Annotated in this window: 41 protein-coding genes and 1 riboswitch (1 of these 42 only partly in view); of the genes, 14 read left to right on the top strand and 27 right to left on the bottom strand. The window is 40.0% G+C overall.

Features of this window, described 5'->3' with window-relative positions; genetic code table 11:
* Nucleotides 1-155 precede the first annotated feature (155 nt).
* The 4 genes from C511_RS0105950 to C511_RS0105935 form a co-directional block, all read right to left on the bottom strand.
* Nucleotides 156-1,313: an alpha/beta hydrolase gene (locus tag C511_RS0105950; protein WP_024996133.1), complete on the bottom strand. Its 1,158-nt coding sequence runs from the start codon at nt 1,311-1,313 to the stop codon at nt 156-158.
* Between the two features lie 18 nt (nt 1,314-1,331).
* Nucleotides 1,332-2,561 (bottom strand): alpha/beta hydrolase, encoded by a 1,230-nt coding sequence (locus C511_RS0105945; protein ID WP_027317930.1) that lies wholly within the window; start codon nt 2,559-2,561, stop codon nt 1,332-1,334.
* Nucleotides 2,562-2,686: 125 nt separating this feature from the next.
* Nucleotides 2,687-4,363: a RagB/SusD family nutrient uptake outer membrane protein gene (locus C511_RS0105940; RefSeq protein WP_024996134.1), complete on the bottom strand. Its 1,677-nt coding sequence runs from the start codon at nt 4,361-4,363 to the stop codon at nt 2,687-2,689.
* A 44-nt stretch (nt 4,364-4,407) separates the two neighbouring features.
* On the bottom strand, nt 4,408-7,557 hold the full coding sequence (locus C511_RS0105935; RefSeq protein WP_034781764.1) for a SusC/RagA family TonB-linked outer membrane protein: 3,150 nt from the start codon (nt 7,555-7,557) through the stop codon (nt 4,408-4,410).
* Between the two features lie 531 nt (nt 7,558-8,088).
* On the opposite strand from C511_RS0105935, the gene C511_RS0105925 reads away from it, so the two are divergent.
* Nucleotides 8,089-11,934 carry a hybrid sensor histidine kinase/response regulator transcription factor gene (locus C511_RS0105925; RefSeq protein ID WP_024996137.1) on the top strand — a complete coding sequence of 1,282 codons (3,846 nt, stop codon included), beginning with the start codon at nt 8,089-8,091 and terminating at the stop codon, nt 11,932-11,934.
* 133 nt (nt 11,935-12,067) lie between these two features.
* Entirely contained in the window at nt 12,068-13,486 is a 1,419-nt protein-coding gene (locus tag C511_RS0105920) for an MFS transporter (RefSeq protein WP_051260465.1), read from the top strand.
* A gap of 23 nt (nt 13,487-13,509) precedes the next feature.
* Here the strand turns inward: C511_RS0105920 and C511_RS17830 are convergent, their stop codons facing one another.
* The 6 genes from C511_RS17830 to C511_RS0105900 all read right to left on the bottom strand — a co-directional run bounded on the left by C511_RS17830 (nt 13,510) and on the right by C511_RS0105900 (nt 21,092).
* Nucleotides 13,510-13,692, bottom strand: coding sequence for a hypothetical protein (locus C511_RS17830; protein ID WP_148297705.1), 183 nt, complete (start codon nt 13,690-13,692; stop codon nt 13,510-13,512).
* 244 nt (nt 13,693-13,936) lie between these two features.
* Nucleotides 13,937-14,086 carry a hypothetical protein gene (locus tag C511_RS17825; RefSeq protein ID WP_154657483.1) on the bottom strand — a complete coding sequence of 50 codons (150 nt, stop codon included), beginning with the start codon at nt 14,084-14,086 and terminating at the stop codon, nt 13,937-13,939.
* Between the two features lie 436 nt (nt 14,087-14,522).
* On the bottom strand, nt 14,523-14,960 hold the full coding sequence (locus tag C511_RS0105915) for a hypothetical protein (RefSeq protein ID WP_024996139.1): 438 nt from the start codon (nt 14,958-14,960) through the stop codon (nt 14,523-14,525).
* A gap of 167 nt (nt 14,961-15,127) precedes the next feature.
* Nucleotides 15,128-16,552 carry a SusD/RagB family nutrient-binding outer membrane lipoprotein gene (locus C511_RS0105910; RefSeq protein WP_027317928.1) on the bottom strand — a complete coding sequence of 475 codons (1,425 nt, stop codon included), beginning with the start codon at nt 16,550-16,552 and terminating at the stop codon, nt 15,128-15,130.
* Between the two features lie 11 nt (nt 16,553-16,563).
* A complete protein-coding gene (locus C511_RS0105905) occupies nt 16,564-19,764 on the bottom strand; it encodes a SusC/RagA family TonB-linked outer membrane protein (protein WP_081698267.1) in 3,201 nt (1,066 codons plus the stop codon).
* 122 nt (nt 19,765-19,886) lie between these two features.
* Nucleotides 19,887-21,092: a TlpA disulfide reductase family protein gene (locus C511_RS0105900; protein WP_024996140.1), complete on the bottom strand. Its 1,206-nt coding sequence runs from the start codon at nt 21,090-21,092 to the stop codon at nt 19,887-19,889.
* 234 nt (nt 21,093-21,326) lie between these two features.
* Between C511_RS0105900 and C511_RS0105895 the strand changes: the two genes are divergently transcribed.
* Complete coding sequence (locus C511_RS0105895) at nt 21,327-22,499, top strand: glycosyltransferase (RefSeq protein ID WP_024996141.1); 1,173 nt, start codon at nt 21,327-21,329, stop codon at nt 22,497-22,499.
* Nucleotides 22,500-22,510: 11 nt separating this feature from the next.
* On the opposite strand, the gene C511_RS0105890 is transcribed toward C511_RS0105895, so the two are convergent.
* The 3 genes from C511_RS0105890 to C511_RS0105880 are packed head-to-tail and all read right to left on the bottom strand — an operon-like array spanning nt 22,511 to nt 25,944.
* Nucleotides 22,511-23,755, bottom strand: coding sequence for an ABC transporter permease (locus C511_RS0105890; protein ID WP_024996142.1), 1,245 nt, complete (start codon nt 23,753-23,755; stop codon nt 22,511-22,513).
* 1 nt (nt 23,756) lies between these two features.
* A complete protein-coding gene (locus C511_RS0105885) occupies nt 23,757-24,737 on the bottom strand; it encodes an acyltransferase family protein (RefSeq protein WP_024996143.1) in 981 nt (326 codons plus the stop codon).
* Nucleotides 24,738-24,744: 7 nt separating this feature from the next.
* Complete coding sequence (locus C511_RS0105880; RefSeq protein WP_024996144.1) at nt 24,745-25,944, bottom strand: pyridoxal phosphate-dependent aminotransferase; 1,200 nt, start codon at nt 25,942-25,944, stop codon at nt 24,745-24,747.
* A gap of 206 nt (nt 25,945-26,150) precedes the next feature.
* Here C511_RS0105880 and C511_RS0105875 point away from each other — a divergent pair, with 206 nt between their 5' ends.
* Nucleotides 26,151-27,386 carry a fucose isomerase gene (locus C511_RS0105875; RefSeq protein WP_024996145.1) on the top strand — a complete coding sequence of 412 codons (1,236 nt, stop codon included), beginning with the start codon at nt 26,151-26,153 and terminating at the stop codon, nt 27,384-27,386.
* Here C511_RS0105875 and C511_RS0105870 read toward each other — a convergent pair.
* The 9 genes from C511_RS0105870 to C511_RS0105835 all read right to left on the bottom strand — a co-directional run bounded on the left by C511_RS0105870 (nt 27,383) and on the right by C511_RS0105835 (nt 40,222).
* Nucleotides 27,383-28,222 (bottom strand): histidinol-phosphatase, encoded by an 840-nt coding sequence (locus tag C511_RS0105870; protein ID WP_024996146.1) that lies wholly within the window; start codon nt 28,220-28,222, stop codon nt 27,383-27,385. The two genes, C511_RS0105875 and C511_RS0105870, sit on opposite strands and share 4 nt — an antisense overlap.
* A complete protein-coding gene (gene abc-f, locus C511_RS0105865) occupies nt 28,219-30,084 on the bottom strand; it encodes a ribosomal protection-like ABC-F family protein (protein WP_027317926.1) in 1,866 nt (621 codons plus the stop codon). Before abc-f ends, C511_RS0105870 begins: the two co-directional genes overlap by 4 nt.
* Nucleotides 30,085-30,094: 10 nt before the next feature.
* Nucleotides 30,095-30,937: a DUF3805 domain-containing protein gene (locus C511_RS0105860; RefSeq protein ID WP_024996147.1), complete on the bottom strand. Its 843-nt coding sequence runs from the start codon at nt 30,935-30,937 to the stop codon at nt 30,095-30,097.
* 133 nt (nt 30,938-31,070) lie between these two features.
* Nucleotides 31,071-31,280: a hypothetical protein gene (locus C511_RS17820; protein WP_154657482.1), complete on the bottom strand. Its 210-nt coding sequence runs from the start codon at nt 31,278-31,280 to the stop codon at nt 31,071-31,073.
* An 18-nt stretch (nt 31,281-31,298) separates the two neighbouring features.
* Nucleotides 31,299-32,267, bottom strand: a complete 969-nt coding sequence (locus tag C511_RS0105855) for a tyrosine-type recombinase/integrase (RefSeq protein ID WP_024996148.1) — start codon at nt 32,265-32,267, stop codon at nt 31,299-31,301.
* 391 nt (nt 32,268-32,658) lie between these two features.
* Nucleotides 32,659-33,315: a hypothetical protein gene (locus C511_RS0105850; RefSeq protein ID WP_244877224.1), complete on the bottom strand. Its 657-nt coding sequence runs from the start codon at nt 33,313-33,315 to the stop codon at nt 32,659-32,661.
* Between the two features lie 216 nt (nt 33,316-33,531).
* Nucleotides 33,532-35,400, bottom strand: a complete 1,869-nt coding sequence (locus C511_RS0105845) for a SusD/RagB family nutrient-binding outer membrane lipoprotein (protein WP_024996149.1) — start codon at nt 35,398-35,400, stop codon at nt 33,532-33,534.
* A gap of 31 nt (nt 35,401-35,431) precedes the next feature.
* Nucleotides 35,432-38,671, bottom strand: coding sequence for a SusC/RagA family TonB-linked outer membrane protein (locus tag C511_RS0105840; protein WP_027317924.1), 3,240 nt, complete (start codon nt 38,669-38,671; stop codon nt 35,432-35,434).
* A 357-nt stretch (nt 38,672-39,028) separates the two neighbouring features.
* Complete coding sequence (locus C511_RS0105835) at nt 39,029-40,222, bottom strand: hypothetical protein (protein WP_024996150.1); 1,194 nt, start codon at nt 40,220-40,222, stop codon at nt 39,029-39,031.
* A 189-nt stretch (nt 40,223-40,411) separates the two neighbouring features.
* Here C511_RS0105835 and C511_RS0105830 point away from each other — a divergent pair, with 189 nt between their 5' ends.
* From C511_RS0105830 to C511_RS0105810, 5 genes are all read left to right on the top strand, one after another.
* Nucleotides 40,412-41,101 (top strand): response regulator transcription factor, encoded by a 690-nt coding sequence (locus C511_RS0105830; protein WP_024996151.1) that lies wholly within the window; start codon nt 40,412-40,414, stop codon nt 41,099-41,101.
* A 14-nt stretch (nt 41,102-41,115) separates the two neighbouring features.
* Entirely contained in the window at nt 41,116-42,891 is a 1,776-nt protein-coding gene (locus C511_RS0105825; protein WP_024996152.1) for a sensor histidine kinase, read from the top strand.
* Nucleotides 42,892-42,927: 36 nt separating this feature from the next.
* Nucleotides 42,928-43,125: riboswitch (cobalamin riboswitch) on the top strand.
* Between the two features lie 26 nt (nt 43,126-43,151).
* Complete coding sequence (locus C511_RS0105820; RefSeq protein WP_027317923.1) at nt 43,152-45,191, top strand: TonB-dependent receptor plug domain-containing protein; 2,040 nt, start codon at nt 43,152-43,154, stop codon at nt 45,189-45,191.
* Nucleotides 45,192-47,156, top strand: a complete 1,965-nt coding sequence (locus tag C511_RS0105815; RefSeq protein ID WP_027317922.1) for a DUF5074 domain-containing protein — start codon at nt 45,192-45,194, stop codon at nt 47,154-47,156.
* A 39-nt stretch (nt 47,157-47,195) separates the two neighbouring features.
* On the top strand, nt 47,196-47,924 hold the full coding sequence (locus C511_RS0105810) for a DUF4465 domain-containing protein (protein ID WP_024996154.1): 729 nt from the start codon (nt 47,196-47,198) through the stop codon (nt 47,922-47,924).
* A 79-nt stretch (nt 47,925-48,003) separates the two neighbouring features.
* On the opposite strand, the gene C511_RS0105805 is transcribed toward C511_RS0105810, so the two are convergent.
* The 4 genes from C511_RS0105805 to mutY form a co-directional block, all read right to left on the bottom strand.
* Nucleotides 48,004-48,639, bottom strand: coding sequence for a 4'-phosphopantetheinyl transferase family protein (locus C511_RS0105805; protein ID WP_024996155.1), 636 nt, complete (start codon nt 48,637-48,639; stop codon nt 48,004-48,006).
* A gap of 71 nt (nt 48,640-48,710) precedes the next feature.
* A complete protein-coding gene (locus C511_RS0105800) occupies nt 48,711-50,054 on the bottom strand; it encodes a gliding motility-associated protein GldE (protein WP_024996156.1) in 1,344 nt (447 codons plus the stop codon).
* 101 nt (nt 50,055-50,155) lie between these two features.
* Nucleotides 50,156-50,605 (bottom strand): single-stranded DNA-binding protein, encoded by a 450-nt coding sequence (locus C511_RS0105795; protein ID WP_024996157.1) that lies wholly within the window; start codon nt 50,603-50,605, stop codon nt 50,156-50,158.
* A 100-nt stretch (nt 50,606-50,705) separates the two neighbouring features.
* The gene (gene mutY, locus C511_RS0105790; RefSeq protein ID WP_024996158.1) at nt 50,706-51,749 is read right to left on the bottom strand and encodes an A/G-specific adenine glycosylase; all 1,044 of its coding nucleotides are present in this window, start codon (nt 51,747-51,749) and stop codon (nt 50,706-50,708) included.
* Nucleotides 51,750-51,953: 204 nt separating this feature from the next.
* On the opposite strand from mutY, the gene C511_RS0105785 reads away from it, so the two are divergent.
* The 3 genes from C511_RS0105785 (at nt 51,954) to C511_RS0105775 (ending at nt 54,955) form a co-directional block, all read left to right on the top strand.
* Nucleotides 51,954-52,232 (top strand): HU family DNA-binding protein, encoded by a 279-nt coding sequence (locus tag C511_RS0105785; protein ID WP_024996159.1) that lies wholly within the window; start codon nt 51,954-51,956, stop codon nt 52,230-52,232.
* Nucleotides 52,233-52,501: 269 nt separating this feature from the next.
* Nucleotides 52,502-54,076: an Rne/Rng family ribonuclease gene (locus C511_RS0105780; protein ID WP_024996160.1), complete on the top strand. Its 1,575-nt coding sequence runs from the start codon at nt 52,502-52,504 to the stop codon at nt 54,074-54,076.
* Nucleotides 54,077-54,199: 123 nt separating this feature from the next.
* The gene (locus C511_RS0105775; RefSeq protein WP_024996161.1) at nt 54,200-54,955 is read left to right on the top strand and encodes a lysophospholipid acyltransferase family protein; all 756 of its coding nucleotides are present in this window, start codon (nt 54,200-54,202) and stop codon (nt 54,953-54,955) included.
* A gap of 12 nt (nt 54,956-54,967) precedes the next feature.
* On the opposite strand, the gene C511_RS0105770 is transcribed toward C511_RS0105775, so the two are convergent.
* Entirely contained in the window at nt 54,968-55,699 is a 732-nt protein-coding gene (locus C511_RS0105770) for a DUF4369 domain-containing protein (RefSeq protein WP_024996162.1), read from the bottom strand.
* Between the two features lie 271 nt (nt 55,700-55,970).
* Between C511_RS0105770 and C511_RS0105765 the strand changes: the two genes are divergently transcribed.
* Nucleotides 55,971-57,206 carry an anaerobic sulfatase-maturation protein gene (locus C511_RS0105765; RefSeq protein WP_024996163.1) on the top strand — a complete coding sequence of 412 codons (1,236 nt, stop codon included), beginning with the start codon at nt 55,971-55,973 and terminating at the stop codon, nt 57,204-57,206.
* A gap of 26 nt (nt 57,207-57,232) precedes the next feature.
* Nucleotides 57,233-57,671 carry the 5' portion of a S46 family peptidase gene (locus C511_RS0105760; RefSeq protein ID WP_024996164.1) on the top strand. 1,727 nt of this gene lie beyond the right edge of the window, so only the first 439 of its 2,166 coding nucleotides appear in the window; the start codon lies at nt 57,233-57,235; its stop codon lies off the right edge, out of view.

Genomic DNA, 57,671 nt, shown 5'->3' with positions numbered 1-57,671 from the left:
TGTGCTTCGGCATATATACCGGTAAGCAGGGATAGACCTAAAATCAACCATTTTTTGTGATGGAAAATACTCATAAATTTATTATTTTTAGATATGTAAGCGAACGGTTTGTTTTGTGCAAACAGGCACTCTATACAAAAACAAATTCGTATATTTTACTTTTTAACAAATAACAGAGGAACAAACTCTTTGAGGCAACGACGCCAAGTGAGGAACTCGTGGGCGGTACCCGGAGATTCGTAATAGATAGTTTTAATGCCCGCTGCGTTTAGTCCGTCACTCAACCCTTTGGTTCTTTCAGGACGTTCTTCGGAACCAATGCCGAGGAAAAAGGCATGCACCTTATCATTGAATGCCTTGCGATCTTTGAATACACCACCATAAACAGTATCCAGATTCTGAAGGTCAATACTGCCCGCTCCACTGAATCCACCGATGTAGGCGAACTTGTCGAGGTTGTTGAGCGTCGTATTAAATGTTAGCAATCCACCCCACGACAGACCTGCCATAGCCCGATTTTCACGATCGGTCAGTGTACGGAAATTCTTCTCAATATGAGGAATGATCTCTTTTACCAAAATATCGGGAAACTGACCGCCAAAACGTTTCATGGCATCTTGACGCGATTCACCCGGTCTGAGGCTGAGTGACTCGATATTACCATTGTCCATTACCACAATCATAGGTTTGGCCTTGCCTTCAGCAATCAGGTTATCCATAATAAAATTCATCTTACCCTGATTTGCCCAGCTTGTTTCGTTCTCACCCATACCGTGTTGCAGGTAGAGTACCGGATACTTCTTGGTAGGACTCTTGTCATATTCTGCAGGGGTATAAACGATACATCTGCGCCATTCCTTACGGATATCAGAGTAATACTGACTCTGGCTAACCAATCCATGAGGCACATTCTTTATGGAGTAGTAATCGACACCCTTTTCAGGTATTTCGATGCCACTCACCCATTTACCCATTCCGAAGAACGGTTTACCATTAGGGTCGGCAGAACTCACTCCGTCAACTATGATTTGATAGTAGTGGAACCCCACCACTTCGGGTCCTTTAGACACGAGCGACCACCAACCATCGGCTTCTTTGGTCATCTCACCACGGAAACTGATTTCCACTTTAGTGGCGTTTGGAGCATGGATACGAAAGTGCACGCGGTTGTCGGCACCGATACGCGGATACTCCGCCCCGGCAATGTTGTGTTCGTTGGGTACACTGCCTTCAGGGAAAGACTCTTGCGCTGCAGCAATCACCGGAAAGCCTATTAAAGCGATAAGAATAGCATTTGCTAATTTATTTTTCATGATATTTTTAGGGGTTAATTATTTAAAAAGAAGCGGTACAAATTCACGGAGTGAACGACGCCAGGTAAGCCATTCATGGGCAGTTCCCGGTGATTCGTAATAAACTACGTTCTTAAGATTCTTCGCTTTCATGGCGTCGGCAAAAGCTTTTACCCTTTCTGGGTTTTCTTCCGAACCGGTACTCATGAAATACAGTTTGAACTGCTTATTGAATTTCTCGGGATTGGCAAAGACACCATCATACAACGTATCGATCTGATCAACCGGACCTGCGCTGCCACCACTGAAAGCACCTAGGCTGGCAAACTTATCCTGATTGCTCAATACAGCCGAATATGTGTGCATAGCACCCATCGAAAGCCCTGCCATAGCGCGGTTTTCACGTGTCGGTTTGGTGCGGAACGAAGCATCAATCATCGGAACAATCTCTTTGACGAGTAATTCGGGGAACATGCCCAACATGCGCTGCATATTCATAGCGGGGCGAGGAGTTTGTCTCTGAGCTGCATTTGGAGCTGGAGCAGCCGCACCGGCAAGGAAAGCATTCGTTTGAGGATTATCAAATCTGACTGTAGGCGCGCCGGGAGGCAATGCATAGCCACGATCCATCACAACAATCATCGGAACAGCTTTCTTTTCAGCAATCAGGTTATCCATTATATTCCCCATACGTCCTTGAAAAACCCAGCCTGTTTCGTCTTCGCCACCACCATGTTGCAGGTAAAGAACGGGATAGCTTTCATTGGCGTTTTTATCATACTGAGGAGGCGTATAGACATAGCACATTCTCCACGCTTGCGTCATTTCCGACCAGTACTTCTTCATGCGAATATCACCGTGTGGCACATTTTGCACTTTATCGTAGGGTAACCCTTCGGGAATTTCAATTGCACTAACCCATTTACTCATGCCATAGTATGACTTGGTAGCAGGATCGGCAGCAGAGATGCTATCAATAATGATTTGATAGTAGTGAAATCCTACCGTTTCAGGTTTGGGCGACACGTAGGTCCAATATCCATCGGCTTCGCGGGTCATCGGGCCACGAAAACTGATTTGCACTTTCTTGGCATACGGAGCATGTATTCTAAAATAAGTATTTCCTTGGGCATCTAAACGAGGCCATTGGACTCCTTCAAGGTTATGTTCATTCGGAACTGTTCCTTCGGGGAAAGACTCCTGCTGAGCATTCACCGTCAGTGGCAACGCCAACAAGGAAGAGAAAGCAAGCTTTAATAAAATTTTCATGATTCTATTATTTGTTTAGTGGATATTATATAAAAATGTCCGCGCCACGGTATATTTACAGCGCGGACATTCTGCATTACATGCCAGCATTCAATGAGTTACAATGCAATTTTTAAAACCTATTTTTATTCACCACTCGGGTTCTGCTTTAGGTTAGGATTGATTGAAGTTGCGGCAAATGGATATGCGAAATATTCATGTTTACCTTTCACAAAACCTGTTTGACCCTTGTTGGGATTTGACGTCTCCACATACAGGCGATGGATCGGCTCATTCTTAGTAAAGAAAGCATCGTAGGTAGTTGGTATGTTCTTACCATTATTTACAACACCATCCGTATCACCCCAGCGTACCATATCGGGGAAACGAACTGCCTCAAGCCACATCTCATAGCTCTTCTCGTTCTTTACTTCCTGCATGGTAAGTTCAGTTGAGAGATGAGCAGAACCCGCACGTTTCTGAATATCCTGAAGACATTTCAGACCCAAACCATTTGGATCGGAAGTTTGTGCACAAGCCTCAGCATACATCAAGAGAACTTCAGCGTAACGGAAGATAGTGAGATTCTTGAATCCATACCAACCCTTCTCGTTATCTTCAGGCCACGCAACGAATTTGTTAGCGAAATAACCTGCAAAGCCATAAAGGCCTGTTGGATCCTTGATTCCAATCTTAGGCGATTTCTCCAGCTCGGCGCGAGTCAAGTTTTCACCTTTGGTACCATTCCAATCCATTTCATAAAGAAATTCGTCACCAGTAAGGAATGTCGCTTTACGACGTGGTGAGTTACCATCGTTTGCCAACATTCGTTCTGCAAAATCAGCACGGATAGAGTGACCACCCCAACCATCGGGACCGATAAATGAAGGTTTGGTAGCTAACTTGTCAGTACGCCAGTTCCAGAACTGAATCCACATCCAAGATGTACGCTGGATTTTGTTACTCCAGTCACCAACAGCAGCATTTTCAAGTGCGTTAGCTTGGAAAATCATCTCCTCACAGAGGTCACCTGATGCGTGGAACAAATTTGGCCAACGTTCAGTAGGAACTAGTTCGTATTTTTTTGAAGTGATAACCTGCTCCAAGTTAGCTTTCGCTCCGGCATAGTCACCTTTAAACAAGCGAGCCTTACCGGCTACGGTAAGAGCAAAGCCCTTCGTTACCTTTGAGGCACCCACCTTGTCTGATGGGCTTTCACGTTCGTCAAGATCGGCAACTGCGGCCTCTGCTTCTTTGGCACACCATTCCAGCAACCCATTGTGGCCGCCTTCAACCGCATTGTTAGCCGGTTTATCACTCGGCTTAAGAATATGATCAACCAATGGAGGGCAGTCCCAAGCAATAGCGAGCATCATATGCGACCAGGCACGCAGTGTACGAGCTTCCGCACAAACCCGTTTCTTAATAGACGTAGTGGGTTCTATATTGTCCAAGATAAGGTTGCAATCATAAATCACACCATAGAGTCCCCAGTACGTATTCTTGATTACTTCATTTTGTGAATCATAGCGAAACTCGTTAATCTGTGCACCAAAGTCGTTGTCACCATACATATTACCTGCTGCCAACATATCATCGCCAGCTTCGTCAAAAAGCAAAGGGAGGGCCACATAAATACCTTCATTACCGGCTATATTCAAACAGAATGATTGATAGAGATTGTTGAGTGCATTCTGTGCATCATCATCAGTCTTATAAAAACTATCAAACGAGATGACACCTTTCTGTTCAATGTCGAGGCGATCCTCGCAAGCACTGAAAAGGAATGCAACACCTAAAAGGGAATATATTATTTTTCTCATAATAAATTACTTTTTAAAAAGTTTTTCAAAAATTACTTTCTCTATTAAAATGCAAAGCTTGCACCGAATGTGCATTTCTTCATGGTTGGGTATGTACCAATATCATATCCTCCACCACCATTATTGGAAGTCGTTGCAGTCTCAGGATCCATACCAGGATAGCTTGAGAAAGTAAAGAAGTCATCCAAAGAAACGAAGAAGCGAAGTTCCTTAAGAGCAATTCTCTTGGTGAGTGTTTTGGGCAATGTGTAGCCTAATTGTATCTGTTTAATCTTGAAATAATCACCTTTAAACATTGAAGCACTTGAACTCCAGAAGTAACGGTCTTGAGCAACATTTGCAACAGCAGGCATAGAAGCATTTTTGTTGGTTTCGCTCCAAGCATTGTCCATGTAATACTTCAGTGAATTACGCATAGGCGTATCTGCACGATAAAGGATATTGAAAATCTTATTACCTCCTACACCTGTACCAAATACAGAGAAATCCAAACCTTTATACTCCAAATTTATAGTCAAGCCATAAGTAAACCTTGGAATGGCGCTACCTATATCGGTCATATCCTGGTCGCTTAGCTCTGAAGAGGAAACAATTTTACCCTCATGGTTACGGAATTGAGCTGCACCGGTTTCTTTGTTAACACCTGCATAATCGTATGCACGGAAGTACCATATAGAGTGACCTTCCTCAAATGCGGAACATACCATGTTATTGGTACCATCTACACCACCTTTGTTGCCAGTGATGCGAGTGATGTCGTCATACAAATAAGTAACCCTGTTTCTCAAAGTAGAGAAGTTTCCGGAAATATTATACTTCAAATCGCCAATATGATCTTTCCAAGAGGCTTCAAATTCAAATCCCCTGTTGTTAATCTCACCGGCATTGACTATAGTCGTATTTACATACACTTCAGGAACCGGGTTGGTAGATATGAGAAGATCCTTTGTATCCTTGTTAAAATAGTCAAGACTAAGTGTCAACCTATCATTAAAGAAACGCATGTCAAGACCGAAGTCCAACTGTTCAGATGTTTCCCACTTGAGGTTCGGATTGGCAAGACCCGATGGATAAGATCCATAGTGCTGAGCAGGGTCATCACCATATTGATACCAAGAAGAATTGTAACTGATTGGCGAAACATAGGGATAATTGCTAAGCACACTAACATTACCGTTACGTCCCCAAGAAGCACGGAATTTCAAGAATGAAAGAAGATCGCTGCTAATGTTGTTTGTAATAAATTTCTCATTTCCGATATTCCAGCCTACGGCAACTGAAGGAAACTTACCCCAACGTTTGTCAGAAGGAAGTTTGGAAGTATCAAATGCGTCGGCACGGTAATTAAACTGCAAACTATAACGATTGTCGTAAGTATATAAGAATCGGCCAAAGTAAGAGAGGCTCGTAGAAAGTCCCGGAAGGTTACCGATACTCTTTGTTGTAGTCTCAGCTGAGTTTACATAATCGAGATACTTAAAGTTGTTAGCGTCACCGGAAAGTATTTTGTTACCACCTGTACCGGTAGCTGATGCTGATACATTGTCCGAGCGATATTCAGTATATGACATACCGATCATAGCACCGATATTGTGCTTCTCGAATAATGTCTTATTGAAGTTTGCAAAGTTTTCCCACTGATAGTAATGGTTATTGTTGGCTGAAGCTGAAATAGTATAATCTGTAGCTTTAGCTTGACCATTCATATAATAAGGTTCAGCATAGTCGTGATTGTTAGTCTGTGCAATGATGTAAGAGAACCGGGATGTCATCACAAGACCATCAATAGGAGTCAGGTCTGCAAAAGCAGTACCACGAACCGTGAAACCGGAACTTTTAGCATTGCGGCGATCACGCTGGAGGAGAGGGTTACCGTTGTCATCCTTCTGAAATTTTGAAGTAGCATAGTACTTGCCATTTGGAGCAACAAGGATGGTTTCAGGATTCGTAGCATACTGTTCTTTCATGTCTGTTGTGAAGTCATCAACGCTATCCCAATATACAGGAGTCAGAGGATCGAGTAAAAGAGCCGGTGCCAACATAGAGCCATAAGCGCTTTGATGAGTGATATTGCGGGTAGCCCATTTTTCAATAGAGGTGTTTGTACCAACCTTAATCCAGCTATAGAGTTGGTAGTCTGCATTGAGTTGACCGGTAAGACGAGTATAGGTATCTTTCTTTCCACGTACAATACCATCGTTGTTTAAGTAGTTTACAGAAGTAAAGAAATGACCTTTATCATTGCCGTCTTGAAAGGTAACAGAATGCTGAGTTGCCCAGCTATCTCCAAATACTTCTTTTATCCAGTCAGTCTCTTGAGGGTTGTCGTAATCAACTCCATTGCTCTGGCAAAGAGTTTTCATGTCGTAACCGGACAATTCCTTATATTTGATCCAATCTTTTGCACCGAAAATTTCAGGGGTTTTGCCAAGTCTCTGGTTGATAGCCTTGAAAGAGTACGTTATTTTCGGACGACCATTGGCGCTATTACCGGTCTTTGTTGTAATAAGAACAACACCATTACCGGCCTGAGCTCCATAAATTGCAGCTGACGCCGCATCCTTAAGAACCTCCATAGACGCAATCATTGAAGGATCAAGATACTGAATATTGTCTACCTTTAAACCATCAACAATTAATAGAGGACCTAGTTTATCTGAATTGGATGAATAGCCACGAATACGAATTGAAGCACCTTGGCCGGGAGCGCCCGATGAATTCAAAACCTGAATACCGGCAGCCTTACCTTGAAGAGCAGCACCGGCATCTACTGTTGAAAGGTTCTTAATGTCGTCTCCGTTGACCGAGGCAATAGCACCTGTAATGTCACTCTTCTTCTGAACACCGTAACCAACTACCACTACTTCGTCGATAAGTTTTGTATCTTCCTCCATATTGATGTTGATCACATTACGCCCATTGACCTGGATAGTCTGAGATTTGAAACCTACAAAAGATACAGTAATAGTTGCATTACTGTTTCGTACTTGAATCGAATAATTACCTGTGAGATCGGTAATAGCACCATTGTTTGTTCCATTCTCTAAAATAGCCACACCAATCATTGGCTCAGAATCTATACCTGAGACGATTGTGCCTTTGACTTGAAATTGCGCCCATGCTGACATAGATGTAAAAAGCATAAGCACAAATAAGCAAGAAATCTTCTGATTTTTCTTAATTACATTTTTCATACAATTAGTTTAAGAATTAATAATCGCATTTTCTTTCTAAAAAAAGATACTTGAATAATAGATTTCGATTAACCATCAGTGTGAACTTCCCGCGGAGGTTAGTGAGCACACCATTTGACATCCTTTTTACTAAGATATTTAAGCCAGTAGTTGGCCCTTTATTTTTATCGGTCATCGTACCGGAGATGGTACACTGTTTGACCGACACCCAGATGAACACGAAAGGCATCGTTAGGATACAAATTACTTTTTTCATTCTGTGATTAGTTTAAAAGTTAACAATTTCGGCGGTAAATGTAAGGGCAATGAATAATGGTGGAGTTTAAAAATGAATATTTGTTTTTCACTATTAGATATAAATGGAAATATATCTAAAATTAGAAAACATATACCTAAAATTTGAAACGCTGATCAGCGTAGTCCGTCGAAAGTTGACCGATAAACAAAAAAGCATCCCGAATTAGCGGTAAAGTCGAATTCTTTTCCTTATTTTGTAAGTGTTACAAATCTATTCATTGAAAAACACCGTATATGAAGTCATGTTTTCTGTCCTTCGTCTTTCTGCTTTTGCCGTTAGCGAGTTATTGCATCGGCAACTTGAGCTTCTATAACATCAATGACACCTATGGAATTGCCAACCGCGAAACGACCTCAATATGCAAGGATGCTGACGGATTTACCTGGATAGCCTCTAAGACAGGCATTATGAGGTTGACGGACAGTGACTGCCGAGTATATCAACTACCTTACGAATCAATGGCCGTGGTTTCCGTCGAAATAACCTGGCAGGAAAACCGCTTGCTGGCTTTCACCAATAAGGGCGAAATATTTTGCTACAATCCGCGGCACGACAGCTTCGAACGCTTCTTCAATTTTTCCCGGCAGATGAACGTTGCCAATCTTTGGGTCTTTAACCTAGAGGTGGATCGCGATGGGAGTTTGTGGATAGCCTCCTCACGGGGACTATACTATTATAAAGATAATCGTTGCACTCTTATAACTCAAACGGCCGGTGAAGCCTACCACACAACACGTTACGACGCCCGCCACTTAATTGCCACCGGTCCCGGGGGAATTTTCTTAGTTGATACGAAACAACATCATGTGGAGCGTTGGAATGGAAAAATGAATATACAGCCGTCATCACTCCTGCTCGACCGGGCAATGAACCGACTGTGGATAGGCACATATTCCAGCGGACTTTATTACTTTGACTACATCACACGGGAACTTCATGCAGCCACTGTACCAAACTTCCCGCAGCAATGCATCAAGGATCTTGAGCTAGTGCGCGACTCCACCCTTTGGTGCGGCATCGACGGGCGCGGTGTGTGGGTGCTCTCACATGACGGCAGCCGAAAGATTACAACGTATCAAGAGGATGTGGACAATCAGTTTTCTATATCCGGAAATGGTGTATACGATATTTATTATGATCCATCCGGACGAATTTGGGTCTGTTCAGTCACCGGCGGCACGTCGGTAGCAGACCTCTCATCGCCTACCCTAGTAAGGCTCCGCCATAGCATCAATAACCCCAACTCCTTAATCAATAACCACATCCATGCCCTGATTGAGGACAGCCAAGGGCAACTGTGGGCAGGAACCAACAGTGGTCTGAGTTGTTGGAATCCTCGCACCGACAAGTGGGTCAATTATTTTGAAGAAAGGGATGGAGAAACCTACATCGTTCTATCGCTCTGCGAAGACGCAGACGGAAACATCTGGGCGGGTACTTATGCGCACGGTGTATACGTCATTGACAGCAAAAGTTTAAATATCATCGCCCACCACACGCAACCAACGGGTATCCTTGCCAAGACAGGCTTCGTTTTTGACATTCTCAAAGACAAGGACGGTAACATGTGGCTTGCGGGAACAAGCGGAGAAATCATGAAGTATAACCACCACACCCGGAAGTTTGAAGTTTACCCGAAGGAATCGGTCTATGCCATGGCCGAATGGGGCGACCGTATGATAATACTGGCCTGTAACTATGGATTGCTTACGCTCGACAAAAAAACAAAGAAGACAACCACGCTGCTAACCGATAATATGATACAAGATGTTGCTGTTGTGCAGGATAAGATATGGGCAGGCAGTAGTGGTGGAGGTCTCTTTAGCTACAACATCCGTACGCATATCATAAAAAAATACGATACGCGTCACGGCCTCATATCCAACTATGTGAATAGCCTCCTTTATGCCGATGGATATCTCTGGTTAGGAACAGAAAATGGACTTTGTCGCTTCAATACCATTGACAAAACAATTACGACCTATCCTTCTCCGATGAATCTCTCCACCGTTTCTTATAGTTCGGATGCCTGCTTCCGCCTGCGCAACGGCATGTTCGCCTGGGGAACCTCCGACGGTGTAATCATGCAGGACCCAAAGTACTTATACCGACATAAATTGACAGGGCACATTTACATACAAGACATACTCCTGTCGGGACGGTCCATTCGCCAGTATCCCGATCTTTTGCCTGAAACTCCGCTGGACAGCATCAGTAACATCACGCTCCAACATCAACAGAACAATGTAACCCTCAACATCCTACCCATAGGAGATAATTCGCGCACAGCACGCTTCTCTTGGAAAATGGAAGGAGTTGACGATGACTGGAATACCCTGACCGACCAGAGATTTATTAATTATACCAACCTTAATCCGGGCACTTATCGGCTACTTATCCGGCTATACAATCACGAACTCATTGCTGAGCGCTCGCTGATCATCCGTGTCACTCCGGCTTTTTGGGCAACCTGGTGGTTCAAACTGGCTTGCCTTCTGCTTGCCGGATGTTTGGCTTACTTTTTCTTCTGGTTTTATACCAATCGGCTAAACCAACGTCATGCCGAAGATAAGCTACGCTTCTTCACCAACATCGCACACGATTTACGTACAGCACTCACGCTCATTAAGGCACCTATTGAAGAATTAAATCAGGTCAACAGTCTCTCCAAACATGACAAACAGTATCTTCACCTAGCGGCAGAGCAGACGCGACGACTTACATCGGTAGCTACTCAACTGCTCGATTTCCAAAAAGTGGACATGGGTAAAGAACCGTTTTATCCGGTTATGGCTGATGTCGTAGCTCTTGTAGGCTGTCGCGTCAGCATGTTCGATTCGATAGCAGCAACGAAACACATACAGATTAATTATCATTACAATACAGATGTATACTTCACGGCTATTGATATCGATATGATGGAGCGAGTGATAGACAATCTGCTCTCCAATGCTATCAAATATTCGCACGAGCATTCAACCGTAGACGTGCGTTTTCACGGAGACGAAAACGAGTGGCGGCTAAGTGTTGCAGATTATGGCATTGGTATTAGCCGCAAGGCGCAAAACAAGCTATTTCATGAGTTCTACCGTAGCGAAAATGCCATCAATGCTAAGATTACAGGCTCTGGGATCGGACTATCTATGGCAAAAGCACTGGTAGAACTACACGATGGCAAAATTAGCGTGGAAAGTGAAGAAGAGAAAGGCTCTACATTTGAAATAGTAGTACCCTGCCGCAAAAACGAGAGACAAAAGAATATCAGCAAACCTATAAATGACCTGCCACAGGAAGATTCCGCCGCTAACTGCACAACCGATGATATGCGTATTTTGATTGTAGAAGATAATGACGACTTGCGTCATTTCATGATCCGCCCGTTAGGCAAACACTTCCAGGTAGCCACCGCAGCCAACGGAGTTGAGGCATGGGAATATATCCGGCAAGAAATCCCCGACCTGATTGTATCAGATATTATGATGCCGCGTATGGACGGTTTTGAACTTTGTCGACTGGTTAAATCAACCTTCGAGACATCTCACATCCCGTTGATCCTCCTCACTGCTCTTTCAGAAAAGACCGACGAACTACACGGTTTGGGTTTGGGAGCAGACGATTACATGACCAAACCGTTCGACATGAAAACATTAACGCAACGCATCACTTCCATCATACATAACCGCCGTATTATTGGCGCAAAATTCATCGCTGCAGGACATGTCACCGAAGCAAAAACCTTGTCCGGCGAACCAGTCAATATGCTGAACGATGTTTTCGTTAAACAGGCTCTTGACGTGGTTGTACGTTATTTGGACGACGCAGACTTCGGCAAGGAAGAGTTTGCTAAAGAAATGGGAGTCAGCACATCATTACTTTTCAAGAAGATCAAAGCACTGACAGGTATATCGGTTGTTGATTTCATACGCAATGTACGCATGGAGCATGCCATGAAACTTATAAATGAAAAGGAATACAGCATCAGCGAAATAGCCTATAAATGTGGATTTTCCTCCATTGGCTATTTTAGTACCGTCTTCAAAAAACATTTTGGCAAGTCGCCTACCGATTTCATGATTTAGCCTGAGTCCGATATAATATATGGAGAAAGCACGCTTTTTATCTAAAAGTACAAATCAAATATCTATTCGTGAAAGTGAATGGCAGTGCTATGCCGTATTTTTACCGTTACAAAACTAATAATATATCATAAATATGAAAAACAAAAACAGTATGACCGTAGCAACACAAAAAGAACAGGAATCCAAAGGTTTCTTCAAACTCTCATGGTTCGAAAGAATTGCATTCGGATCGGGCGATATGGCCCAGAATTTTATATATCAAACCGTTACAACATACCTACTCTTCTTTTATACCAATGTTTACGGACTAAATCCGGCTATTGCCAGCGCCATGTTTCTGGGAGTCAGGATAATAGATGCCATCTGGGATCCCATCGTAGGAGTCTTTGTCGATAAAACCTCTACCCGTTTCGGCAAATACAGGGGTTGGCTGCTTATAATGGCTTTACCACTCACTGTGCTGATGATACTCTGCTTTGTGGTGCCTCCGCTGGGCGAAACGGGCAAGGTTATCTACGCCTGTCTTACTTATGTGTTACTGTCCATTCTCTATACTACGGTAAATGTTCCGTTCGGAGCGCTCAATGCCGCACTTACCCGCGACCAGCAGGAAATTACGATACTGACTACAGTTAGAATGTGGCTTGTAAATGTAGCGCAGGTGGCTATCACTTACGGTGTTCCTACTTTGGTTATCTTTTTCTCGGGAACAATGGATTCCGCTGAAGCACGAAACGGTTGGTTCACCACCATTTTACTTTATGGCATCATCGGATTTGTTGCACTTCTGTTCTCATTTTGGGGTACGAAAGAACGAGTTGTTATTTCGGTCGAAGAGCAAACGAATGTCAAGCTTAGCGATTTATTTACCGAAATTGTCCGCAACAAACCCCTACGCATTATTTCACTCATGTTTATAACTGCATTTGCAATTATGGCGATAGGTAATTCTGCCGGAACTTATTTTGTGAAATATAATCTTGGAGATGAAGGACTTGTAGGTATTTATAACGTTATTTCGGCACTACCGGCGTTAGTGATATTACCTTTTATACCATGGCTGCGTAAAACATTGGGTAAAAAACAATTGCTCTATGTTTCCCTGATTATATCCTTCATCGGTTTTGTGCTTTTGTTCGTCGTTCCTACTCAATGGACAGCAATGATTTTCGTTGCACAAACAATCCGTTCAATTGGTTTTTGTGTAGTGGGAGCTTTCATTTGGTCATTAATTCCGGAAGCAATAACTTATGGCGAATGGCAGAGCGGTAAACGCATATCAGGCATTGCCAATGCTTTAATTGGCTTTTTCTTCAAATTCGGACTTGCCGTAGGAGGTTTTGTGCCTGGAATTGTACTAACGATGACAGGATTCAATGCCGACAATGCTGTTCAAACCGATTCGGCCTTACTCGGTATCCGTCTTCTACTAGCAGTATTTCCCGCCATCTTAGTGGCAGTGCTGTACTACATCGTTTCGTGTTACAACCTAACCGACGAGCAACTGATAAAGTATGGAAAGGAAATTGAAATGAAAAATGAGAAAAAATGATCGATAGCATCTTTTAAAAATAATTATGGGGTAATTAACCGCAGTGCATAAAAGGACTCGTTGGAGTCACCCACATAAATAATTCCATTGACTATACGAGGAGTAGAGAGAATAGATCCCAATGCAAGTATTTGTTTCTCGGATGCAGCTATATCATCGCCATATAGTTTGAAATCATCTCTAAAAGTTCCATCATCGTTGTACACCCGATGATAAATATATTTACCACCATCCGTCTGAAAGACTTTCTATATAGTGCACGAAGCAGGATCTATCTGATATAATTTACCGTTTAAACAACCAAATAGTATCTGATTACGTAACAAAACCGCTTCTGCATACACCCTCATATTCAATGGAAAACTTGTTTTAATTTCTCCGGTTGCAGCCTTCCTTCACACACCGAAAACAGTGTGAATCTGACGTTCCGTAGCACAGCAAACCATCATCCTAAAGTGGTGTAGCAATAATCCAGTTATTGGCTTCTTCCTTACTCCAGTTGAGTTTGCCCGATTGCATGTTGAGCGAATACATAAAGTTATCTCTGCACCCAAAAACAACCGATTTAATTGTAAGAAGTAGCCCTTTTCTGAATTTCACCCTTAGGAAAGTATTCGTTCCCCTTTGTTTTAAATTTCCATATCAAACCACCAGAGTGAAAAGACGCTCAACAAGCCAAGTTAACTGGAGAACAATAAATTACGATGATTCATACAAATAATTATTTTCATGAGACCGATTTGAAGTTTAACGCATCAAAGATAAACAAAAATATGAAAAAATAAGAAAGCGTACACTTAACATCACGCTAAATGTACGCCAATATAAACTAAAAAAAATACTTATTATGAAAGCGGGATGAATCTTCAAAACTAATTATTAGACACACGTTATACTTCACCCCCGCTTCTTCATAACAGACTAATTCCCGCTATCACAGCGAAAAAGTAATATTTTTGAGTTAACACAAATGGATATACGAAGAGTATGCCCATCAATAATGACAGGCTGCACGAAATGAAAAATAAACCGGAAACTAAATAAGGATGTGGCGCAGGGTATAAATATAGTAGTGACCTCCCTGCCTGATAAATTTATTATTGGTATTTAAGAGGGTACTCTTGCGTTGAGTCAGCAAAGTATCGAGCTGGCGAATAGCCAGAATTGTTAGCGCAGATTTATAAAATTTCTGGAAACTTATGCCTATAAAAGTGTTATTCTGAGAAAGAATGCCTTTGGACACGTTCCAATCACCCGCAGCAGCAGATGTTTCATAGGTAGAATGAGATGAGTTTTGCAAATCGGATGCAACCGATAAATGTGCCGAAGTATCTTCCTGATCATAATTAGGGTGCACCTCCATAGAGGAAACACGATCATGACAAGACGACGCCTTGCTGATCTGATCTCCTGCTGCAAGAAATAGTACAGCAAAGAGAGCTAACAATAATATGGCTTTAAACTTGGAACTCATATTCGGGGCAAAAGTACAAATGATTATTGAAATAATGTCATCAGTGAGCAAGTCTTTTTGTTTAATTCAAGTTAACGCTAACAACATACTTCCTGAAAAGCACAAAGGACAGGTCAACCGTTCCGATAACGATTGCCTGTCCTTGCACTTAACAATATATACTCTCTCTAATTCACATCAAACCAAAGACGCGTGGTAAGCAAATCGGGGCCCTGACTGGACACTGCCAACTTATAGTTAATTCCGTTCAATGATTGCTCGGTGCCGGGATAGAAGAAACGAGAAGGCATCTTGCCATCGAGTACGGTAGATACACCTGCAGTTAACTGCGGATAATCAAGACGGCGCCACTCGGCAAATGCATCCAACCCTTGTCCGTAGAAGGCGATCCATTTTTGTAATCCGATAGATTCTTTATAATTTGCTGCATTGTATAAAACAGCAGGTTGCAACAAGTAGGTTGCAATCACTGTGGCATCGGTTACACCAAATTGCTTCAACGAAGCTGTTATACCTTCTTTGTAATAGGTATCGGCATTGCCCGAAATAAAGCCTCTTGCCACAGCCTCAGCCAAGGAAAATTGGACTTCTGCATAACTCAAAATTACGGCAGGCGATTCTGAAGTCAGAAAATAAGTTCCCGGTTTGGATGTCTTGGCAAAGCCCTGATTGTTCGCTTCGCTGTTTGACAAGCCATTGGCGGCTCCTACATAAGTGGTAACGCTTTCGTCCGTAGGCAGTTGGGCGTAAACGGCTAAGCGCGGGTCAGAAAGTGCTTTAAGCTTGTCGACCAATGTTTTGGATACACGAAAGTCGTCACGCGTTTCAAACCAGGCAGAAGCCGGATTTTGCTGAGGCGAACTGGTGTAAACGAACTGAAAATTTCCGGCATTATTGTCAATAAGACCGGCAGCATCTGCCACAACAGCTGTCACTTCTTGTTTGGCCAAATCAGATTCACGATCGGCAATACGAAGAGCGATGCGCAAACGCAGTGAGTTCACAAACTTTTTCCATTTAGCAATGCTACCGTCATAAACAACATCTCCTTCTATCTTTTCGCCCGATGTAGATAACAGTGATTGTGCCGTTTTCAAATCATTCAACAAACCCAGATAAACATCGCGTTGCGCATCATACTTGGGAGTTGTTTTTTGTCCGGCCTCCGAATAGGGAATATCACCATACGCATCGGTCAGCAACTGAAATACCCAAGAACGAAGGGCTAGCGCTACTCCTTTATAATTGGAGTGTGCCTCTTGATCCGTAAAATTAAGAATGGTATTCAAATCGGTTATCAAGGTGGCGTATCCGGTGTTCCACAGAGTTGTAAAACTAGTGTTAGACACGTCATAACGATCGGGTTCCGTATATTGAATTTTGGCCCATTGCTGTACAAAAAGCAATGACGAGTTAAAATTATTATCAGCACCCCAATACAAATCGGCACCCTGCTTCAGCGTACCGGTAAGCAAATAAGCCGGCAATGGATGTTCCGTTGCGTTAGGGTTGGTATTGATATCATCGAGTTGGCTGTTGCAAGAAGCAAGTGCAAAGACCAATACAAAAGCTGCTACTATATTCTTCTTCATGAGTGTACGTTTTAAAATTTGAAATTAAGATTGAAACCGATGGTACGCGTGGTAGGCAGCGACAAACTTTCCAGTCCTTGCGCATTACCTGTATTGAACGCTGTTTCAGGATCAATATTGGGTGCATCTTTGTAGAGGAAGAATAAGTTTCGTCCTACTGCAGAGATAGTGGCCTCTTGTAAACCGATTTTCTTTATTAGCGCTTTGTTGAAGTTGTATGCCAACTTTATTTCACGCAGTTTCACGAATGAAGCACTATAGATGTAAGCTTCACTAATGTTGTACGACGCTTTATAGTACTCCTGTGCACTAATAACAGTTGCGTTGGCGGTTCCGTCGGCATAAACTCCTTTAAAGACAACTCCGTCTTCGTAAACCGTTTCTCCGTTAGGTGCAACCCCGCCATTAGCCAGTTGTTTGCCGTTTGCGGTGCTATTGCCCGGATAGTAATAATACAATCCTCCGTGTTCAGCATCGCGTCCCGTCATGGTTTGTGCCAGAACGCCTGTGTAATTACCCGTACGGTTGGTTCCTGAGAATATTTTTCCACCTATACTTGCATCAATAAGAAATGATAGGCTGATATTTTTGTAGGTCAGCGTATTGGAGATACCTCCTAACCAATCGGGAGTGAAGTGTCCTAACACGCGTTTCTGAGGATCGGCTTTTGGTAAACCATTGGCACCAACTACAATGTTGCCGGCATCGTCACGCAAGTATGCCGTACCGTATAGGGCACCGTAAGCCTGTCCAACTGAAGCCAGTACTTCTACTCCACCCGAAGAACCGATGGTGTAATTTTGAATCTGTCCGTCATAATCCAGCACTTTCACTTCACTGTTATTGCGTGCATAATTCAGATCGACATCCCAACTGAACTTAGCTGTTTTAACCGGAACCAGACCTAACTGTACTTCTATACCGTTATTGTTTATTTTACCTGCATTGAGCAATTGCGAAGTGTATCCGCTTGCGGCAGATGTTTTGATCTCCAGAATCTGGTTAAAACTGTTGGTGTTGTAATAACCTAAGTCCAAACGAACTCTGTTTCTCCAAAGACTCAATTCCAGTCCCAATTCAGTAGAACGTGTTGTTTCTGGTTTCAAGTCTGGATTCAATTTCTTCTTAGATGAAGTCTGAATGGGATTCCCTTCATAGGCAGTTTGAAAGTCATAGACCGTTGCCAGCTGATAAGGATCGGCATCACTACCTACTTCCGACCATCCTCCGCGGATTTTAAGAAAGTCGAGCACATCACTTTTCCAATGAAAAGCTTCGGAAAGAACCAAACTGGCACTCACAGAAGGATAAAAGTACGAACGATTACTGCTTGGCAGAGTTGACGACCAATCATTACGTGCCGTTACATTGACATAAGCATAACCTTTGTAACCCAGTTGAGCAGAAGCAAAACCACTGTAAACTCTCAACTTTGAATAGTAGTTGGAAGAGGTCAATGCATCGCGTGAATTGGTTAAGGTGTACAAATCAGGGACAGCCAAACGGGGTGCCTTCTGATAATTGTTCTCGTAAGTACGGTTACGCACATTGAAACCGGCTAACGCGTCAAGGCTAAAATCACTAGTCAAATTGCGAGTGAAGTGCAAAATAGCCTCCGTATTGTTTTCACTGATTGTATATCCATCTTCCGCATACGAACCAAAAGGCGTACCGTTGGTACCGTACTTAATTTTATACTTGCGACGGTCGTTATAAAAATCGGTTCCCGAACGGAAGCGAAAATCAAGACCCTTTGCCAGCTGAGCTTCGAGATGAATATCACCAATCAAACGGTTGCGCTGCTGACTGGTTGTATTGTAGTAAGCATTCCAATAAGGATTGCTGTAATAACTGTTATTCCAGTTTACATTGCGGTTGTTTTTCAGTTCATTGATATCTACCTGACGACCAAACCAGAGAAACTGCAACATAACACCTGCGGCACGCCCGCCCGAAGGACCGCCCGGCAAGTTAGGAGCATCGGTTACAATGTAATTAGCAGTAGCTCCTATCTTTATACGATCTGTTAGTTGGTAGTTCGCGTTCAAACTAAAATTGTTCTTCTTTATTTCCGTATTGGGCACGGTACCTTTTTGGGTTTGGTTGTTGGCTCCCAAACGGAAGTCGTATTTACCGTCCGAACCGGCTATAGAAATTCCGTTATCATAGGTCACTCCCGTTTTAAAAAAGTCTCTCACATTATCCGGATGCGCTACAAAAGGAACCGCTTCTCCGTTTGAATAGAATTGAGGAATAAGACGACCATCCATTTTGGGTCCCCAGCTTTCATCCACACCATCATTCACACCGGCACCTTTACCATTCACATAGCTAAACTTACCGTTAGATCCTTGTCCAAATACATTCTGAAAATCAGGAAGAGTTGCTACCGTAGCAAAACTAATGCCCGAATTGACGCTTACGCCTAAGCCTTTCTGACCTTTACCTGTTTTTGTTGTAATCAGGATAACTCCGTGTGCAGCACGTGACCCATACAAAGCAGCCGCGTTGGGTCCCTTGAGAACACTGATTGATTCAATGTCTTCTGAGTTCAAATCGGCTATGGCATTACGGAAATCACGCGTGGCTCCGCCGGCATTCAATTGAGAATTGTCAACCGGAATGCCATCAACAATAAAAAGCGGCTGGTTATTACCGGCTATAGAAGTCTCACCGCGAATAACAATGCGTGAAGAACCCATGTCACCCTGCGAATTAGTGATACGCACTCCGGCCACTTTACCCGACAGGCTATTCAACAAATTTGTTTCCTTCGTGTTAGAGAGTTCATTACTCTTGAGTTCTTGTGTAGTATAGCCTAATGATTTCTTTTCACGAGAAATACCCAAAGCAGTAACTACTACTTCGTCGAGTTGACGAATGTTCTCTTCCAACGTAACAACCAGCGGCTGACCGGGACGTGTTACTACTACTTCACGTGTGTTGAAGCCTACCATATTGAAAACAATGGTAGCCGGATAAGTGGCATTACTGCTAATGGTAAATTTACCATCAATATCACTAATGGTTACTACCGCCGTACTAGCTGAAGTTTTCAATGCAACGCTAACACCAGGAATGCCCACTTGCTGTACGTCTTTGACTTCACCACGAATAACGATCTGTGCTTGGGCCTGTATAGTAAACAAGCCTATGGAAAGGAAGAAAGCCAGACCCAGAATCTTTTTGATATGTAAGTTTAAATACTGCATGACTGATTAAATTTTAAGTTGTAACTATTGCAACCCGCCTCATCCGTCAGGGTATAGGAAGGGCTGTTGTACCTGTGTGGCACAATTCAGAACAAATGAAAAAATAAGGTTATGTTAATGAATTACTCTGCCAATAACTCGTTTACCAATTTGTTGAACTCCGACTTGAACTCGTCATAAAACAAACCGGTTGCAGGACCATTGAAGCCGGTATGTATTTTGCGTACATTCCCTTTCTTATCAATAAAAATGGTGGTGGGATAACTTTTCAATCCGTCAATTTCGGGAAGAACTTTCTTATCATCACCAATCTTTCCCGCTACAAGTATGTCATACGTTGTTTGATGCTTGTTGATGAGATTGGAAAGCACCTTCTGCACGTAAGCAGGTTCAGTTTTCCGTTCAAAAGCCAAGCCCACTACTTCAACACCACGCTCTTTGTTTGCATTGTACCAGGGAGAAAGGAAAGACATTTCATCCAAACAGTTGGGACACCAACTACCCAAGATAGGTACCACAACTACTTTGCCACGATATTTTTCATCGGTCAACGACACCAACTGATTCTTCAAATTAGGTAATTTGAAGTTCAAAGATGTATAACCGTCACGAAGTTGCGTGAGACGGTAAGGGTCCGAAAGTGCCGCTTGCTGGTTACGTACTCCTTTAATGGACTGACGCCCCTTGGCGGTAATAAAATATCCCTCAAAATGATCGGCATCCAGGAATTTACCTTCTATCAGATAAGGACTTAGTCCGGCAAACGCCGAAAGACGAAATCCCGTTGCATCCGTTACCCCCTCGAGGAAGCGCAAATCACCTGAATTTGTTAAGATGGAACCGGTCAGCAAGCCACCTTCTTCATTGAAGATACCTACGTTTTTCTTATCGCCCTGTTCGCTCTGGAAAACAACATCCCACTTCCCCTGAAGTGAGAATGTGGCGCTTCCTGCAGCATCAAAGCGGGGGCGGTCAGCAGGGTATGCTTCAAACGGCAAACCCGAATCAGCATGGGCAAACAAACGTTTGAAAACTCCTTTCAGCTTATCACCCTCAAAACGCGCGCTCAATTGCGTATCGTAATCCTCAATTGAAATATAGACGCTGTCGCCCTTGTAGACAACCTTTTTCAATTCAACCCGTTCCTTACCATTGATGAGAGTCACCTCAGTACCCGAAGCGGTATTGGTTACTTCAAAAACAAAAGGAATAGCCGCTGTTTGAGCAGCAAACTCGGCATACCATTTACCGGGCTTTAATGTACTTTTATTCTGTGCTGAGGCCATAAACGGCAAGGCAAACAGCAATGCTAAAAACAGTTTTCTCATGCGAATCATTATTATTATCCTTTAACTGGTGCAAAGATACAATCAATGAACCTAACGCCATATAGCACAAATTAGGTATTATTATAGCCAGTTTATGCTAAAATGAGGTCTTTTGAAAACATAACTGTCTTTTTTAAAAACCTCTTTATGTTTTCTGAAAACCTCTTTATGTTTTTATTTCCTGCAAAAGGAAAAAACATGTACCTTTGCGACACAAAAAACAGTTCATATATAATGGAAGCATTTGCATTCAATAGTGTCGAGGTGATTCTGCTTTCGGCAACCTTGTTGGTACTGATTATTCAGTCCTTTTATTATTTCGGTCTCTACAACCGTATTCATGCACGCAATAAAGCCTTGAAGAGCGGAGAGTTACACTTTACGCAAGAGCTTCCGCCCCTGTCGGTCATTATCTGTGCCAAAAACGAATCCGAGAATCTGAGGAAATTCCTTCCTGCGGTTCTGGAGCAAGATTATCCGCAGTATGAAGTCATTGTAATCAATGACGGTTCTACCGATGAGAGCGAAGATTTACTGTCGGCCCTGGAAGAAAAATACGACCATCTTTACCATAGCTTCACACCCGAGAATTCTCGATACATCAGCCGAAAGAAGCTGGCCCTTACGCTGGGAATCAAAGCCAGCAAACACGAATGGCTGGTGTTTACCGAAGCCAACTGCAAACCGGTGAGCAATCAGTGGTTACGATTAATGGCACGTAATTTCACTCCACGCACCGATGTAGTGTTAGGTTATTACGGCTATGAATATGCAAAAGGATGGTTTAACCGTTTAGTAGCGTTTGACGCACTATTTCATTCGCTTCGTTATCTGGGTTGGGCACTGGCCGGTAGTCCTTACATGGGAATAGGGCGCAACATGGCTTACCGTAAATCCTTATTCTTTGAACAAAAAGGCTTTTCGGCACACCTGAACCTACAACGTGGAGACGATGATCTATTCATCAATCAAGTTGCTAAGGGGTTCAATACCAAAGTAGAAACCGCTCTGGATGCCACCGTTAGACTAGAGCCTGTTGAGTGGAGAAAGGACTGGATAGAAGAAAAGATCAGCTACATTGCTACATCAAGCTATTACAAAGGTAGCCAACAGGTCGTGAACGGACTGGAAACAATGAGCCGACTGCTTTTTCATGCTTTGTTTTTAGGTACTACCCTATTGGCTATACTTAATTTCCATTGGTTGGTAGCCGGCTTGGCTTTTTTACTCTGGATGATACGTGAGGTCATGCAAGCTGTTATTATCAACCGCACGGCTAAAGAGCAAGGTGAAGGCTGGAAGTATTATCTGACTCTCCCGCTGTTCGACTTTTTGCTGCCCTTGCAAAACTTCAAGGTCAAGTTGTACAGACTTTACAGAGGTAAGAGCGACTTTATGAGAAGATAAAACTACCTTCTTTATTCGTAACGCATAGATGTTGCCGGATTGATCTTAGTAATAAGGAATGAAGGACCCAGTAGCATCAGCACGGCTGCCAGTAAGGTTCCTGCGTTTATTAAGATAAAGTGCAGCAAACTAAATGAAACAGGCACGGTGTCAACATAATAGGTTTCCGGATCAAGTTTGAAAACGCCAAACTGCATCTGTATGAAATAAAAAGTCAGTCCGATAAGGTTTCCCCACAGCATCCCTTTACCGATAAGAAACACTGAGAACCAAAGAAATACCTTGCGAATAGTAAGGTCGTTGGCCCCTAAAGCTTTTAGTACTCCAATCATATTGGTTCGTTCAATGATTAAGATCAGTAGTCCGGATATCATGGTAAACCCGGCTACACCTACCATCAAAATCAATATAACCCACACATTGAGATCCAGCAAACCAAGCCAGGCAAATATTTGAGGGTTGAGTTGCTCTATGTTTCTAACATAATAAACCCCGCCCATATAATCCAACTGATTATCCGTATCAGCAGCAATCCGGTAGGTTGTTTCTTCCAGCTTGGAATAATCCTTCACCGCTATTTCCACACCGCTAACCTGCCCCTTTTCCCATCCGTTGAGACGATTCACCATGCAGATATCCGTAAGCAGAAACAGGTTATCATATTCCGAGAAGTTTGTTTGATAAATGCCTTTAATAGTAAGGCGTCTGGCTCGCACATCATCCTGAATATAATAAGTGTATATCTTATCACCTAACTTGAGGTGTAACTTATTGGCCAACGTTTTTGAAATAACGACCTGATTAGAAGAAGCCGAATCACTAAACATGGGAATTTCACCCTCCAGCAAATGCTCACGAAAGAAAGAAGCATCAAATTCGGGTCCTACCCCTTTGAGCACCATCCCCTGAAAAGCATCATCAGTCTTTATCATACCGGGTTTGGTGCTGTAACGCTGCACATGTTTTACCTCCTCATAGTCAGACAACGCAGCCATCATGCTGTCATTAACCAACACGGGACGAGTTTCGTAGGAACGAACCGCATCAAAATTACTGATTTGTATGTGCGACCCAAAGCCTATCACCTTGTTGCGTATCTCTGTTTTGAAGCCGATAACCACAGACACAGCTATAATCATTACAGCCAGTCCGATGGCAATGCCAATCATGGCAATAAGAACCGCCGGGCGGGAAACCTGTTTCCCATCCGATGTATCTCTGTATATTCGTTTAGACAAAAATAAAGGCAGATTCATATTAATTTCCTCCCATCAGCCAATTTACATATTTATTTGAAGAAACAAGGTATTTGTTTGCCAGCAAAGAGAGTCCCACTCCCATAATCACAGCCACAATCAATGCAAGCAGATAAGTTAGAGGAGTAAAGACAGCCAACTTCTCATACCATACGCAAACCAGCGAAACTCCCGCCATGTGCATCAGATAAATTGCTGCACTCTGTTTACCCACATGCAAGATACTCTTTTGAATGACAGAAGTATAACGATTGAGGTAATTACAGAAGCAAATAACGGCGTAACTGCACAAAGTACCACATAAAAGGTTCTCCAGATTACGAAGAAAGCCATCGTGTCCCATCGTGCGACAAGCATAAACGGGTATAAATAAAAGCAGTGCAACCCACATCTCCTTGAGTGAAAGGCGCAATACCTTTTTATCAGCAGCCATGAACAAACTCATGCCTAGCCAGAAATAAAGCAAATAGACTTTGACGTACGACAGAAAAAACGCATCGGGCAGAGTCATGAAGAAAAGGGGTAACGCCACTACTCCCATAACCATGTGTCCACGTTTAAACTGTACAAAGACCGCCGCTATGAGGAATATAAGAAACAGGGCGTATAAGAACCACAAAAATACGGCTACTCCCCCCACATTCATGTACAGCAAATCAGTGAGATATCCATAGTTCACAATTCGTCCCTTGGGAAAGTACCACTTAATGAGTGCAATCACGGCAGACACAAAGAAATAAGGTACCATGAGTCGGGTAAACTTCTTACGGACAAAACTCCAAAAAGGCAATTGTCCGGAAGAACGCTTCAGCGAATAAGCAAACAGAAACCCCGACAAGCTCATGAACAAAGGCATGTGGAAAGCATAAATCCAGTCTCTGAATGCATTATAAAAACCGGGGGCATACTTCACTGTTGTAAAGTGTCCGGCTATTACCAACAAAATTCCAAATCCCTTGGCTAACGAAACGTAACTGTACATAAAATGATTACTCTACCCTACCCGGATATACTTCCAACGCTTTCTGCAAAATGAAAAGTGCACGATTCAAGTCCTCTTTCTTCAGCACATAGGCAATACGCACCTCGTTATATCCGGAACCCGGCGTGGTGTAAAAGCCCGATGCCGGAGCCATAAATACGGTTTGTCCTTCGTACTCAAAATCAGAAAGACACCAAGCACAAAACTTATCAGAGTCATCAACCGGCAACTTGGCCACCGTATAGAATGCCCCCATCGGGATGGGCGAATAAACACCGGGGATGCGGTTTAAGCCGTCAATCAAACATTTACGTCGTTCCACATACTCATCATACGTTTCGCGTGAGTATTCTTCGGGAGCATCAAGTGAAGCCTCAGCAGCAATCTGACCAATCAGGGGCGGACTTAAACGTGCCTGGCAAAACTTCATCACGGCATCTCTCACCTCTTTGTTTTTTGTAATCAACGCACCAATGCGGATTCCACATTCCGAATAACGTTTGGAAACCGAATCAATGAGTACTACATTGTTTTCAATGCCTTCCAGATGGCAAGCTGAAATATAAGGCGAACCGGTATAGATGAATTCACGATAAACCTCATCCGAGAATAGAAACAAATCATACTTCTTCACCAAATCGCGTATCTGGTTCATTTCCCGACGAGTGTACAAATAACCGGTAGGATTGTTGGGGTTACAAATTAAAATCCCTTTGGTACGTTCATTGATCAACTCCTCGAACTTCTCGACTTTAGGCAATGAAAAGCCTTCTTCAATAGTGGTTGCAATGGTACGTATCTTGGCTCCCGCAGAGATGGCAAACGCCATGTAATTGGCATAAGCAGGCTCAGGAACAATAATCTCATCACCGGGATTCAAGCATGACAGGAAAGCAAAAAGAACAGCCTCCGATCCGCCTGTGGTAACAATGATATCGTCTGCAGTAAGATTGATATTGAATTTCTTGTAGTAATGAGTCAATTTTTCGCGATAGCTTCTATAACCTGCACTCGGACTGTATTCCAACACCTTGCGGTCAATGTTACGTATCGCATCAATCGCGGCCTGAGGAGTTGGAAGATCGGGCTGACCTATGTTCAGGTGAAATACATGCACTCCACGTTGTTTGGCAGCATCTGCCAGCGGAGCGAGTTTTCTGATAGGAGATGCAGGCATCTCTATACCGCGGATTGAAATTGTTGGCATGGTTTTTTTATTATATATTACGAATGACTATTAACAAAATACTATATTCGAAGCTGCAAAGATAGAGTTTAGAGACTAACCAAACAAACAAATACTTAACAAAATGCTGCAATTAAATTCCTTGTAGAAGTTTTGTGTTCTCAGAGCTGCATATTCAATAGAAATATATACATTTGTGCACAATTAGTAGAAAACATTTCGCATCAATGACTATAAACCTCATAACATTTGCATCCGTACTCCATAAAGATGCAAACATACGCAACTCGCACGAGGCCATCGTGAATGAGCTGGAGAGATATTTCTCACTGAACATTATTGATTATACTCAAATAAACAATGTTGATAAAAATCACCTCAGCGTATTGTTTATTGCTACCGGTGGAGTAGAAAAGCTAGTGGCACACTGCATAGAGCAACTCCCCCGCCCCACTATTATGCTGGCCGACGGTATCCAAAACTCACTGGCTGCAGCCTTGGAAATATCAAGCTGGTTACGCGGTCGGGGACTGAAAAGTGAAATACTACACGGAGAACCGGGTCACATTGCCACACGCATTATGAAGTTGCATAAGAACTTCATCGCACAGCAACAACTATCCGGTGCACGGATTGGCGTCATAGGCACTCCGTCTTCGTGGCTGATAGCTAGTAGTGTTGACTATCTACTTGCCAAACGCAGGTGGGGAGTTGAGTACATCGATGTGCAGCTGGAAAGAGTATACGAGAAATACAACAGAATAACTGATAATGAGGTGGGCGAAGCTTGTGCGCAATTTGCTTCACGGGCATTGGCTTGCCGAGAAGCTTCACCGGAAGATCTACTGAAGGCAATGCGCCTGTATCGTGCCATCAAAGAGATTTGTGATGAGGAGAAGTTCAGTGCTATAACATTAAGCTGCTTTAAACTGATAGAGAAAACGGGCACCACGGGCTGCCTTGCCTTATCCTTATTGAATGATGATGGCATTATAGCCGGATGCGAAGGCGACTTGCAATCTATTTTCACCCTGATCTTTCTGAAGAAGCTAACCGGTAAAACGGGCTTTATGGCCAATCCTTCTCTTATCAATGCGAAGGAGAATGAAATAATATTGGCCCATTGTACCGTTGGCACTCAATTAACGGAGAAGTTCATTATCCGCAGTCACTTTGAAACCGAAAAAGGAATTGGCATTCAGGGAATACTGCCCAGTGGAGATATAACAGTGGTTAAATGTGGCGGAGAAAGTCTGGACGAGTACTTTGTTGCATCCGGCCGGTTAGTCGAAAATACCAATTACATCAATATGTGTCGCACACAAATCAGAGTAAAGCTCGATACTGATGTGTCTTACTTCCTGAAGAATCCGTTGGGTAATCATCACATGGTTATTCAAGGCAATTATGTAGACGAGATCAACGAGTTTCTGCAAGCCTACGGATGCAAACAGGTAAATTAAACTACAATGGGAACCTCTCTCCAACTTCCCTGATGTAATTCAGCCACGGTAGCGAAGCCTTTTGCTTGTAATAAGCGCAGGGCTTCCATCCTGCCTGCATTAATGCGCTCAGGGTAATGAGCATCGCTATTGACAAGAACCTTAATTTGATATTCTTTCATTAATTCCCAATAGCGGCTGTTGGGGTAAAAAGTCCCCAACGAATCGAATGCCTTGGTGTTGATTTCAACAAGATAACCGCGAGAAGCAACCAAAGAAAAATAATCTTTCATCAAGGCTTCGTACCAAGGTTCATCAAGTAACCCGGGATGATAACAGGATGCATTGTAATGCATCTTATCAGCATGCCCCAAAATATCGAAGCCACCCAATTCAACCATTCGGAAAAGGCGATCGAAATACATGCGGACAACCCGTAAAACATCTCCGTTGAAGTGTCGGTCAACACGTTCCTTAAACACAGCCGGACTGCAATCGATATCGACCACCTCACCAGCGGCATCGTATAATAAATGCACCGAACCGATACGATAATCAAGAGGTAGTTCCGTGAAACGGGCAACCGACGGATTGCTCTCTTCGTTTAAGTAATCAATTTCCAAGCCAACATAAAGTTCTATTTCATCGGCATATTTGCTACGAAGGTTCTTGAACTCATCAAGGTATGCCTCCATCTGCCCCCACTCCATTGTCCATTGTGTTGGAAATGGTAGCGGGGCATGCGAGGACACTCCGTAAGAATAAAAGCCCTGACGAATTGCTTCTTTGACAAATTCCTCAAACGGTGCACGCCCATCACAAAAGGAACAATGGCTATGGTAATTGGTTAAGTTCATGATTCTATTTCACTTAATTCGAGCCAGCGCATTGTTTTCTCCTCAATCAGGTTATTGACCTCTGGCAAACGAATGGATTTTTCAGTCAGCTCATCGACAGACAAAGCCCCACTGCACAAGGCCAGTTCTATTTGTTCTTTTTCTCCCTCAAGAGCAGCAATATCTTTCTCCAACTGTTCAAACTCACGCTTTTCTTTGTAGCTCATCTTTCGCTTATCATTCAAGCGAACGCGATCTGTCTTTTCCTCTTTGGGCTTCTCTTCTTCTTTCTGACGCAAATCGCGCATTTCCTTCCAATCTCTGTAATGGCTGTAGTTACCGGGGAAATCGCGAATGTCACCTTGCCCATTGAATACCAGCAAATGATCAACCACTTTGTCCATGAAATAGCGATCATGCGAAACCACAATAACACACCCTTTGAAGTTTTGCAGATACTCCTCAAGCACGTTAAGTGTTACGATGTCTAAATCATTAGTAGGCTCGTCGAGTACTAAAAAGTTCGGATTGCGCATAAGCACAGTACACAAATAAAGTCTGCGCCTTTCGCCGCCGCTCAACTTATACACATAGCTGTGCTGGGTTTCGGGAGTAAATAGGAAATGTTGAAGGAACTGACTGGCTGTAAGCTTCTTGCCATTGCCCAGTTCAATGACTTCGGCTATGTTTTGCACCACATCAATAACCTTGAGCTGATCATCAAACTGCAAGCCATCTTGAGAATAATAACCAAATCGTACCGTTTCACCAATATCAATGGTACCACTATCGGGTTGTACTTCGCCCATCAACATTTTGATAAAGGTTGATTTACCCGTACCGTTGTTCCCCACAATACCCATCTTCTCGTATCGCGAAAAGATGTACGAAAAGTCATCCAGAATCTTTAAATCGCCAAAACTTTTGAAAAGATGCTCTGCTTCAAATATCTTGGAACCAATGTAAGAAGCCTTCACGTCGAGTTTTACGTTGTCATTATTGAAGCGTTGCTTGGCAACTTTCTCCAATTCATAAAAAGCATCCTCACGGTAGCGAGCCTTATGTCCGCGAGCCTGCGGCATACGCCTCATCCACTCAAGCTCCGTACGATATAAGTTATTGGCCCGTTCAATTTCAACCGTTACAGCATTGACTCTCTCCTCACGCTTTTCAAGATAATAAGTATAATTGCCTTTGTACTGATAAACCTGACGATTGTCAATCTCCAATATCTCCGAGCATACCCTATCCAGAAAATAACGGTCGTGAGTAACCATGAGCAAACTCAAATTGGCACGTTGCAGGTACTCCTCCAGCCACTCCGTCATATCGAGGTCTAAATGGTTAGTAGGCTCGTCGAGTATGAGTAAATCGGGTTCAGTGATAAGCGTATTCGCCAAAGCAACACGCTTGAGTTGCCCGCCCGATAAATGCTTCACCTTCTGATTGAAATCACGAATCTTAAGCTGTGATAGGATTTGTTTTGCCTGACGCTCATAGTCCCACGCTTTTTCGTGTTCCATGCGAATCAAAAGTTCTTCCAATCCCGGATGCCCTTCTGTTTCCATGCACTTTTCATACTCCTTGATAAGCTCTACCGTACTGTTTCCATGATGGAAACAAGCTTCGAGAACCGTTAATTCCTCAGGATAGTGAGGATCTTGCTCCAAATAAGCGACTTTCAAATCACGACGGTACACAATATTACCTCCGTCATACCCCTCCTTACCAGAAAGAATATTAAGTAAAGTAGTCTTACCCGCTCCATTCTTGGCTATTAATCCTACCCGTTGCCCCTCGGCAATACCGAAAGATATATCTTTAAAAAGTATCAGATCACCAAAAGATTTGGTTAACCCGTCAACTTGCAAATAACTCACCATAAAGAAAACTTTATTTTGTAATCTGTTCCATAACCTGTTTATATTCTTCAATCACATCGGGTTGTTCACCATTCTTCACCTTGCTCCAAACAAGTTTCATGGGGTCAATCAGCACTTTGCTTTCCAAGTGAAGTAACACGGGTGCCTCGCGATTACCATCAATAAGCGTTCTCCATTGAAAACCCTCTATTTCATTGCACAATATGGTGCACACCACCATCCCGAAAGACAGCCACACCTCACGTTGCTTTTGTTTAATATCTCCAATTTTAATTATTTGCTGTATGTTTTCCAAGTCATCTTCCACTCCTTGAAAATCTTTCTTTAGCTTATCTTTCACAGCTGAGGCAACAAAATCGTAACTCTCGTTAATGAGAAATATCTCAGATAACCGCACTGGTATCAGCTCTGCCTCATACTTCTCTCCTTCTTTTCGAGCTTCAAGAGAAGCAATCACCGCTTCGGCCTCTGTGCAATCTCCCCCCTTAGGCACTGTAAAACTGCATTCAAAAGCTACATCACGAATACCGGTAATCCATGTATGCGTAACGTAATACGCCTCTTCCTCCAGAAACATTTCTTTGGAATAGGCGCATTCCAGACGTCCCACTGTAACAAGTGACGCAGCAGAATTTTCTTTCAGTTCCAGTTTCACGAACTCACGACCGTAATCCATGTTGCCCGCCTCCTTACCACTAGGTTTATAAGCAGAAATACGGAAATTACCAGTCCACTTTTCGGGATTATAAAACAGAAAACTCCCTTCACGATCTTCAAACTCACTCCAATCGTTTGGATAAATCATAGAGAACCATCCTCCGGGAGAGATAAATTTATTTCCTTGTTGCTCCATAAATACGTATTATTAAAGACTTCATAGCATCAGTTCGCACCAATACCATATCCTAGCCATTTGATAATACAAATTACGAGTTTTTTCTTTAAATATTAAAGTGAAAGAAGAAAAATAAGACAGATATCTGCTTTTATAAATCGGTAAGATGAATTTTGGCCAGCATCAAATCTGAAAGAGTTATATCAAACAACGGACGATTTAGTCTGTAAGAAGACAATAAGTCAACCTCTCCATCTGTCCTTTGACAAATGAGTCCAGCAGACTTCATCCGATTAAGTAAAACTTGAATCGTTGAATCAGAGAAACTATATGAATTCGATTTAGTTACATCTGTTTTCATAATAGATGCAAATTAGAATCACCTGAAAGCATTAAGTACGGATTTATTCTTTTGCGGTTTCTTCTTTATAAAATCCTTATTTAAATTGATTTTAAGCAATGCAATCACTTTCTTATTAGCGTTGCGCAAAGTTCTGTTTTCAAAGGAAGCCAAATATGTGTATGTAACCTTCTCAGAAGCATGGCCAAGCGACTCACTGATAACAGAAACAGGGATACCTTCACGATAAGCTGCTGTTGCCCATGAATGACGCGCCACATAAGAAGTCAGACGAATCTTTAATCCTAAAAGGGTAGAAAGATGAGTTAATCTTTTATTATATAATCTCAAAGCACTTTGATACTGCTTGTACTTATCGGGTAAAGCCGGATTGATGATGGGCAGCAAATAAGGTGAATTTTGAGTATATTGCTCATATTTGCGTATAATAACTTGAGCACAAGGCTCAATGGCCACAGTAAGCAACCTTTTGGTTTTGCTTCTTCGGTATCGTAACACCCCCATCTTCACATCACTTTTACGTAAATAGGTCAAATCCACAAAGGGAATGCCTCTCAGAAAGAACGATAGCAAAAACATATCGCGCGCAAAAGCCAATGAAGATGCATTGTCCAAATCTAAATCCTGCAACCGACCTATGATCAAGGGAGTTGTTGCTCTTTTCTCCGAAGAATCTGTTCCCGTGAAAACATCATCGAACAATCCTAGTTGAGGTGAAGCCTTACCACGTCTGGTAGCCTGATTAGAAATTGATCTGAGCATACGCATATACAGTGACACTGTGTTACGTTTGCATCCCTCCTGATAAAGGAATAGTTCATATCTTTTTAGCAATTCAGGCGTTAACTCACGAAAAGTCAACTTATTATGTCCGATGAAAGTATTCAATCTCTTTATAGAGCTTGAATAAGATCTGGCAGTGCCATATCTACCGGACTGTTTCAGCTCTTCAATAAGCATAGAAACGAAATCTGTTATAGTATTCATTTTATCAATATTGGTTTGAATAGGCAAATTAAGCATAGTTTTGCGACATTTCAATAGAAGGCTATTTTATGCATAGATGTTCTCTAAATAAATAATATTGAGATCTATATCCCTACTAATTAAGTAAGTATCTTGGCAGCTAAGCCATACGAAAGGAGACTTGGTTCACTTTTCATTTACCTACAATTTTCCACTCAATTAGACCAATGAAGTCACCTGATTGTTTTATGATATATACAAACTTTATTTAAAGATATCAAAAGGGAAAAATATTGAATAATAAAACATTCATATATGGTAAATTCAATCACCAAACGTAAAGTAGCAAACTCTGTAATTTGGTTTATGCAGTAGTTCTAATTAGGTCATTGATGGCTACAGCAATAATATATTATCGCCCAAACTGCAGAGCAAATCCCAAATTAAAGAATGTGATATTGTTTTTGAACCAGCTATGATCTATTCCGTCGTCATAGTCGTCAGTATTAAACAGACGGGCGTCTGGATTAGCGACCCAATCGGCAGTGAGCATATCTAGCCTTAGCACTCCTGACATTTTTTTAGTAATGCTGAATTCATAGCCCAAACCGAATGATATTCCACAATAACTCTTTTGATATAAATGCCCGTGATCCATGTCACTTTGGTATACTCGTTCTCGATAGTCCATGTATCCGATACCTAATGCAAAACACACACTTTTGTTTCCGTTGTCCCACAGAGTACGTAAGGTTACAGTGGGCCCGATGTAATGAACATGCATTTTATCAGGCAAATGTGCTGCTCTCAGATAATCATATTGAGCCCCCAAAGCCAAATTGGGTGTAACATAATAACGACCTTCTGCCATTAAGGCATAGCCAGGCCGGTCACCATTCTTGGAAAAGAAATCATTTTTATTTCCTTCTACAGCAGATAAAGCTAATCCGCCACCGAATATCAGACTGTAGTTTTGAGGTAAATAGTCCTGCGCATGTAAATTAATTGCTATTAAGCTAGATAAAATAACTAATGTCAGATGCAGTCTTTTGATGCATTGATTATTCATTGTTAAGTCAGAGTAAGTTAAAAGGTTATTTCCTTCCTTTTGTGTTGTAATTATATGCATAAGTCTTGTTTTGTTTGCAAAAATAATTGTATTTCATTACAAAACAAAGACTTTAAATATTTTCTTATATCATTTCTCACTAATATATAGACCCGAGTGTATATAGCGGTACACTCGGGTCTATAGTTTATTATAATGAGATAAAAAAGAACGTTGTTATTCCTGATCAGAATCCCACCATACAGGAAGAGTCCATATTTGATCGGAGTTATACCAAGCAGCTCCTTCACCTTTTCCCAAGGGCAAGTCAAGAGCTCCGGGAACTTCAGAACCAATAGCATTAAGATTGACAAAATTATAATCCGTTTCGTAAGAAGACTGTTTCCAGCGACGAGGATATTTGTCTTGAGGAACGTAAGTCCAATAAGTAGGCGTAGTCTTATATTCGTAAGGCTTGTCCCAGTTTAAGAAATAGTCCTTATTATAATCTAAACGACGCATATCATTCCATTGTTCAACGGTATACAGCATGGCTGTCTGTTTTTGAGTCATAATTTTACCTAAAGTAATATCATTGGCAGTTCCAATACCCTCATTCAGGAACTTATCGATATCAACTTGTGTCATGGGAGTAAACGACGGACATTTTTCTAAAGTAGCATCTTCAGCAACCCAAGTATTCAGTTGCTCGTTCACAAAATCAATATTGGCTTTCACGCCAGCTTTATAAGCATCGTACGCTTCCTTTTTGTTATTCTGACGAAACAAAATTTCGGCCTTAATAAAGCATGCCTCTGCGTAAGATGCAACTACCGTGGGGCTTGAAGGACGTACATGAAACGCACCGCTAATAGCAGAAGCATCATTAGAAACACTGTAACGATACAACATATCCTTAAAACTGTTATACCCCTTACTCCCACTTCTACCTTGTACATAAATTGTATCCCCCAAACGTTCTACCGTTTTCGTGTTGCAATACCAAGAATTGGTTGCAGCATTAAAAGATATAGCAAATGGCCCTGAATTACTTAAAATGTTACTCTGTAGGTCTACCCCTAACGAACGGCGCCATGTACCGTCTGCCGACCATTTAATGCCAGTTGGAGTAACTGAAGATTTTTTCGAACGCACCCAAGGAATGAATTTGTCTGCACGTGGATCTTCTACACCGTAGCCACCAAAATTAGTCAAATTATCATAAAATGCCTTCGTTACATAATAACGGTTATTATTCATACCTACGGTAGAAAAAAGAGATGAAAAATCAACAGTTTCTCCCCATCCTTCAACGTCATGCGTAGAACTATTGGTATCTGTATGGCGGATAACAGTATTGTCCGCATTGCTTTGATGGGCCTTGTTTAGGCATGCAAGGATTTCTGCAGTATCATATTTGCCGTCTTTATAGCTTCCCGCTTGCTTCTTACTCAAATGATTCAACCAACGGGCTTTCAAAAGATAGCACATCTTCAGCCATTTATTCACATCTCCATCATTCCAGCTATCTCCTACAGATAAAGGAACCGCCCCTGCAGTCTGTTCTTTCTGAAACAGCTCTATTGCTTCCTCCAATTCAGCTATACATCCCATAAAAATAGTCTTTCCCGTATCGTATTTAGGAGCAACGGACTCACCTAAAGCCTCTGTATAAGGAAGTTCACCAAACAAATCCGTCATTTCCATAAATCCATAAGCGCGCATAAACTTTGCTGCAGCAGCGTAATGCCATGCACCGGCCTTCGTAGCCTTTTCATACATATCTGCCAAGTTCGAAGCACAAGGAACCAAAAACCATTGTTGCGCATTGTTTGCACGATTGGCTGAGTTTAACGCCCACTTGGTTGCACCCAACTGTTGGCTACCAGTTGGCGAAGCAAGTTGTCCGCAATAATAGGTTGTATTACTTGCTACAATCATATATCCCTGATTAAGATAGAATTGACACCAAGGTAAACGATTCTGATAGAGAGCGCTTTCAGCTGTAGGCGTATTGGGATTTACATTAATATCCAGCCAATCTGTGCATGACATACAAGATATGCAGGTGGCAAGACATAAGAATAATTTTTTATATAGTTTCATATTCTTTCATTTTTATGATTTTACACAAGTTTTAGAACGTAAGATTCACACCAAAAGAAAAACCAGCTGTCACCGGAACACCACAATAGTCTATTCCAACTGATGAAGAACCGACAGAACCTGAACCTGCGGCTGCTACTTCAGGATCTCCGTTATAATTAGTGAAGAGCAACAAATTATTTGCAGTCGCCGTAAACATGCAACGTTTGATAACACCCGTCTTAGCAAGCACCGATCGAGGAACGTTATATGATAAGGAAAGCGTACGTAAACGCAGCGCATTTACCTTTGTCATAAAATTAGCACTTTCACGTGCATAATAATCACTGTAATAATTATTAATAATAGTAGCACCACTCGTTTCCTTACCATTATACATATAAGTTTTGCCTGATTCGAAAGTAAAAGTCGCATCCTTATATACGGTATTATTATTTGCATCTTTACCATCTTCTACTACGCCTGTAATAACCAAAGCATCACGATTCTCGGTAAGTTTACTTATACCAGCCGTTGTCATAGCGTATTGAGTGCCGTTATACACATGACCACCGAAACGAAACTCCCATAACATACTAAATGACCAATTTCTCCATGTCAAAGAATTGTTCCAACCACCTAAAACACGTGGTTCACGATTACCTATTTCATATGTTGCTTTACCGTCAGTTGTAGGCATACCGTTACTATCAAGAATTACTTTTCCGTTATCAGCGCGACTCCATTTGGAACCAGATATAGCCATAAAGTTTCCGTCATTAAAAGACGCTGCTTTTGCATTGCCAACCTGCACATCTGTAACATAAAGAATATCTACGCCTTTCATTAAATTCTTGACTGTACCTCTATTTCCACTTAAATTAACTGTAGTTTCCCAATTCCAATCCTTTGTCTTAATAGGTGTACCTCCAATACTTAACTCCATACCTTTATTATAAACGTCACCGGCATTCACCTGGCGCAAAATATAACCGATAGTATTTGATAAGCGCGGACTTAAAATCTGGTTGAAAGAATTGTTCGTATAATATGCGAAATCGAATTTCAGACGATTTTTGAAAAAACGAAGTTCAAGTCCTATTTCTGTAGACTCTGTGACTTCCGGCTTCAGATAAGGATTACCGGCCATCCAATTATTACCGACTCCCACTTTATTTCCCGTAAACGTACCCACAGGCCATAATGAAGTATTAGTAGCATAAGGAGTAGTATCTTTACCTACACGCGCCCAAGATGCACGGATTCTACCAAACGAAAGAATCTCATCATTCATAAATTCACAATCCTGAAGGAGTTGAGTAAAAGCAAAAGCTCCACCTACAGAGGGATAAAAATAGGAACGATTTTCAACAGGCAACGTTGAAGACCAGTCATTACGACTTGTTACCGTTAAAAACACAGTATTTTTCCAGTCAGCCCTAAATTCACCAAACACTCCCACCAATCTTTTTTGCGACTTGACATTTTGGAAATCACGCTCATTATCTAGTGCATTGTCAAACGAATAAAATCCCGGAACCTGAAAGTTCCAAGCCATACGATAGTTACTTACTGTACGAGTGTCATCTGTAGAAGTACCTAGCATCAAATTGAAGTTAAAGTCGCCAAACTGCTTGCTAAAATTAGTCATCAAATTCGTTGACAAATAGCGATACCGATAAGAATTCTCACTCATCATACCATTTTGCCAAGCTTCCTTATATACACCGCCTGCTGCAATTGTCGTCGCATTTTCAGAAGTATAAGAATCTATTCCCATTCGATATGCGATCCACCACCAAGGAGTAATATCAGCCTTGATATTAAAATTACCGGTGAAACGTTCTGTCTCATCTGTCAACTTGTTTTTATTTAGAATCCAATAAGGATTATCTCGTTCTTCTGTTACGTCTAATCTATCACCAAACATACGATAACGTGTGCCGTCTTCATTTACATAATGTGTCATATCATCAAAAGGCGACCATCTGTAAACTCCTGTCATTGTACCGGATCCACTTGAATTATAAAGAGCTGCAGAAGTAAGAGTCTTATCCGTATTAGCTTGTGAATAAGCCACACTAGCGCCAAAGGTCAACATCTTCCATTTCTGTTCACCATTGAAACGAAATGTTGCTTTCTCGTAACCAGTTGTCGGAATAATACCATCTTGATTGTAATATGAACCAGAAAGAAAATATGAATTATTCTTGCTACCGCCCGAAACACTCAGATTCGTATCGGAAGCCCCGCTATTTTTGAAGAAGTCACCAATATTGTCATAGATAAGATCTCCCGCTTTAGCTGGTTCGCCCCAAGAATTATATGAAAAATCATCATATACGGTATTCAAATAATTACCGCCTGCGTCATAATTATCTTTCACATACCCTCTTTTGTATTTCTTCTGTGTTTCAGGCAAATTCGTTGCCCATGTAGTGATATATTTTGTAGATAAATTAACTTCAGCCACACCTTCTTGGCCTTTTTTAGTTGTAATGATAACTACACCCGCAGAAGCACGAGATCCATACAACGCAGCTGCAGCAGGCCCTTTTAGTACTGACATATTTTCTATATCTTCCGGATTAATGTCCATCACACGGTTCGAATTGGTAGAAGAAGTAGCCAATGTTCCGTCAAAAGCAGAATTACCTACAACAGATGTAGAGTTGTCATAAATGACACCATCCACTACAAAAAGGGGCTGATTATCGCGTTCAAGTGATGTACCTCCTCGAAGAATGATCTGACTACCCGCACCAGCAGCGCCCGAACTTTGAGTAATATTGACTCCGGCTACTTTACCAGCCAAAGAGTTAATAGGATTCACACTCTTATTTCTCATAAGTTCCTCAGCAGTAACATCGTCCACTGCATAACCTAGTGACTTTCTTTCTTTTTTGATGCCCATAGCCGTAACAACCACTTCGCTCAATGCTTGCGCGTCTTCTGCCAAAGTAATATTATAATTGGCAGCGTTACCCAAAGAAATTTCTTTTTTTGTATATCCCACGTAAGAGACTACCAAAACGGATCCTTGAGAAGCATTCAACGAGAAATTCCCGTCAACATCCGTAATAGTACCATTGCTGGTTCCTTTAACCAACACACTTGCACCAATAATTGGCTCTCCTTTAGAGTCGACTACCGTTCCCGTAATTTTTTTAGCCTGCTGTACACTGGTAAATTCAGATACCTCATTTCTATCCACAGCCTCCGCTGTTGAAAAGTAAATAGAAAATCCCCATGCTGTACATAGTGCTAATGTTAAGCAATAATTTCTTTTCATAAGCTTTATTTTTTGGGTTTGTTTGCAAACTTATGAATTAATTTAGAATTCAATTTATAAATCTGACTAAATAAAAACTAATAAATATTAAAATCATTGCTTTTATACAATTAAAACATTCTACTATGATAGTTTTTCAAATAAAAGGTAGTGAAAACAACAATATGAAAGCTACAAAAAGAAAACTATAGAAGCATTTATTTCTATAAAATGAATATCAGAAAACAATTTTTAAAGCAAAATAAAACAATAAAATCAAATGAAAAGACAAAAAGGTAACAGACCATCAGACGATAGAGAAAAGTGAAAATCAACAGTAAATATATAATTTAATTTAAGATACAGCCAAAACCTTCATTATTTAGCTATGGGCTGAATCTTCCTGCGTACATCTTTTGATATTTCTAAAAACATATAATTTAGTTTCCCAGAGTGGATACCTTTCTTATTCTGAGCGTATTTTTTATTTGCGTATTCCTTCGATTTTTCAAAGGTAATAAGTGACATTTGGTTCTGCGATTTGCCTACCATCGTTGAATCAAGCTGTTCATCAGGGAAGAAATCATCTAAATCAACGTCTCCTATCATAGTTGTTTCTAGAAACTCTTTATTCTTATGGCTACTATCAGTATAATATCCCACAAACATATGACCCGGTGTGCGAACTAAGATAGGATCGATATTGATTGCTCGTAAAAGTGATGCTATTAAAACACTACCATCTACACAATTAATTTGCGACGACTCCAACGCATCATCAAACGTGCGCACTCTTTGAGAATACACAACATTACTCGACAAACTAGTATTCGAAACAGAACTGTAACGGAATTTACGCTTTTGTAATACATTCCACAAAGCGTAGACTTGTTTATCAACAGCCTCGGGACGTGCGCTTTGGTATCCTAAAAACCGATTGACAATGCGAGTATTTAACGCTTCACGCAGCAGTTTATCAATCATTGGATTGTCTTCGTTGACATAGGCTGCAAAAAAGATACCGGTATCGTGAAAATTAGTTCCGTTACTAACGTAACCCAGAAGACATTCATTAATGCTTCGAACAGAAAATGTACGCACCTTTTGGCCCAAACTTTTGCCGTCAACTTCAACATGAATGGCAATACTTATGGGGGTAGCCTGCTCCGCACCTTTTAATGCCTCATAATTCCATATAATATCTGGATAAACGGTATATTCGGTTCGTGATTTTTCTAGAACAAATTCTGAAACAGAGCGAGAGAAGAAAGGGGTTTCTGCAACATCAATACGAACACGAGTATATTGTGATCTAGATTTTAAACGAACAGAAATACATGATTTAGGATTTCCAACATAGACTGAATCAGAGGGTTGTACTACCTGAGCATCAGTCGTTGCCACCGAAAGAATTGCCGAAGGAAATATGTTTCCACCCAATTCATCAGTGATTTCAAAATCAGAGCGAAATGAGCTACATTGAAAAACAGATATACTAATTGCTACTACACATAATGCGATGGCAATAATAAGCAATTCTTTCTTTCCAAGATTAATATTTATTTTAAGCATATCTTCACACTGATTTAATTGATAAACAAAGATATGATATTATTTTGTATAATAGTTGATTCGTAACAGAATCGTAATAATTGTTTCATTTTACTGTAATAAAAGTGCCTCACCTTTGTAGCAGTAAAAAGAAAATATAACTTTGTACTATACAGAGTAATGGAGTTTTTAATTTAAAACATTAATAAAATGAACGATTATCGCATTTTAGTAGTTGACGACGAAGAAGACTTATGTGAAATTCTAAAGTTCAACCTTGAAAACGAAGGGTACTTGGTAGATACGGCCAATTCTGCCGAAGAAGCTTTGAAATTAGATATCGGTGCATACAGCCTTTTGTTGCTCGATGTGATGATGGGAGAAATTTCTGGTTTCAAAATGGCAAACATGATCAAGAAAAACAAAAAAACAGCCCATATTCCTATTATATTTATAACAGCAAAAGATACTGAAAACGACACCGTTACAGGTTTTAACTTAGGAGCAGACGATTATATCTCAAAACCGTTCTCGCTAAGAGAAGTAATTGCTCGTATCAAAGCTGTATTAAGAAGAACAGCAACAATTGAAACGGAACAGGTTCCTGAACGTATAATACATGAATCATTAGTACTCGACATAACCAAAAAGAAAGTAAGTATTGAAGATAAAGAGATTTCTCTGACTAAAAAAGAGTTTGAGATTTTGTTTCTGTTGCTTCAAAACAAAGGAAGAGTATTTTCCAGGGAAGATATTTTAGGCAAGATATGGAGTGATGAAGTATATGTCTTAGATCGTACAATAGATGTAAACATCACCAGATTGAGAAAGAAAATTGGCATATATGGCAAGAAAATTGTAACCCGACTGGGATACGGATATTGCTTCGAAGCTGAATAAAGAAACGTAGATTTATGAATAATAATAGTCATTTCCTCTCCTTTAATCGAAAATTATTTTTGTCGGTTATCTCTTTATTTCTCGTATTCGTAGTCTGTTTTTTGACTTATCAATATCAAAGAGAGAAAGAGTATAAAATAGAGTTGCTCCATTCCAAATTACAAGATTACAACAGCAGACTTTATGAGGAAATACATGAAGATAGTGCTCATTCCAAAGAACAATATCTTGATTATTATGTAAAAAAATACACATTAACCGATTTGAGGGTTACTGTAATCAAACCCAACGGTGATGTTGTATATGACAGTTACGAAAAAGATAAAAGCAAATTAAAAAATCACATTGAGCGCAAGGAAATACAAAGAGCATTAAAAAAGGGCAACGGATATGACGTTCGCAGAACATCCCAAACAACAGGAGTCTCATATTTCTATTCAGCTACAGCTTATCCCGATTTCACTGTCAGAACGGCATTGCCCTATAATGTAAATCTCACAAATAGCCTTAAAACCGACCGCCATTATTTATGGTTTACCGGTTTCATAACGCTTGTTCTTGTATTTATTTTTTACAAGTTCACTCAAAAGTTAGGTGTTTCAATTAAGCAACTAAGGGAATTTGCACAGCGCGCAGATAGAAACGAGCCAATAGAAATTGCTCTTGAATCTGCAACCTCACAAAATGAACTCGGTGAGATCTCTCATCATATTATAGAAATATACAAAAGATTGCATGAAACCAAGGAAGCTCTTTATATCGAGAGAGAGAAACTAATTACTCACTTGCAAATTTCACACGAGGGACTTGGCATATTTACGAAAGAGAAAAAGGAGATATTAGTGAATAATCTCTTTAATCAATATGCCAATTTAATATCAGACTCCAACTTATTAAGTTCAGAGGATGTCTTTACTATCAGCGAGTTACAGGTTATAACTGACTTTATTGGCAAAATGCAAAACAGGCCTATACAAAAGGAAGAGAAAAGAATGTCTGTAACTATAAACAAAAATGGTCGAACATTCACCGTTGAATGCATTATATTTCAAGACTTGAGCTTTGAAATTTCCATTAATGATATCACAATGGAAGAAGAGCAAGTTAGACTGAAAAGACAACTAACCCAAAACATAGCACACGAACTGAAAACTCCTGTGAGCAGTATTCAAGGATATTTGGAAACAATTGTTAATAATGATAATATTCCGGCCGACAAAATGAAGGTATTTCTGGAACGATGCTATGCTCAAAGCAACAGACTAACAATTTTGCTACGCGATATTTCTGTTCTCACGCGAATGGATGAAGCGGCCAGTATGATTGAAATGGAAAAAGTCGATATCAGTGCCATCGTAAATAATATAATTAATGAGGTTTCATTGGAGCTCGAAGAGAGGAAAATTTCTGTTATCAACTCATTAAAGAAGAATATCCAAATTCGTGGAAATTATTCATTGATTTATTCCATATTCAGGAACCTGACCGACAATGCAATTGCTTATGCCGGCAGTAACATTCAGATATACATAAACTGTTTCCGCGAAGACGAGAACTATTACTATTTTAGCTTCTCTGATACTGGTGTAGGTGTATCTCCCGAGCATTTGAATCGTCTCTTTGAAAGATTCTACAGAGTTGACAAAGGCCGCTCCAGAAAGTTAGGTGGAACCGGACTAGGTTTGGCCATCGTTAAAAATGCAGTAATCATTCACGGAGGAAGTATTTCTGCCAAAAACAGTCAGCAAGGTGGCCTGGAGTTTGTGTTCACACTTGCAAAAGAAAAATAAAATAGCGGCATCATTCTTACTAAATACTAAATTATTCATATCTTTGCAACGCATAGGTTCGCTAATCTTTTAACAGAGATGCGATTAAAAGGGAATCAGGTGAAAGTCCTGAACAGTCCCGCTGCTGTAAGTTTCACAAAATAGCTGTTAGCAATACCTTTAGCCACTGGGAAATCCGGGAAGGCGCAAACAGTTGAAACAAGTCAGAAGACCTGCCGTGCGTAATTAATCACTGCTCTCGAGGAAAGAGCAACGAGCTTATGAGAATAAATAGTCTTTTAATTCGTAAATTTCTTCGCGGTATAATAGTGGCACTAGTGCCGCTGTATCCTCAATCAAGCTTTGCCCAACAGCACAAGCTCGACACAACACGTATATACGTAATTCCAGAGATAACTATTTCAGAACCCTACCAAATAAGAGAAACCAGAGCTGCCATTCCGATACAGGTTATAACAGCAAAAGAATTACGTAGTTTAAATGTATTACAAGTTTCAGATGCAGTTAAACATTTGGCCGGTGTTATAGTAAAAGACTATGGCGGCATTGGAGGTCTAAAAACGATTTCACTCCGCAGTTTAGGAGCGGAACACACTGTGGTTTCTTATGACGGGGTGGCCCTAAGCGATTGCCAAACCGGACAAATTGATATTGGCAGGTTTTCACTTGATAATATTGACAGGCTTACAGTAAGCAATGGGCAAACTGATAATATATTTCAGCCGGCAAGACTATTTGCATCGGCCGGACAGCTCAATATTCAAACGCTAACACCTTCGTTCAAAAAAGATAAATCGACTAATGCCTATGTGTCGTTAAAATCAGGTTCATGGGGCTTAATAAATCCTTCGTTAAGAATCGAACACAAAAGTAGTGAAAAATGGCTATACTCTTTTAATAGCGAATGGATGTCGGCCGACGGGAAATATCCCTATACCATGCATTATGGCAATAACAACGACAGCATTTCACAAGAAAAACGAAAAAACACAAAAGTAGAAAATCTGCGAATAGAAAGTGAATTGTTTGGGAATTTATCCGACAAAGAGCAATTACGTCTAAAAGCTTATTATTTTCAATCTTCACGCGATTTACCCGGAGCTACTACCTTATACTACGATTATGCTTCCCAGCATTTATGGGATAAAAATGTCTTTATACAGAGCAAATACAAGAAGGAATTAAACAACAGATGGGCGTTACAAGCATCTGCTAAGTGGAATTGGTCTTATCAACATTATCTGGATCCTGACTACAAAGGTATTAATGGTAAAACGGAAAATACTTACTACCAACAAGAATACTATGCTTCAACGGGAATTCTTTTCAGAGGTTGGCATAACACCTCCCTATCACTATCAACAGATGGAAGTATTAATACTTTAAATGCCAATCTCACTAACTTTGCCAAGCCTACACGCTACGCATGGCTTACTGCATTTGCAGGAAAGTATGTAACTGAGCGAGTTACATTCACAGCATCATTGCTGGCTACAGTCATCGAGGAAAGGACTCAAACAGAAGATGCCAACAGAAAATACAGAAAAATAAATCCAGATATAAGTTTATCATTTAAAGTGTTAAAAGAGGAAGAACTTCGCATTAGAATGTTCTATAAAAACAGCTTTAGACAACCAAGTTTTAACGACTTGTATTATGGAGAAATAGGAAATAGAAACTTGTCTCCAGAGAAATCAGCTCAATACAACATGGGAGTAACATATAGCAAAAAAATCAATCATTTTGTTCCATATCTATCGGCTACTATAGACGGTTACTATAACAAAATAAATGATAAGATCATTGCAACTCCAACAAAGAATATATTTATATGGAGTATGGTAAATCTTGGTAAAGTGGAGATCAAAGGCGTTGATATAACAACCAAAGTGGTATTACAGCCATCTGAAAATATACGTCTCAACATTTCATGTAATCATACATATCAAAGAGCATTGGATATAACAAACCCAACCAATCATACCTACAAGAATCAGATAGCATATACCCCTCGGGTATCAGGATCGGGGCAGTTTGGTATCGAAACTCCGTTGATGAATTTGTCGTATTCATTGTTGTGGGTAGGCAAAAGGTATACTCTTGGACAGAATTTACCAGAAAACAGACTTGAAAGTTATCAAGATCATAGTGTTTCGTTAAGTAAAGAAACAAAGATCGCAAACACATTGGCGTCTTTCAATTTGGAATTGCTGAATCTGGCCAATAAGAATTATGAGGTAGTCAAAAATTTCCCAATGCCGGGACGCTCTTTACGTGCCACTATTAAAATTGTTTATTAAATGAAAAGAATTTATTTATATATATTAATTATCATTGGAGCATTTTGCATGGGCAGCTGTGATGACATGACGGATGCTCCAGCTTATAGCGAAAATGAGGTTATTGTTCCGGAGGCCGGAACTGCTGAGATTTATGTTCTCAACGAAGGGTTATTTAACTTAAACAATAGCACCTTAATGCGTTACTCATTCAGCAATGGCACACAAACGCCAGACTACTTTAAGAAAATAAATAAGAGAGGATTAGGTGATACAGCCAATGACATGGCTATATATGGTTCAAAACTTTATGTTGTTGTCAATGTTTCCAGCCAAATAGAAGTGATTGATTTAAAAACCGGCACTTCATTGAAACAGATTGGTATGTTGACAGAAAACGGCAGCTCAAGACAACCTCGTTACATCACTTTTTCTGAGAATAAAGCCTATGTCTGCTCATTTGACGGAACCGTTACTCGCATTGATACCACAAGCCTCGCTATTGAAGCGTTAACGCAAGTTGGTCGAAATCCAGATGGACTATGTGTTCAGAACAATAAACTATATGTTTCAAACTCAGGTGGACTGGATAATCCAAATTATGACAACACTGTTTCCGTTATTGATATTGCTTCATTTAAAGAAATTAAAAAGATTATTGTGGGAAGCAATCCGGGTAAAATTCTAGCAGACAAGTATGGAGATGTGTATGTAGTTACAAGGGGAAATTTGCAGCACGGAGATTACAAACTGGTAAGAATAGACAGTAGCCAAGATAAGGTGGTTGAATCATTCAATTTTGCTGTTTTAAACTTTGCAATCAATGATGATTATGCCTACATGTACAATTATGATTATTCGTCGGGCGAATCTTCAATTAAGGTATTTAATATTAAAACAGAATTGATAGAGCGAGAAAACTTCATAACCGATGGAACAAGTATCACAACACCTTACGCCATAAACATCAATCCATACAATGGAAACATTTACATTACCGACGCCTATGATTATAAGGTAACGGGTGATCTACTGTGCTTTAGTCCCCAAGGAAAGTTGCAGTTTAAACTAAAAAACATTGGGTTAAACCCAAACACTGTAGCATTTTCTGATGTCGCTTCACAAAGCGTTATTGATGAAAATAACGAAGATACATCTGAGGCTTTTGCTAGCAAGGTTTTGGAATATGTGCCTGCTCCTTCCCAATATATGAATACTTCGACTACGGCATATTTGCCCGGATATGGTAAAGATGACGTTTTAGCATACGCGAATAAATTAATAAAAGATAAGTCACTGTTGAGCTTAGGAAGCTTTGGCGGATATATCATTTTAGGCTTTAATCACGCCATTAAAAACGTACAGGGAGAATATGATTTCAAAATTTACGGCAATGCTTATTACGATATGTATGGTACTGCATCGGGTAAGCTTGGAGGTAGTTCGGAGCCCGGAATCGTATTAGTATCCACAGATATTAACGGGAACGGAGTAGCAGACGACAAATGGTATGAACTAGCCGGTAGTGAGTATCATTCGGATAAAGTAATCAGAAATTATCAAATAACTTATTACCGTCCTTCTCCGCTTGATGAAAACGTAAGATGGACCGACAGTCAAGGAAATGAAGGGTTTATATATCGAAATATATACCACAAACAAGATTCATACTATCCGGCATGGATGGATAATACTATCACTTTTACAGGTAGCAGGCTACCGGACAATGCAGTAAACGAAGGGAACAGCGTAAGTCAACATTGGGTGTCGTATTGTTTTGAGTGGGGATATGCAGACAATCATCCCAACAATACAGAAAAGAGTCAATTCAAAATTGAGTGGGCTGTAGACGAATACGGAAATAGCGTGCAACTGGACAAGGTTGACTTCATCAAAGTATATTCAGCCATCAATCAAGATTGCGGCTGGATGGGTGAAGCCTCAACAGAAATACTCACCATAGAAAATTTACATTTTTCAAAATAAATATTCATTTAATTATAAACAACTAAAAAATAGAGTTTTATGAAAAAATTATCTTTACTATTATTATTATCTACATTTATATTCTGCGCTTGCAGCGATGATGACGAAGTAAATGTTGTTGCCGGTTTTGAATCCCAACTAAGTGAAACTGAAAGCGAATGTAGCTCTACAACTGGAACCAAATATGATGATATATACTTCCATACTACCTTTAAAGATGAGCAGGCATTATTAGAATTTGATCATTATTACAGCTCATGGGGCTTTGGAGGAGGTTTCATCTATACGAATAAAACAGACATTAGCACTCCGGGATATACTAACAACAGCGCAATAACAGGCACAGGTAAATATGGGAAAGTATACCTCACAAGTTATTACAATAGTTTCACACCTTCAAAAATTGTCAACTTAAATCCCGACTTATATAAATTCAAAGGTATGTGGGTCACCAACTCAACATACGCGTACTTATCTATTAAAGATGGAGATAGCATGGCCAAAAAATTTGTGGCTGGCGATTGGTTTAAACTAACAATAACCGGTTATACTTCTTCAAAAGCAGAGATTGGAAGTATTGATTTTTATTTAGCTGATTTCAGAGATGGAAAAAGTATAAATATAAACACATGGCAATGGGTGGACTTGTCAAGCCTAAACAACGCATCATACATAGAGTTCAGCATGGCTTCAACGGATAATGATTCATGGGGAATGCTTACGCCCAAGTACTTTTGCATTGACGGTATAACACTAGCACAAAAATAGTATATACATTCAAGTAGAAAGTCTCAGATAAGGATTTTAGCTGTTGTAGCAAAGAATCTCAATCTGAGACTTTTTTCGATTAAAGCTTATCAACACACCAAGTCAATACAAAGTCTGTTTGTACTAGATAATGAATGCTAAACAAACGATGATGAGCCGTATGGTATTCCTGTGCTTCCAAAACTCCTTCTTCCGCTATCTGAAAAGGAAAGATTTTTAAATGCTTTTTAAAGTCAACCTCAACACGCGACATGCATTTAAACATAACCTCTTTTGCAGACCAAAGCAACAACCAGGACCAAGTGTACACTCCTTTATACAAAGTGGGCACTTCATCTGAACGAACAAATCGAGAAGATATTTTAGACACACGCTCGCTGTATTGTTCAATATCAATACCAACAGAATGCAACGCACTCAAAATCAATGTAACATATCCACGAGTGTGAGATATGCTGATATGATAGGAGCCATCTTTTAAAAAAGGCTTTCCGCTTTGTTCATATACTATTTCTTTGTATTCTCCAACCATAGTATACAGCAAAACCCGAACAGACAGCCATTCTAATTGGCGATGTAAAGATGAAAACTGAGACAATCGTTGTGCATAACATTCATTATCCGGCAAAAGGGTCAGTAATTCATCAATATTCTCTTCCATCTTCCATACAGAAAATCGAAAGTCATCTCCTCTATAATCCTTAAATAAACCCATCTTGTAAGAGGAATTATGCAATAAACAAAATCAAGAGTAAAAGCAGAAAGGCAAATATGCCCATAAACAAATTATGCTTTTGTTTCACGTTCAGATTCATTGATGGAAAATTTAACTTTTAAGATTCTACGGTTATCCATAGCTAAGACTTCAAAATCATATTTTTTATAAGATACCTTTTCGTGTAGCGCCGGGAACTCCCCTTTTATCTCCAAGAGCATACCCGCTAACGTATCAGCATCACCGGCTATTTTTTCAAAGTCACTTTCATCAGTTTGAGTAATTTTGTAAAAATCAGTTAGTTGAGTTTTGGCCTCAAACACCCAAGTATGATCATTTAAAACAGCATATGTCCTTTCTTCATCATCATACTCATCATGTATCTCACCCACTATCTCTTCAATAATATCTTCCATGGTCACAATTCCGGATGTACCTCCAAACTCATCGACAACAACCGCTATGTGTATTTTATTAGCTTGAAAATCTCGTAGTAAGTCATCAATCATCTTTGTTTCAGGTACAAAGTAAGCCGGACGAATCAATGATTGCCAACGAAAATTATCCCCTTTGTTCAAGTGTGGAAGTAAATCCTTTATGTATAATATACCTTTTATATTATCTCTGGAACCAGAATATATGGGTATTCTGGAATATGCATTCTCTATAATGCAGTTCACAACTTCTGAAAAAGGAGTCTTGATTTCAAGATCTACAACATCCAAACGAGAGGTCATGACCTCTTTGGCCGTTTCTGCTCCAAAACGAATAATGCCTTCCAATATTTTATTTTCATCAGAAAGTTCTGATTTATCAGTTAATTCAAGCGCATGAGACAATTCGTCAACCGAGATATTACGATTTTTACGGGCAAAGTATTTATTTAGAAAACTTGTAGAACGAACTAAAACAGATGATACCGGATAAAATAATGTACGAAACATCCATATACCGGGAGCCGCGAAACGACAAAAAGCTAAAGCCTTTTGGGCTGAATATATTTTAGGCATAATTTCGCCAAACAGCAGCAAAAGGAAAGTTAATGCAATTGTCAGAACGAAAAATTCAACAATAGGAGAATGAAATTCAAAGATGCTCATGAAGAAATAATTGCAGAGCATTATGATAGTCACATTCACAAAATTATTGGTAATTAATATTGTTGCTAATAAACGTTCTGAACTAGCTAGTAAATCACTAATCTTTTCATCCGATGGATGAATACGTGAATCAATTTGACTCTTGTCAGATGGTGTTAGAGAGAAAAAAGCAATCTCAGAAGCTGAAGCAAAGCCAGAAACAAGAAGCAATATGCCAGCAAAGATTACAGCAACAACTGCTGATGCAGTAGGAGAATTTACGGTTAAACCGTTAAGAAAAACAGCCAATTGGCATAAATAAGCATCCGGGTCCAAAGAATGTAATTTTAGTTAAACAATATACTCGGTTAAAAGTGACTGATATAATTGTTTATCCAAGCAGTCACATCTATCACTTTTAACTTCATATTATACTTTTAAAAAGGTAAATCATCAGCTGAGTTATCATCACGAGCAGGCTCAACTATAGGTTGAGATTGAGGAGCAGTAGAGCTTGCCGGTTGATTGGGTGCAAACGTTCCTGTTGACGTACCTTTGGGAGTAAGCATTTCCATGTTATCTACAAATATTTCCGTAATATATCGCTTCACTCCGGCCTGATCGTCATACGAACGAGTTCTTATCTTTCCTTCAATATATAATTTATCACCTTTATGTACATATTTCTCTGCTGTCTCTGCCAGACCATTCCATAAAACAAGATTGTGCCATTCTGTTCTTTCAGGCACCTGCGTTCCATTTGGCAATGTACGAGCACGATCCGAAGTCGCTAACGAAAAGCTGGCAACAGCTATACCTGAATCCAAATATCTCACTTCAGGATCTTTTCCTACATTTCCCAACAAAATCACTTTATTTACTGACATAGAATTATTATTTTTAAAAGGTTATTATCAAACATCATTTTGACGTTTCGATGCCAAAATTAAATAGAATAACAACACAATGCAAGAATAAAAGAAACTTTTATAAGAAATTCTCAAAAAAGTTATGCATTAGACGCGACACAGGGTACAACTCCAAATCGGCCATATTAAGCCTGGTATATTTTGATAAAAAATCCATTTTTATATCTTGCGCTTCAAGTTCATAAAAATCAGCATAAATAATTCGGTGCGACAACACATGTTTTGTTTTATTTAGTAGTCTTACATTGACAACTGAATTCTCTTTAAAAATAGAAGCAAATTCTTGTTTACGAATAAAGTCATCTACTGCCAATGCTGTATTACTTTCTATTAAAGGCAACTCATATAAGTTTTTCCATATATCATTTTCTGTTCGTTTATTTAAATAAATATTGCCATTGTCACGAATCAATAAATAATAAAAAAAACGTTCGGATGTCTTCGTTTTATTTTGTTTTATCGGCAAAGAGGAAACCATGTTATGATTAAAAGCAAAGCATCGGTTTTTAAAGGGGCAAACGGTACAGTCTGGCGATAAAGGAGTACATTGAAGTGCTCCAAAATCCATAATTGCCTGATTGTATAATGCAGGCTGAATTTTATCTAGCAAGTCATGTGCTAAAGAAGCAAATATCTTTTTTCCTTTACCCGAATCAATTGGTTCATTAATACCAAAGAATCGCGACAGCACCCTATAAACATTGCCGTCAACGACTGCATGCGGCTGATTATAAGCAAATGAACAAATCGCTGCAGCAGTATAGGTACCAACACCTTTAAGTTTTAGAATATCTTCATATTTTACGGGGAAAACACCGTTCACCGATATGGCAGCTTGATGTAAGTTTCTTGCTCGTGAATAATAACCCAAACCTTGCCAATACTTCAGCACTTCATTTTCCTCTGCTGCTGCCAATGACTCAAGATTAGGGAATCGTTCTATAAATCTTTGATAATAGGCATAACCCTGCGCTACACGCGTTTGTTGTAGAATAATCTCAGAAATCCATATTAAATAAGGATCATTTGTATTCCTCCAAGGCAAATCTCGTTTATGCTCATGATACCACTCTATAAGTAATCGGGCAAACTCTTTTTCCATCAAATAATATTATATTTCATAAAATACGGCTCAAAAATAATACTTTTTTATTGTATGCAACGCATACCAATGCTGTTGATAAAGGAGTTTTTTGGAAAAATGTTCTGCAGATATTTTTTTAGCAACCTAAAAAGCCATATATTTGCATTCCCAAAATTCACGAATTTAATATATAGTATAACAATAATATTTTTTTTAGAAAAAATGACTAAGGCAGATATTGTAAACGAGATTGCAAAGAACACTGGGATTGACAGAGCCACAGTATACAAAACGCTGGAGGCTTTTATGGACTCAGTTGTCACTTCTTTGGCAAGGGAAGAGAATGTTTATCTCCGAGGCTTTGGTAGCTTTATTGTAAAGAAGAGAGCCCAAAAGATAGCCAGAAACATCTCTAAAAACACTACAATAATTATCCCGGAACACAATACGCCGGCATTCAAACCTGCTAAGGATTTTACTGATGCAGTTAGAAAAATATAATAAACAAGAGTATTAACCCATAAAACGTTTTAGCTATGCCAAGCGGAAAAAAGAAAAAAAGACATAAAATGTCTACCCACAAGCGTAAGAAAAGACTAAGAAAGAACAGACATAAAAGCAAAAAATGATTTTTTAGTCTGGTAATCAGAAATAAAGAACAAACTTGTAAAGCTAATGTCTTTCAGGTTTGTTCTTTGTTTAAAGACATTGAGTATGAACAATTAATTCCATTAAGCGTTCATTTTTAATCTAATAATCAGGAAATAGCAGTGACAAGCGAACTAGTAGTAGATGTACAGCCCAAAGAAGTTTCCATTGCTTTGCTCGAAGACAAAAGCTTAGTAGAACTTCAAAGCGAAGGTAGAAATATATCTTTCTCTGTGGGCAATATGTATTTAGGTCGGGTTAAGAAATTAATGCCTGGACTAAATGCCTGCTTCGTAGATGTAGGTTACGAAAAAGATGCTTTCCTTCATTATTTAGACTTAGGACCTCAATTTAACTCACTCGAAAAGTACGTAAAGCAAACTTTAAGTGATAAAAAGAAGCTCGCCCAAATTACCAAAGCAACAATTCTTCCTGATCTCGACAAAGATGGAAGCATCTCTAATGTGCTAAAAGTCGGACAAGAAGTTGTTGTACAAATAGTGAAAGAACCTATTTCAACTAAAGGCCCCAGACTAACTTCCGAGATTTCATTTGCAGGAAGATATCTGGTTTTGATCCCTTTCAATGATAAGGTTTCTGTATCTCAAAAAATTAAATCGAGCGAAGAAAGGGCGCGTTTGAAACAGTTACTAATGAGCATCAAACCAAAAAACTTTGGTGTGATAGTAAGAACAGTAGCTGAAGGTAAACGTGTTGCCGAACTCGACGGGGAGCTGAAAATATTGCTTAAACACTGGGAAGAAAGCATTACCAAAGTACAAAAAGCCACTAAATATCCAACGCTGATTTACGAAGAAACCAGTCGTGCAGTTGCTTTACTACGTGATTTATTCAATCCTTCATTCGAGAACATATTCGTGAATAACGAAGCTGTATACAATGAAATAAGAGATTACGTAGCATTAATTGCACCCGAACGCGCCAATATAGTCAAGCTATATAAGGGTCAGCTGACAATCTTCGATAATTTCGGTATTACCAAACAGATAAAATCTTCGTTTGGCAAGACCGTATCATACAAAAGTGGGGCATATTTAATCATTGAACATACTGAAGCTCTTCATGTAGTTGACGTGAACAGTGGCAATAGAACGAAGAATGCTAACGGACAAGAAGCCAATGCATTGGAAGTAAACTTAGGTGCTGCCGATGAATTAGCCCGCCAATTCAGATTAAGAGACATGGGCGGAATCATTGTTATTGACTTCATCGACATGAATGAAGCTGAAAATCGCCAGAAGCTTTACGAACGCATGTGCTCAAACATGCAAAAAGACAGAGCAAGACATAATATTCTGCCTCTGAGTAAATTTGGACTTATGCAGATTACACGTCAAAGAGTTCGTCCAGCCATGGACGTTAACACAATGGAAACCTGTCCAACTTGCTTTGGTAAAGGTACAATCAAATCCTCCATTCTCTTTACGGAATCTCTTGAGAGTAAAATTGATTATTTAGTCAATAAATTGAAGGTTAAAAGATTTTCGTTACACATCCATCCGTATGTTGCCGCTTACATTAATCAGGGTGTATTATCCCTTAAACGTAAATGGCACGTAAAATACGGATTTGGTATTAAAATTATTCCTAATCAAAAATTAGCTTTCCTTGAGTATATCTTTTATGATTCTCAGGGAGAAGAAATTGACATGAAGGAAGAATTGGAAATTAAATAAAAAAGAAGGCTATCTCCAGGGTAGCCTTCTTTTTGTTTATGGAATATTTCGACCACCAAACAAAATCGGTATATTTGCATTAGAATTAATCACAGGTCGATTTTATTGATAATAAAGAAAAACATGAAAGTACTATACTATATCTATCAAATTTGCATTGCTCTGCCAATTTTATTCGTTTTAACCATTCTAACCGCATTAGTAACTATTGTTGGGTCCATACTTGGAGGAGCTCATTTTTGGGGTTATCACCCGGGGAGAATTTGGTCAAGACTAATCTGTATCATGCTGCTAATACCTGTAGAAGTCAAAGGCAAAGAAAATCTTCATAAACGTACTTCTTATGTTTTTGTGCCCAATCACCAAGGAGCATTTGATATTTTTCTCATTTATGGCTTTATTGGTCGTAATTTCAAATGGATGATGAAGAAAAGTCTCAGAAAACTGCCATTTGTAGGAAAAGCATGTCAAAGTGCAGGGCACATTTTCGTTGACAGATCGGGTCCCAAAAAAGTATTAGAAACTATACTGCAAGCTAAAGAATCACTAAAAGACGGCGTTTCATTGGTTGTCTTTCCTGAAGGAGCCCGTACTTTTACAGGGCACATGGGTTACTTTAAAAAGGGAGCATTTCAATTAGCAGACGACCTGCAACTGGCAGTAGTACCCGTAACCATTGATGGTTCTTTTGAAATATTGCCTCGCACCGGCAAATGGATACACAGGCATAAAATGACATTGACAATACATAAACCGATTGCTCCCCAAGGGAAAGGCAGCAGAAACATTAAGGAAACACTGGAAGAAGCCTATTCTGCTGTAGAAAGTGCATTGCCCGAAAAATATAAAGGAATGATATACAATGCAGATCAAGACTAAATGAACGCGACATTATTGCATAGAAGCATTCTGTTCCATACGGCGATGCTCTTCAATAAGCTGCATATTTTCCTTTGCTTTAGAAACAAATTCTTTAATCATGCAATTATCCTTAAAAGTAACAGGAGCATCTTTCATAATGTCTTGTATTTGAGGCGTCATAACCGGATAAGGTAAATTGCTACATAACATCATAAAAACGCTAGGACCTAATACATTATCGTAGTTCGTTGAAATAAACTGCTTAACATATTCATTCATTTCTTTTGCCAGTGCCTCTCCTTCCTTGTTTAACTCTTCATGAATGACTGCGAAATCGGCCCCATTCATTACCATTCTGGCCTCCTTACGTTCCAATTCTTCAATCTTCAGATCCATGGAATTTTTCTTTTCTATGAATTCATACAAGGCATCATTCAAAGGAGTTCCCTTAGCCGACATCTGCGTATTATCGATAGAAATTTTTATGTTTCCATCCTCAACCACTAAAGGCATGATGCTTTCATCATCCATATACAAAGTTACCATCATGATAGAATCAACGGAACCTTTCATCTTAAAAGTGCCATGAACAACTTCTGCGGAATCTAAAGAAAACCATTCACCATTACGTAAAGTCTTTAGAAATAGCTTCTTGCCATCCAGACTAGTCACGGAAGATGTTCCTTCAATTTTGTACTTATTACCACAAGAACTAAGTAATAAAAGCAAAAACAAATATGATAACGGTCTAACTACATTCATTTAGAATATTATTAATTGTGAAATTAAGGATTGAGCAAAATGCAAACACTTACAAATTCTCACTTCATAATTATTATCTGCATACAAAGTTACAATCTAATCGCATTTTACGAAACATTTTTTATTTATTTAAAATTCGTAAGACATATTTCTTTAATAATACTAATTAAGTAAAGGCTATAAACCCATAATTCAATAAGTTTATCTAAATTTGCCTAACGATATTTATTAGTATTCTGTCAATCTATGTTTTGACAATTAATAAAAAGCCATGTTAAGAACCTCTGCTCCCTTCTCAAAACCACTATATGTTATGCTTAAGCCTGCCGGATCAACATGTAATCTGGCATGTGAATATTGTTATTATCTGCAAAAAAAAGAGCTATACAATGAGAGTAGACAACAGTTTTTGTCAGACGCATTATTAGAGAAATTCACGGAAGAATATATTGCTTCACAAACTAGCCAGGAGGTACTCTTTACTTGGCATGGAGGAGAGCCTACTTTACGCAACCTCCAATTTTACAAAAAGGCTATTGAATACCAAAACAAATATGCACGAGGAAAAATGATCGATAATTGCATTCAAACAAATGCGAGCTTATTGACAGATGAATGGTGTGCTTTCTTTAAGAAGAACAATTGGTTAGTTGGTGTTTCCATTGATGGACCGGAACATGTGCATGACTATTACAGACATGGTATTCATGGAGAGCCAACGTTCCAGAAAGTGATAAGTGGTATAGAACTCTTAAATAAACATCGGGTTCAGTGGAATGCAATGGCCACTATAAATAATTATAATGCCAATTACCCAACCGAATTCTATCATTTTTTCAAAGAAATTAAATGCAATTACATACAATTCACTCCTGTTGTTGAGCGATTAAGTACTGACGAAGGCAACATGTTATCTGCCAATAACAATGAGAAGCCAAACGAACTCGCTCCTTTTTCGGTTAAACCGCAACAGTGGGGTGATTTTTTATGTGCCTTATTCGACTTATGGATAAAAGAAGACGTAGGGCAGGTTTTTATCCAGTTGTTTGATGCCACTTTAGCCAATTGGATGGGAGTTACACCCGGTCTGTGTTCCATTGACGTGAGATGCGGACATGCCGGAGTCATGGAGTTTAATGGAGTTATTTATTCATGTGACCACTATGTTTTTCCAGAATATAAGTTAGGCAACATCTATGAAAAGTCAATCGTTGAAATGATGTATGGCCAACGACAATTAGATTTTGGAAGGGCCAAACAAGAAACATTGCCTGAACAATGCAACAGTTGCGAGTTTCTGTTTGCTTGCAATGGCGAATGCCCAAAAAACAGATTTATTGAAACATCCAACGGAGATAAAAGGATGAACTATCTTTGTGAAGGTTACAAAAAATTCTTTCATCACGTGTCACCTTACATGGATTTCATGAAAAAAGAATTGATGAACCAACGAGCTCCCAGCAATGTTATGAATGAATTAGAAAGAATAAAGAGAGAGAATATATAAAATGTTTTTATTAAATTAATTTACAAATGAACAAATTTAAGCTCTATTTGCTGGCACTTCTTGTGCTGGTATTATCTCCCGCAAAAGCGGATGAGGGCATGTGGTTATTGCAGTTGATGCAAGAACAACATTCTATTGATATGATGAAGAAGCAGGGATTGAAATTGAATGCAACCGATTTGTACAATCCCAACGGAGTATCATTAAAAGATGCTGTCGGAATCTTCGGACGAGGTTGTACCGGTGAAATTATCTCATCGGAAGGTTTGATTTTAACAAACCATCATTGCGGTTATTCTTCTATTCAACAACATAGCTCGGTGGAACACGATTACTTGACTGACGGTTTTTGGGCCACTTCCAGAGACAAAGAATTACCCACACCGGGGCTGACTTTTACATTCATTGAACGAATTGAAGATGTTACAGATATTGTAAATGCAAAAATTGCATCAAAGGAAATTA

It is taken from the genome of Bacteroides graminisolvens DSM 19988 = JCM 15093 (assembly GCF_000428125.1).
Lineage (GTDB): Bacteria > Bacteroidota > Bacteroidia > Bacteroidales > Bacteroidaceae > Bacteroides > Bacteroides graminisolvens.
This window is presented reverse-complemented; position numbering and strand designations above follow the sequence as displayed.

Coding starts and splice junctions, on each gene's coding strand:
- C511_RS0105950 (WP_024996133.1), bottom strand. CDS start 1,313: ATGAAAAATAAATTAGCAAATGCTATTCTTATCGCTTTAATAGGCTTT.
- C511_RS0105945 (WP_027317930.1), bottom strand. CDS start 2,561: ATGAAAATTTTATTAAAGCTTGCTTTCTCTTCCTTGTTGGCGTTGCCA.
- C511_RS0105940 (WP_024996134.1), bottom strand. CDS start 4,363: ATGAGAAAAATAATATATTCCCTTTTAGGTGTTGCATTCCTTTTCAGT.
- C511_RS0105935 (WP_034781764.1), bottom strand. CDS start 7,557: ATGAAAAATGTAATTAAGAAAAATCAGAAGATTTCTTGCTTATTTGTG.
- C511_RS0105925 (WP_024996137.1), top strand. CDS start 8,089: ATGAAGTCATGTTTTCTGTCCTTCGTCTTTCTGCTTTTGCCGTTAGCG.
- C511_RS0105920 (WP_051260465.1), top strand. CDS start 12,068: ATGAAAAACAAAAACAGTATGACCGTAGCAACACAAAAAGAACAGGAA.
- C511_RS0105915 (WP_024996139.1), bottom strand. CDS start 14,960: ATGAGTTCCAAGTTTAAAGCCATATTATTGTTAGCTCTCTTTGCTGTA.
- C511_RS0105910 (WP_027317928.1), bottom strand. CDS start 16,552: ATGAAGAAGAATATAGTAGCAGCTTTTGTATTGGTCTTTGCACTTGCT.
- C511_RS0105905 (WP_081698267.1), bottom strand. CDS start 19,764: ATGCAGTATTTAAACTTACATATCAAAAAGATTCTGGGTCTGGCTTTC.
- C511_RS0105900 (WP_024996140.1), bottom strand. CDS start 21,092: ATGAGAAAACTGTTTTTAGCATTGCTGTTTGCCTTGCCGTTTATGGCC.
- C511_RS0105895 (WP_024996141.1), top strand. CDS start 21,327: ATGGAAGCATTTGCATTCAATAGTGTCGAGGTGATTCTGCTTTCGGCA.
- C511_RS0105890 (WP_024996142.1), bottom strand. CDS start 23,755: ATGAATCTGCCTTTATTTTTGTCTAAACGAATATACAGAGATACATCG.
- C511_RS0105885 (WP_024996143.1), bottom strand. CDS start 24,737: ATGTACAGTTACGTTTCGTTAGCCAAGGGATTTGGAATTTTGTTGGTA.
- C511_RS0105880 (WP_024996144.1), bottom strand. CDS start 25,944: ATGCCAACAATTTCAATCCGCGGTATAGAGATGCCTGCATCTCCTATC.
- C511_RS0105875 (WP_024996145.1), top strand. CDS start 26,151: ATGACTATAAACCTCATAACATTTGCATCCGTACTCCATAAAGATGCA.
- C511_RS0105870 (WP_024996146.1), bottom strand. CDS start 28,222: ATGAACTTAACCAATTACCATAGCCATTGTTCCTTTTGTGATGGGCGT.
- abc-f (WP_027317926.1), bottom strand. CDS start 30,084: ATGGTGAGTTATTTGCAAGTTGACGGGTTAACCAAATCTTTTGGTGAT.
- C511_RS0105860 (WP_024996147.1), bottom strand. CDS start 30,937: ATGGAGCAACAAGGAAATAAATTTATCTCTCCCGGAGGATGGTTCTCT.
- C511_RS17820 (WP_154657482.1), bottom strand. CDS start 31,280: ATGAAAACAGATGTAACTAAATCGAATTCATATAGTTTCTCTGATTCA.
- C511_RS0105855 (WP_024996148.1), bottom strand. CDS start 32,267: ATGAATACTATAACAGATTTCGTTTCTATGCTTATTGAAGAGCTGAAA.
- C511_RS0105850 (WP_244877224.1), bottom strand. CDS start 33,315: ATGAATAATCAATGCATCAAAAGACTGCATCTGACATTAGTTATTTTA.
- C511_RS0105845 (WP_024996149.1), bottom strand. CDS start 35,400: ATGAAACTATATAAAAAATTATTCTTATGTCTTGCCACCTGCATATCT.
- C511_RS0105840 (WP_027317924.1), bottom strand. CDS start 38,671: ATGAAAAGAAATTATTGCTTAACATTAGCACTATGTACAGCATGGGGA.
- C511_RS0105835 (WP_024996150.1), bottom strand. CDS start 40,222: ATGCTTAAAATAAATATTAATCTTGGAAAGAAAGAATTGCTTATTATT.
- C511_RS0105830 (WP_024996151.1), top strand. CDS start 40,412: ATGAACGATTATCGCATTTTAGTAGTTGACGACGAAGAAGACTTATGT.
- C511_RS0105825 (WP_024996152.1), top strand. CDS start 41,116: ATGAATAATAATAGTCATTTCCTCTCCTTTAATCGAAAATTATTTTTG.
- C511_RS0105820 (WP_027317923.1), top strand. CDS start 43,152: ATGAGAATAAATAGTCTTTTAATTCGTAAATTTCTTCGCGGTATAATA.
- C511_RS0105815 (WP_027317922.1), top strand. CDS start 45,192: ATGAAAAGAATTTATTTATATATATTAATTATCATTGGAGCATTTTGC.
- C511_RS0105810 (WP_024996154.1), top strand. CDS start 47,196: ATGAAAAAATTATCTTTACTATTATTATTATCTACATTTATATTCTGC.
- C511_RS0105805 (WP_024996155.1), bottom strand. CDS start 48,639: ATGGGTTTATTTAAGGATTATAGAGGAGATGACTTTCGATTTTCTGTA.
- C511_RS0105795 (WP_024996157.1), bottom strand. CDS start 50,605: ATGTCAGTAAATAAAGTGATTTTGTTGGGAAATGTAGGAAAAGATCCT.
- mutY (WP_024996158.1), bottom strand. CDS start 51,749: ATGGAAAAAGAGTTTGCCCGATTACTTATAGAGTGGTATCATGAGCAT.
- C511_RS0105785 (WP_024996159.1), top strand. CDS start 51,954: ATGACTAAGGCAGATATTGTAAACGAGATTGCAAAGAACACTGGGATT.
- C511_RS0105775 (WP_024996161.1), top strand. CDS start 54,200: ATGAAAGTACTATACTATATCTATCAAATTTGCATTGCTCTGCCAATT.
- C511_RS0105770 (WP_024996162.1), bottom strand. CDS start 55,699: ATGAATGTAGTTAGACCGTTATCATATTTGTTTTTGCTTTTATTACTT.
- C511_RS0105765 (WP_024996163.1), top strand. CDS start 55,971: ATGTTAAGAACCTCTGCTCCCTTCTCAAAACCACTATATGTTATGCTT.